This window comes from Robertmurraya mangrovi (assembly GCF_034427655.1).
Classification (GTDB): Bacteria; Bacillota; Bacilli; order Bacillales; family Cytobacillaceae; genus Robertmurraya_A; species Robertmurraya_A mangrovi.
In genome coordinates this window covers 1-57,671 of the sequence record NZ_JAXOFX010000010.1, presented here as the reverse complement: position 1 = coordinate 57,671, position 57,671 = coordinate 1, and the positions used below count along the sequence as shown (strand labels likewise).

The following is a 57,671-nucleotide window of genomic DNA, read 5'->3' as shown; positions in this document are numbered from 1 at the left end:
CGTCTAGCTCTTTTTCTAATGGTTATTATTTACTATATATGGGTGAGAACGATTTACATTATATTATATATAGGAAAATTTTAGATATTTACTAATAAGAATCGGAGGCAATGATGAATACACCTGAACAAAACAAAAAAAATTTACTAATCATGAAAACGATGCTTTCTGAACTGATATTTTCCCTCTCCATTTCTTGGATTGTGTATTGGATCCTTTATGAGGTTGTAAGAGGGTATGAATGGACTTCCATCTTTGCTACGTTCATTTCCATTCAACTTTTACATTATTTCAAATTATCCTTAAAGAATCTTTATATGCTTTGTATTAGTGCTTTACTGATTGCCGTTCTAGTTACGTTATTAATCTAAGTGATTATTTTTCTGTTTACAAACATATGTTCCTATTGTAATATTAGGGTAATAAACCAATATTTGGAGGTTCACTATGAATCAACTATTATCTGAATTTCAAAATCTAAATACATTTATCGAACGATTAAAAGGCTTAGATGAAACGAAGTTAGAACAGCCTTTATCCGAGGGGAAATGGTCCATTAAAGAAGTAGTTGCCCATCTATATAGATGGGATGTGTTCTTACTTGAAACCGCTTTAGCAACTGCAAAAGTAGATAAGAGAGTGGACTTTCCTTCTCACAGTGAATATAACTTCGATTCTGAAAAATTCTCTAAAACAATCAGTCTTGAAGAACTACTACAAATGACGATTGATAAAAGAAATCAATTGATTGATGAGCTAATGAAAGTAGAGAACCTAGAAGAACCAATTTTAGTTCAAGGTACCACTCATTGTCCTCATACGGGAACAAGATATTCGCTTCATTATTTAATTCGTGAATTCGTTGATCATGATGTGCAGCATATTAAACAAATGGAAGAGTTTTTAGGTAAGTCTATTCTTCAAAACTAAACCAACAACTAACGAGACTACCTTTAAATAAACTGTCCATAACTGATTTAAAAAGTGACCAAAAAATAGACACTTCTATTGTTAAGGTATACCTATTTACCATATTGGTAGATTGGCATGGAACTTGCAAATAAGTTAATTAGCTAACTAACAATTAAACTTATTTGGAGGTTTATTTATGAACACTAAAGAATGTATAGCTGTCGTAACAGGTGGAGCATCGGGTCTTGGAGAAGCAACGGTAAGAAATATTGTTGCAAATGGGGGAAAGGCAGTCATTTTAGATTTGTCTGTAGAGAGAGGAATACACCTAGAAGAAGAATTAGGTTCTAGTGTTGTTTTTGTAAAGACGGATGTAACGAGTGAAAAAGAAGTGAGAGAAGCGATCAGAAGAGGGATTGAACAGTTTGGACAGATTAATGCGGTAGTCAACTGTGCAGGCATTGGTGTGGCCGGAAAACTTCTAAGTAGAAAAGGTGTACACAATCTAGAGACCTTTTCTAAAGTAATCTCGATTAATCTAATTGGAACATTTAATGTCATTCGTTTAGCCGCGGAGGCCATGGTACAAAATACTCCAAATGAAGAAGGCGAGAGAGGGGTAATCATCAGTACCGCTTCTGTTGCTGCCTATGAAGGTCAAATTGGTCAAGTAGCCTATAGTGCCTCTAAAGGTGGAGTAGTCAGTATGACCCTTCCACTGGCTAGAGAACTCGCCACGTCAGGAATCCGTGTAATGACCATCGCTCCAGGACTCTTTCATACACCAATGTTTGATTCACTGCCTGAAGAAGCTCGTGACTCTCTCGGGGCCATGGTACCTTTTCCTTCAAGACTTGGCTACCCACAAGAATACGCTCGACTCGTTCAAAGTATTATTGAAAATCCAATGTTAAACGGTGAAACGATCCGTTTAGACGGAGCGATCAGAATGCAACCGAAATAGAAGTGTTTTGAGGGGCTTTCCGAGAAGATGCTAAAATAAAGGAAGTGTAGAAAATGATTTATTTTTCTCACTTCCTTTTCTATTTCGTATAGAGTCACTTAGTGGATTGTAGCGGAAGGCACTTGACTCCAGCGGGATATAGAGGAAAGGTCGAGACCCCACAGACGGGACGGCGAGGAGGCTCGACTTCCTCCCCGCGGAAAGCAAGTGCCTGGAGCGGAAAGGAACGGGCAAATTATATGCACAATTTTTTTAAAAATAGCCTATTATTAATACAATCTTAAAGTAAATTTAAAATATTCTAATAATAATCATAACTTTCCGTTACAATAGTGAAAAGAACTAAAAAAGGGGAAGTACATATGATTGAATTTAAGGATATGATTTCACCTGTAGATTGTGTGGTGACAGAAGATACAACTTTACAAGAGATTGTTCAGCTCATGCAAAAAAAGAAGTGGAATACAATACCGGTGACCAATTTAGAGGGAGAATGTACGGGTGTTTTTACGAGAAGCGGCTTATTCCAAATGATTCTGGATGAAAAACCGTTAACCACTTCCATTCATTCATACATAAAACGTGAGGCAAAAACCATTTATAGCAACACTACATTTAATGAAGTTGAAAGAGTAGTTCAACAGAGTGAAGTGGGTACAGGGATTGTTGTAGATGAAAAACGAAAAGTGATCGGGCTATTTACTAAAACAGATATGGTCTTGTCTCTGTTAAACTCATCTAACTCTTTACGAACACAGCTTGAAACCATTCTCCAACATACCAATATGGGTGTCATGATGACAGACGAACGTTCTCATATCCTTTATGTTAACGAGCGTGTTTGTTCATTGATTGATCAAGCACCCCAAGTACTTCATAATCAATGTCTCTTAAATGTATTCCCAGGGTTAAAGGGAAAGGTAAATTCCAATCAAATTATTCAGTTAGAAATTAATCATACGAAGTTCATTTTACATTTCTCTCCCTATCAAACGGCCAAAAAGAAAAAAGGCTATATTATCCTTTTTCAACATTTAACAGAAATTGAAACATTAGCACAAGAGTTAGAAAGTGTTAAAAACTTAAAGTCGACATTAGAAACAGCCATTGATTCCGCTTATGATGGAATATTAATGACGGATGATAAAACCAAGGTTCAAATGGTAAGTCCATCACTTTTAGAATTGTTTAATCTCCAAAAGGAGGATGTCATCTATAAACCGGTAGAGAATGTTTTCCCACAATTTAATTTGACACCCATTTTTAAATCGGAGACGGCGGAAATTAGTGAGTTTCTTGAGATTAACGGAATCAAGTATATCGTACATAAATTACCCATTTTACAAGACGGTAAATGTATTGGTGTTATTGCGAAGGTTGTTTATCGACAACTAAATGAGGTTAGTGAACTGTTCAAAAAACTACAAAGAGCAGAAAATAAAGCAAACTATTATCATAGCCAGTATGAAAAGGCAGAATTGGCTCGTTTTACTTGGGATCATATTTTAAGCACAGACCCCTATATGGAAAAGTTGAAAAAGAGTGCGGCAAAAGCTGCAAAGGGTCGCTCTACCGTTTTAATCAGAGGAGAAAGTGGGACAGGAAAAGAATTATTTGCCCACGCCATCCATAATAGCAGTGCCAGAAGAGAAGGGAAATTTGTCATTGTAAATTGTGCTGCCATTCCAGAGGATTTGCTAGAATCGGAGTTTTTTGGTTATGAAGAAGGGGCATTTACTGGAGCAAAACAAAGAGGGAAAATTGGAAAATTTGATTTAGCGAACGGGGGAACACTTTTCCTTGATGAAATAGGAGACATGTCCCTATCGTTACAAGCAAAGCTATTGAGAGTACTACAGGAAAGAGAGTTTTACCGTGTAGGTGGGACAAAGAAAATACAAGTGGATGTCCGAATCATCGCTGCGACGAATCGTCCCTTAGAGGAAATGGTAGAGGAAGGGCAATTCAGAGAAGATCTCTACTACCGACTCAATGTTATTTCACTAAACATTCCTCCTCTTAGGAATCGAATGTCTGATGTGGAACACTTATTAGAACATCTGTTAGTAGATTTAAATAATGTGTTAGGAACAAGTATCACAGGGATTGACCTATCCGCAAAAGATTGTTTATTAAACTATGATTGGCCAGGGAATGTTCGTGAGTTGCGAAATGTCATGGAAAGGGCCATGACATTTGCCGAGCATGGAAGAATACAGCTTGATGACTTACCAGATTACATGATTAAAAAAGTGTCCAGCGCTCAACATACACCTTCAAGAAATGTCAACTTAGTAGAGGAGTTAGAAATTCAAACAATTTTAAAGGTCATTGATCAAACGAACGGTAATAAAGCAAAAGCGGCTAGAATTTTAGGGATTAGTCGTTCAGGCTTATATGAAAAAATTAAAAAATATCAATTGAAAGTTTGATGGGTAATAAAAACTCACAGGCTGTAAAACTGTAGAAGAAAAGTGTTCAATTACTGGACACTTTTTTTGTGTTGAAGTCAATAAATCAATTTGTAATAGTATTTGAAAATTGGCACAATTCTTGCAATATAAGCTTATGAAGAAATATATAAAAGATTTAAGGGGGAAGGAAACATGAACATTGGTGGATATTTAGCTCAAAATGCTAGGAAATTTGCAAACAAGCTCGCGATTGAATGTGAAGGCAGGACCTACACGTATCAACAATTTAATGAAGAGGTCAATCGATTAGCACATGGTCTACTAGAGCTAGGTGTCAAAAAAGGAGAAAAAGTAGCCTTAATGATGAAAAACTCGGACCACTTTGTGTTTACCTTTTTTGCAGCCGCTAAAATTGGGGCTGTTGTCGTTCCAGTCAATTTCCGCTTAACTTCCTTAGAGGTACACTACATTCTACAGCAATCACATACAAAGGTCGTATTTTGTGATACGGAATTTGAACAAACAATGGATGCAGCGAAAAAAGATACAGAAGTGAAACAAGTCATTATAATTGGTCAACCACAATCGGCTGAGAACCGTCCTTATAACGAGATTCGAACGGAAAAGACTTCAGATCCTGAAATAAATGTGTTGGATACAGATGATTTAGAAATCTTGTACACGTCAGGAACAACCGGCCGTCCTAAAGGTGCCCTATTTGACCATGAAAGAATTTTTAAAGTTGGCTTAACGATGATGATTAGTATGGGAATTGGAACGAAGGAGCGCTTTCTTCACATTGCACCATTATTCCATTCAGCCCAATTAAATTTATTTTTAATTTCAGGTGTTGTACTAGGTGCGACTCATATCATTCATCGTGACTTTCACCCAGTAAAAACTCTACAAGCTATTCAAGAACACAAGATTACTCATTTCTTCGGTGTACCGGCCATGTTTAATTTCATGCTCCAAGTTCCAAATGCAGGTGATTATGACTTATCTTCCATTGTTCGTTGTGGATATGGTGCAGCTCCAATGCCGCCTGAACTAGTAAAAAAGAGTATGGCTTTATTTAAAACGGACCAATTTTATAACCTGTGTGGACTAACCGAAGCGGGACCAGGTGGGATATTACTTGATCCAGAAGGGCACAAAAACCATCTTGGAAAAGGTGGAAAGGCCGCTTTCTTAACGGAAGCAAGAGTAGTGAATGAAGAGGGGCAAGATATTCAGCCTGGCTCCGTTGGTGAGTTTATTTTACAGGGTGAATCGATTATGAAGGAGTACTACGAAAAACCGGAAGAAACGAAGAAAACATTAAAGAACGGGTGGTTGTACACAGGTGATTTAGCAACGATAGATGAAGAAGGCTACATCACTCTTGTGGATCGTAAAAAGGATATGATTATTTCCGGTGGGGAGAATGTCTATTCCATTGAGGTTGAAGAGATTCTTTATGAACATCCACAAGTACTCGAGGCAGCCATCATTGGTTTACCAGATGAAGTATGGGGTGAAGCAGTATGTGCAGTGGTCGTTCCAAAAGAAGGTCAAACGATTGACGAGGATGAATTAAAAGCATTCTGTCGTCAAAAACTAGCCGGTTATAAAGTACCAAGAAAAATCTTTATCGAAGCACAGTTACCACGAAATGCTTCTGGAAAAATATTAAAATATCAACTTCGACAAAAGTTAAATGAAGTAAAAGCATAGAGTTCACATAGATAGGGGAGTTCATATGAGTCATCCATACTTAAAAGAAGAACACGAGATTTTTAGAAAATCATTAAGAAAATTTTTAGATAAAGTGGCGTATCCTTTTTATGAACAATGGGAGGAGGAGAGGATGATTCCTCGCTCCTTCTGGGAGAAGATGGGGGAACAAGGGTTTCTATGTCCTGATATTGACGAAAAGTACGGCGGAAGCGGAGTCGATTGGGGATTTTCTGTCATTATCAATGAGGAACTTGAGCGAGTTGGAACGGGACTTGTTGGAATTGGACTTCATAACGACATTGTCGTTCCATATATTACGGCCTATGGAACGGATGAGCAGAAAGAAAAATGGCTCCCACGGTGTACAACAGGAGAAACGATCACAGCTATTGCCATGACAGAACCTGGAGCAGGGTCTGATTTAGCCAATATCCAAACGACTGCAAGACTAGAAGGCGATCACTACATTGTTAACGGTCAGAAAACATTCATCACCAATGGTATTCAATCGGATTTGATCATTGTCGCTTGTAAAACAAATCCGAATGCCGTACCTAAGCATAAAGGTGTGAGTCTTCTTGTCATTGAGAGAGATGCACCGGGCTTTTCAAGGGGAAGAAAGCTGAATAAGGTCGGCGTTCATTGCCAGGACACCGCAGAGTTAATTTTTGAAGACTGTAAGGTGCCGAAAGAAAATCTACTCGGAGAAGAAGGAAAAGGCTTTCAATACTTAATGGAAAAATTACAGCAGGAGCGTTTAGTTGTTGCGATTGCTGCCCAAATTGCTTCTGAAGAAATGTTGAGAATGACGATCGATTATGTTAAAAGTCGCGAGGCATTCGGAAAGTCCATTAGTCAATTTCAAAATACTCAATTCAAAATTGCTGAAATGGCGACAGATATTGAGATGGGAAGAGCGTTTCTAGATTCTCTAATTGCTGATCATTTAAACGGGAAGAACATTGTCACAAAAGTGTCGATGGCTAAATGGAAGTTAACGGATATAGCGAAAAAAGTTGCTGGGGAATGTATGCAGCTGCATGGAGGGTATGGATATATGGAAGAATACGAGATTGCAAGAAGGTACCGAGATATCCCAGTAGCCGCCATTTACGCTGGTACGAATGAAATTATGAAATCGATTATTGCAAAAAATCTAGGTTTATAGGGAGTGTAAAGATACATGCGTGAAGTAGTGATTGTAGAAGGAGTAAGGTCACCTGTTGGTAGAAAAAATGGACTATTAAAAGACATTCGACCTGATGATATAGCAGGAGAAGTATTAAAAGCTTTAGTCAATCGTGCGGGCGTGAGTCCTGAACTGATTGATGATGTTATTTTAGGTTGTGTCTCTCAAATTGGAGAGCAAACGGGAGATATTGCTAGAGTGGCTTCGCTTATTGCTGGTTTCCCAATTGAAGTTCCAGGTGTCACGATTGACCGCCAATGTGGTTCCAGTCAACAAGCAGTTCACTTTGCCGCTCAAGCTATTCTATCAGGAGATATGGATATTGTTATTGCTGGTGGAGTGGAAAGTATGTCACGCATTCCCATCGGCTCTAGTTATAATGGAGCCGGTTTTAGCGACCGGTTAAGAAGCCAACACGAAATCATTCACCAAGGACTTTCCGCTGAACGAATTGCAGAAAAATATGGTTTTACTCGAGAAGAACTAGATCAGTTTTCTTTTGAAAGTCATCAAAAAGCATTAAAGGCTCAATCGGAGGGTTATTTTACTAGAGAAATTACACCGATTGAAGTGACATTGTCAGATGGTGAGAAGGTCGTAGTATCAGAGGATTCTGGTCCTCGTAAAGAAACTTCAGTAGAAGCATTAGGCACTTTAAAGACCGTTTTTAAAGAAGATGGTGTCATTCATGCAGGAAATGCTAGTCAAATTAGTGATGGAGCAGCGGCGTTATTACTTATGTCCCGTGAGAAAGCCGAGGAATTAGGGCTAAAACCAAGGTTCCGCGTTTTAACTCGTGTAGTTGTAGGCTCAGATCCAACACTAATGCTAACAGGTCCCATCCCAGCAACGGAAAAAGCCTTGAGAAAATCAGGGTTAAGTATTCACGATATCGATGTTTTCGAAGTGAATGAAGCCTTCGCACCGGTACCACTAGCTTGGTTAAAAGAAATGGGTGCTGATCCATCAAAGTTAAATCCAAATGGCGGAGCGATTGCCCTTGGACACCCATTAGGGGGAAGCGGCGCACGTTTGATGGTGTCCATGATGCATGAGTTAGAACGTACAGGTGGACGTTACGGTTTACAAACGATGTGTGAGGGGCACGGAATGGCGAATGCGACCATTATTGAGAGAATAGAATCATAAGATTTTTATAGAAATAGATAAGCACTTCTTAAATAGCTTTAGGACTTATTAAATGGAGGGATTTTTATGTCAATAACGATTGGAAAAATCTTTGACTTAACGGTAAATAAGTTTCCTAATAAAGAAGCACTTTATGATGTTCGTAAAAATCTCCGCTACACGTATAAAGAGTGGAGCCTTGAAGTCAACAAGTTGGCGAATGCTCTTCTAGCTGAAGGAGTTAGAAAAGGGGATCGTGTTTCTACTTATCTATTTAATACGGAAGAACTGGCTACAGCCTTTTTTGCTTGTACGAAGATTGGGGCCATTTTCAATCCGATTAACTTCCGTTTGATGTCAGAGGAAGTCGCTTATATCTTAAAGGATGCTGAGCCGAAAGTGGTGCTTGTGGAACAGATGCTCCTTTCTGGTGTGGAACCGATCGCTAGCCGCTTTCCTCTCATTTCTTTTTGGATGATTGACGGTGACACTCCACCTTTTGCTCAAAGTTATCATGATAAAGTGAATGCTGCATCAATGAAAGAGATTGTGGAGGAGCTAGAAGAAAATGATGTTTACGCGATTATGTACACGAGTGGAACGACGGGTAGACCAAAGGGTGTCATTCATCGTCATAGAGAAATGGTGGAACAAAGCTTAATTACCCTTGCTGCCACCAAGCTTGAGCCATCGGACAACGGACTTGTAACGGCACCTATGTTTCATTGCGCTGAGCTTCACTGTGCATTCCTTCCTAGAGTCCATGTTGGTGCAAGGAATACGATTTTGCATCATTTTGATCCAAAGTCTGTACTCACATTAATCGATCAAGAGGGTATTACAAAATTCTTTGCTGCTCCAACGATGTGGAACATGCTTTTACAAGAAAACTTGGAAGCTTATAACTTAGATAGCTTAAAGCTTGGTTTATATGGTGCTGCTCCAATGGCTCCAGCTCTCGTATTTGCTTGTCATGAAAAACTTGGAGTAAAGCTCGTCCAGGCATATGGTATGACAGAAATGGGTCCAGCCATTACTTTCTTAGGAGAAGACGATCAGATTAGAAAAGCAGGGTCTGCTGGGCAAGCGTGTTTAAATCACGAAATCCGTATCGTAATGCCTAAAGAAGATGGACCATCAGATCCAGATGATGTTGTCCCAGCAGGTGAGACAGGAGAAATCATTGTAAAAGGTCCTTGTATGATGAGTGGCTACTATAACCGCGAGGAAGCAACAAGTCATGCCATGTATAAAGGTTGGTACCACTCTGGAGATATTGGTTATTTAGACGACGAAGGCTACTTATGGGTGAAGGACCGGGTAGACGATATGATTATTAGCGGAGGCGAAAATATTTATCCTCGTGAAGTAGAAGATGTTTTATATGAACAAGGTGGCGTGCTTGATGTTGCTATCGTAGGTCAACCAGATGATCGCTGGGGAGAAACCGTAACAGCCTTTGTTGTTAAAAAAGATCCAGCATTAACTGAAAAAGACCTCGACCAATGGTGTTTAAATAGCGAAAACCTCGCTAACTATAAGCGTCCAAGAAAATATGTATTCTGCGATGTTCTCCCAAGAAATGCGAGTGGTAAAATACAGAAATTTATGCTGAGAAAGCAGTTGGAAGAGCTCTTTAGTAATGAGGGATAAATAACTATCATCCAAAAATCATACTGCTTAAGGAAAGGATTCTCCCATGTTAAACGGTATAAGAATTATAGATTTCTCAAACTATTTACCAGGTCCGTTCGCTTCAATGAGATTAGCAGACTTAGGTGCGGAGGTCATAAAAGTGGAACCATTAGAAGGAGACCCAGCACGAGTAACTGGAGCGAAAAAAAATGGAACGGGTTTAGTTTATTTAGCTAATAACCGCAATAAAAAAAGTATTACGCTGAATTTGAAGGAACCAGAGGGGAAGGATATAGCACTTCAACTCATTTCTAAAGCGGATGTGGTTCTAGAAAGTTTCCGACCTGGCGTCATGTCAAAACTAGGACTTGGGTTTCACGAAGCAAAGGAAGTCAATCCGAACATCGTTTATTGTTCCATAACGGGATACGGGAATGAAAACAAGCTTGGCAGTCATGACCTAAACTATATGGCGGTAAGTGGTGTTTTAGCTCAGTTGAAGGACATGAACGGAAGACCCGTCCATCCCTCTATTACTCTAGCAGATTTTTATGGAGGGATTGCTGCAAGTGAAAAAATTTTAGCAGGGCTCGTTTCAAGAGGTAAAACTGGAGAAGGAAGTTACCACTGTATTTCTATTGCAGATGTAATGGTTTCGTTAATGGGGAACCACCTCCTCTATGAGCAAGCAACCGGTTACCCTTCAGGCGTATCTGTTCTTAATGGTGAAGTTGTCTGCTATGGGCTGTATGAAACATCGGATAACCGCTATGTGAGTCTTGGAGCTTTAGAGAAAAAGTTTTGGACTTATTTCTGCCTAGCGGTCGAGCGCGAAGACTTGATCGAACACCATTTTTCAAAAACGGAGGAAAGCACCTCCATTTATGAGGAAGTTAAGTCACTTTTTAAGAGTAAAACACTGTCTGAATGGATTGATTTTAGTATGAAAGTAGATTGTTGTTTAGCCCCTGTGTTAGAAACGAACGAATTAAAAGAATTTCCGATGTTTATGAGTCATTTATTTGAAAATGGCAATGGAGACCGTCAAGTAAAAATGTATAGTGGTTTTGAACTTCCATTATCTAATCTTCCACCAGAAAAGGGAGAACATTCAGAAGAAATTTTAACTTCTATATTAGGAGCGTCAGAAGATCAATTAACTCAGTGGAAAAATAAAGGAATATTTTAGTAGTTTTTTACTAACCTCCAATGATAAAATATTTTTATATTCATTGGAGGTATAGAAATGATTACACTTAAAGATATTACAAAAGAAAACTGGTTTGATGTTGTTTTACTAAGAAGTAGAGAAGACCAAAAAAATAAAATTTTTGAAAAAGATATTGCTTCAAACTGTTTTTCGCTTACTCAAGCAAGTATAGAAGGTGGATGGGTAACGAAAGCAATTTATGACAACGAAACTTTAGTAGGTTTTACAATGTATGGATACTCAGAGGAATTGAAAGGTTATGAGGTTGGTAGAATCATGATTGATTTCAAATTCCAAGGAAAGGGCTATGGAAAGCAATCTCTAGAGTTGGTCCTAAAAGATATGGTAGACCGATTCCAGTGTGAGAAAATCCTATTAACCTTCCATCCTGAAAATATTAAGGCGAAAAGCTTATATGAGGCAGTTGGATTCAAGGATACAGGGGAAACGGTAAAGCACTTTGTTGAAGAGCTAATTTATGCTTATGACACAGGTGTAACGGTTTCGTAAATGTATAAAAATAGTACGCTAATGATGGCGTACTATTTTTTTATATATCTAAACAGCAAGAGAACTATTTTGTTTTGAAAACGCTTACTCCATGAACAATATGTGAAAGTAATCACAAACTAATGAAAATGTGTGAAGTTCGTCACACATTCACAACCATTATGGGGTTAAAATAAAGCTATCAACAGATATGTGAAATAGTGAGCAAACAAAAAGGACACCTAGAAACAAGCATCACTCACATCACACACAGGGGGAAACAACCATGGAAAAAAGAAAGCTAGTCTTAATAGGAAATGGAATGGCTGGAGTAAGAACAATTGAAGAAATTTTAAAACTAGCCCCTCAAACTTTTCATATCACGATTTTCGGAAATGAACCACATCCTAACTATAATAGAATTCAGCTGTCAACGGTCCTACAGGGAGATACAACGGTTGATCAAATTGTCCTAAATAATTGGGATTGGTATAAAAATAACGGAATTGAACTTTATACAGATGAAGAAATTGTCCAAATTGATACAGAGAACAAACAGGTTCACTCAAATAAAAATCGAGTAGTAGAATATGATGATTTAATTATCGCAACAGGATCAAGCTCTTTCATCCTTCCTCTACCAGGAGCGGATAAACAAGGGGTTGTTGGTTTCCGCGATATTAAAGATTGTGACATGATGATTAAAACATCTAAACACTATAAAAAGGCTGTTGTTATTGGTGGAGGATTACTTGGATTAGAAGCAGCTCGCGGCTTACTCAATTTAGGTATGAAAGTGGATGTTGTGCATTTAACTCCATATTTAATGGAAAGACAACTGGATCAAACTGCTGCTGAAATGTTGAAAAATGAACTTGAAGCTCAAGGAATGAATTTTTTATTAGAAAAAGAAACAGTTGAAATCGTTGGTGAAGAACGAGTGACAGGACTTCGTTTCAAAGATGGACAAGAAATTGAAGCGGACTTAGTGGTTATGGCGGTTGGAATTAAACCAAATGTTCAACTAGCGAAGGACTCAAATATTTACGTAAATAGAGGAATTGTCGTAAATGACTTTATGGAAACAAATATACCGAATGTTTATGCGGTTGGGGAATGCGCCGAGCACCGTGAAATCACTTATGGTATGGTAGCTCCACTTTATGAACAAGGTAAAGTGCTAGCGGAAAAAATGACAGGTCGCGAACCGAAACCATATGAAGGATCAACAGTAGGTACACAGCTGAAAGTTTCAAATGTTGACTTATATTCAGCTGGAGAAATCAACGACGACCCTTCAACAAAGTCGATTAAAGTACACAACGAGTTTGAAGGAATCTACAAAAAAATATTAATTCGAAATAACCAAATTGTCGGTATCGTTCTTTACGGTGACACAAAAGATAGCACAAGACTATTTAGAATGTTAACAGAAAAAGAAGATATAAGCGGAAAGACAAGCAGTTCCATTTTAGAATCAAATACATGTGGAAGCGAATCCGTAGGTGTGGAATCTATGCCAGATTCAGAACTTGTCTGTGGTTGTAACGGGGTAACAAAAGGAACGATTGTTGAATCCATTAAGACACAAGGATTAACAACAGTAGAGGAAGTAGGCAGCTGTACTAACGCCGGACGTTCATGTGGCCGTTGTAAATCGCTTGTTTCCGATATTTTAGCTTACACACTGGGTGACGGTTATGATGCTTCAGCTAAGAAAACATCCATTTGTGGTTGTACTACTTTAAGCAAAGATGAGGTAGTAGATGAAATTAAAGCGAAGGGCTTAATGAGTGTAAAAGAAGTGATGAATGTTCTTGAGTGGAAAAATGAAGAAGGATGCTCGAAATGTCGTCCAGCACTCAACTACTATCTTGGAATGATTTATCCAGAAGAGTATAGAGAAGAAAGAGATTCTCGTTTAGTAAACGAAAAAATGCATGCCAATATTCAAAAAGACGGCACTTACTCTGTTGTACCAAGAATGTATGGTGGAGTAACAACAGCCAAAGATTTAAAAACCATTGCTGAAGTGGCTGATAAGTACAATGTTCCTCTTGTGAAACTAACAGGCGGACAAAGGATTGCTCTTATGGGAGTGAAAAAGGAAGATTTAATCCATGTATGGTCAGACTTAGATATGCCATCTGGCTACGCATATGGAAAAACACTTCGTACGGTTAAAACATGTGTAGGTTCACAATTCTGTCGCTTTGGTACACAAGATTCTATGAGTCTTGGTATTAAACTAGAGAAGAAATTCGAACGTTTAGATACTCCACACAAATTCAAAATGGGTGTATCTGGCTGTCCGAGAAACTGTGCTGAATCGGGAATTAAAGACATTGGGATTGTCGGTATAGATGGAGCATGGGAAATTTACGTGGCTGGTAATGGAGGAACAGACCTTCGAGCAGGAGATCTTCTTTGCACAGTAAAAACAGAGGAAGAAATTATGGACATGGTAGGCGCATACGTTCAATACTACCGTGAAAGTGGGAACTACTTAGAGAGAACATCAACATGGGTAGAGCGAGTAGGTCTTGAGCATGTGAAAGAAGTATTAAAAGATAAGAAGACAAGACATGAGTTAAATGAAAGACTTGAAAAAACATTAACTAGATATGTTGAGCCTTGGAAAGAAGCGTTAGATAACAAGGAAATACAAGATAAATATTATGTGACGCATTCTGTTCAGTAACTTTTAACCAGCTAAACATCAATCTTCGAGGTGAACATGATGGAAACGACAATGACTAGACTTGAAATTACGAAGGTAGACAGCTTACCAGAACGAGCAGGGCAAGTGTTTAACGTCAATGGAAAAGAAATGGTACTTTTTCGACTGACAAATGGTGAAGTAAGAGCAGTCGAAAATAAAAGCCCACATCCTAAAGGCGGTACCCTTTCAGGAGGGTTAGTGAGCGGAGAATATGTTTACTGTCCACTATATGATTGGAAAATTTCATTAGTCGATGGAAAAGTACAAGCACCAGATACGGGACAAGTAAAAAGGTATGAAGTAGAAGTAATCGACGGAAAAGTATTTTTATAGAGCAAATGGGGGGACATGGCTTCCTCCCTAGTACTTCTTAGGAGGAGAGCATCATGAAAAAAGGAAAGGCATATTTAGTTGGAGCTGGCCCTGGCGATATTGGTTTAATTACAGTAAAAGGGTTAGAAGCAATTAAAAAAGCGGAAGTAATTTTATACGATCGACTAGCAAACCCTAAACTGTTGGATTTTGCCTCACCACATTGCGAATTCATCTATTGCGGAAAATTACCACAACGCCATCACCTGAGACAAGAAAACATCAACGAGTTACTTGTGGAAAAGGTAATGCAGGGGAAAATCGTTGTTCGCTTAAAAGGTGGAGACCCTGGTGTGTTTGGTCGCGTAGGTGAAGAAGCCGAAGCTCTAGCTAAGGAAAGCCTTCCTTTTGAAATGGTTCCTGGCATCTCTTCAGGTATTGCCGCTCCTCTATATGCTGGGATTCCTGTTACACATCGTGAATACGGCGAATCATTTGCCGTTGTGACGGCACACGATAAATCAAAGGATGGAAAGCCATCTCTTGACTGGGAAGGTCTCGCAAAAGGGGTTGACACTATTGCCTTTTATATGGGTGTAGCAAACTTACCTTTCATTTGTGAAAATCTAATTAAACACGGTAAATCAGTCGAAACACCAGTAATATTAATTCAATGGGGTACTTTCGGAAGACAACAGACGTTAGAAGGAACTTTATCTACTATTGCTGATTTAGTAAAGAAAGAGAAATTTAGCAACCCTGCTATTACCCTTGTTGGTGAAATTGTAAAACTACGTGAAAAAATTAGTTGGTTTGAAAAAAAACCGCTTTACGGCAGACAAATTTTATTAGCACGAACTGGAACAAACGAAAGTGCATTAGCTAAGAAATTAGCTGATGAAGGGGCCGATGTGATTGAGTTTCCTAAATGGAAGTCAGAAAGAATCAAATTAGATGTTGAGATCATGGGGCAAATAGAATCATATGAGAAAATTTTATTCACATCTCCAGAGAGTGTAACAGACTTTTTCCAATCACTCCTTGAGTATCGAATGGACGTTCGGAAAATTAAAGCTTATTTTTATGGACTATCTTCAAAATCGGTCAAAGCTATAAATGAAAAAGGATTTTTAGCCGAGTTGGCTTCAAATATGCCTCATGAAGGTAAACTATTAATAATTGGAGATAGCTCAATTGAGAAAAATAAACCTAACTTTACGATTGAATTTGGGACAGGTGATTTCTTAATTACTTCAGAAAAAACAGTTGATGAGCAGTTTGTACCGATTTTTAAAAGAATGTTAGAAGAAGCGACATTAAACACGATGATTTTCCCAAGCAGTGGGTCTGTTTCTATGTTTGTGGAAGAAGTGGTTGAAAAGGGAATCCTTTCTAAGGAAGAAATCAACCAATTAGAGATTCATTGCTATGGCGAAGAAACATATAAAATGGCTACTATGTTTGGGTTTATGACACAAGCAGTGGAAGGCAATCGCACAAATGAAGAAATGGTACAATCACTGAAGTTAGTCTAAGATTGGAGCGGAAAAAATGGGAGCAGTTATCTATATTGGACATGGAAGTAGGACGGAACAAGGAAATAAGCAATTTGAGTCTTTTATTCAAGAGACGCTTGAACTTATTGATGTTCCTATAAAGGCTTTTGGTTACTTGGAGAATGCAACACCTTCAATAATAGAAGCAATAGAAAACTGTGTGGAGCAAGGAGCAACGGAAATTTCCGTTATTCCCGTTCTTCTACTTCCAGGCATTCATTCCAATATAGATATACCAGTGGAAATGGAAAAAGGGAAGAAGAAGTTTCCTTACATCCAATTTCGATATGGGGAGCCATTAGGTTCAGATCCAATAGTCGCAAATATTATCCTATCAAGGTTAGAGGAGAAAGATTTTTTAAATAATACGGAAGAAACCTTGCTATTAGTTGGACATGGAAGCCGCAATCCTCAAGCTCAAAGTGAATTTGAGAAACTTGCTTCTAATTTAAGAGAACAGCTGATAGCAAGTGTGCATACTAGTTACTTAAAAACTGAGCCGTTTTACGGGGATGTATTGGATGAACTAGTACACCCATTTAAAAAAATCTATATCCTTCCACATCTTCTTTTTACAGGTGGGTTCCAAAAAGAGATTGAAGAAACATGTAGAAAATTTAAAAATAGTGATCTTGTTTTGTGTGACCCCATCGGATTTGATGATAAATTGAAAGAACTCCTCGTAAGAAGACTTGAAACCACTACAACTTTGGGGTGAATATATGGAAGAGTATTACCCAGTTTCCCTTCAACTTAAAGGTAAGGTTGTCGTAGTGATAGGTGGTGGGAAAATAGCGGAGCGAAAAATAAAGGGCTTATTAAACACAGGGGCTAAAATTGAGCTTATTAGTCCAACCATCACAGAAGGATTGAAAGGATTAGTTGAAGCAACAAAGATAAAGTGGCTAGAAAAATCTTTTTCTCCTGAAGATGTGAACGATGCTTTTTTAATCCTAGCTGCAACAAACGACCGAGCGACTAATCAAGCAGTCCAACAGGCAGTAAACCCCTACCAATTATTAAATTTAGCTGATCAGCATGAAGAATCGAATTTTATCATTCCCTCAGTTATGCGAAGGGGAAAGTTAAATATCGCTGTTACAACTTCAGGAGCAAGTCCAACCTTGTCCAAACAAATTAAGAAGCAACTAGAGGAAACTTATGATGAACGTTATGAATCTTATATTGATTTTCTCTTCCGTTGTCGGCAATATGTGTTAAAACATGTGTCTGATACTCAACAAAAGAAAAAAATTCTCTCTAGCCTTGTAGACGATCCCATCTATTTTAAAAGTGTAAACAGGGACGCTCTATTTTTAGAGTTGCTACACCAAGACTTGGATTGAAATTGGAAAAAGGGATACCAATCTTTTACGAATTGTGGTAAAATTACTTAGGAATTCGAAATATGTATATAGATAATAGATGATTTGAATCTTCTTGGAATGAAGATTCTTTTTGTTTTCTCATTAAAATGCACGGTTATGAGTGTTACCAGTGCCTTGTTTTCAAAAGGGAGAGGAAAAAAATGAACAAATTAACAAAAGAGCCTTTATGGACGAAATCTTTTATCATGCTGATGGTTGGTAATTTGTTTGTATTTATGTCCTTTCAAATGTTAATTCCAACATTACCACCGTATATAAAATCGCTTGGCGCATCAGGAATGGAAATAGGGTTAGTAACCGCTTTGTTTTCCATTGGTGCCGTACTTAGTCGTCCCTTTATTGGCTTTATGCTCGAATATAAGGATAGAAAGCCGCTTGTTCTTATAGGGGCAGTCGCATTATTAGCAGTAACCATTATCTATCCACTTTCACAAATTGTGGTGATTTTCTTGTTATTCCGTTTGATTCACGGTCTAGCATGGGGCTGGTCCACAACTGTTAATGGAACAGCTGCTGTAGATGTTGTACCAAATTCCCGTTTAGGGGAAGGGATGGGGTATTTTGGACTCTCTATTACACTCGGGATGATTATTGCTCCAAGCTTAGGGATTTATTTGTTCCAGGTCACAACATTTACAAATTTAATCTATATTTCTAGTATTCTTGGTTTAATTGCTATTGTTCTATTAATGATTGTTCGTTATCAAACACCAGAAGAAGTGAAGAATAAGAAAAAAGAGGATTTGAAGTTTTCGTATTTTGGGTCACTTATTGAAAAATCAAGCTGGTATCCAGCTTTTATTACCGTATGTGCCACTTTCGGGTATGGATCCATTGTTACGTTTATCGTTATTTTTGGAGAGGAAAGAGGAATCGACCAAATATTCTTATTCTATCTAGCGAATGCCATCATGGCTTCCATTTCTAGACCGATTGCTGGTAAGTGGTTTGATAAAAATGGACCAAGAGGACTTGTGTTTGTTTGTATGTTCTTAACGTTCATCGGCATGTGGGTATTATCCTTTGCTTACTCAAACCTTTTCATCGTTATCGCTGGTATCCTGTTTGGTATTGGATTCGGCTCATTAATTCCAACACTACAATCATGGACCCTTCAAAAAACCCCAATCGAACGTCGTGGAGTGGCAAACGGAATGTTTTTCTCATCCATTGACCTTGGAATTGGCTTAGGTGGATTAGTGTTCGGAGTGTTAGCGCAATTTTTAGAAATCGCTACACTATTCCAGATTTCTAGTGGTTTCTTACTATTAGCAATGATATTCACCTTATTTGAAGGACGAAAGAGACCTATCCCACAACAACAACCTGTTTCGTCATAAAAAGTAGACTGGGCTTACTGGCTCAGTCTATTTTTTTCTATGAAAACGGAAGTTATTTCATGTAATATAGAAGGTATATAGATAATTTTGGGGGTACATATGAACTTTGATCAGTATTTAGACAAATATGCAGAGCTTACTGTTAGAGTAGGCTTAAATATTCAAAAGGGGCAACCTCTATGGATTTCAGCTCCTACAGGTACAGAAGAACTGGTACGTAGAATTGCTAAGCAAGCTTATCTAACTGGAGCATCAAATGTAACGGTTCATTATCAGGATGAAGAAATTAAAAGGACACATTTTGAGTTAGCGCCTGAAGAACAGTTTCACGAGTTTCCTAAATGGCTGGTCGTAGGCTATGAAGAAATCATTGAAAAAAATGGAGCATTCTTATTAGTAGAAGCAGATGACCCAGATCTGTTAAATGGGATAGCTACCGAAAGAATTTTATCTTCCCAAAAAGCAAGAGGGAAAGCCCTAGTCAATTTTTATGAAGCAGTTGATACAGACCGAGTTTCTTGGTCAATTGTGGCAATGCCTTCTAAAAAATGGGCTAATAAAGTGTTTCCAGAGCTACCAGAAGAAGATCGCGTGTCAGCTCTTTGGGAGCGAATCTTTAAAGCTGTTCGTCTAGACTTAGAAGATCCAATTGAAGCATGGCATCAACATATTAAACAATTAGAGGAAAAAGCGAAGCAATTGAATGAAAAGAGATTTAATAAATTACACTATAAAGCACCGGGTACAGACTTAATAATCGAACTACCTGAAAAACATCTTTGGTTGTCAGGGGGAAGCACCAATTCTCAAGGAACGAAATTTATAGCAAACCTACCAACGGAAGAAGTTTACACCGTTCCTCATAGATTAGGTGTAAACGGCTATGTATCTAGTACAAAACCACTTGCATTCCAAGGAAATGTAATTGAAGATTTCAAGATTACTTTTAAAGATGGAAAAATCGTTGGTGTTGAAGCAAAGGTTGGTCAAGAAATATTAGAAAAATTATTAGAAACAGACGAAGGAGCAAGCTTTATCGGAGAATTAGCACTTGTTCCACATCATTCACCTATTTCTAGTTCTGGAGTATTGTTCTTCAACACCTTATTCGATGAAAACGCATCAAACCACTTGGCCATTGGCTCAGCTTATCCAACCTGCTACGAAGGTGGTACCGAACTATCGGAAAAAGAAAGAATCGAAGCCGGCTTAAATGACAGCATCGTTCACGAAGACTTTATGATTGGCTCCGAAAACATGGACATAGATGGAATAAAAGCAGACGGGACAGTAGAAGCAATATTCCGTAGCGGAAATTGGGCGTTTTAAGAGTAAAAGAACAAGTTGCCATGTGCACTTGTTCTTTTTTGTGTAAACTAGTCTAAAACGAAGAAAAGCTCCCACTAAGAGGAGCTTTTCCATTCATTATTTATTTTTAAAAAAGTTAAAATAAGCGTTTGCTTCATCTTCACTAGAGAATAGGTTTACCTTTTCAGCTACTTTAAAAGCAAATTCCACATAGGCATTACCTATTGCTGTTACAAAATGATCATCTGTTACCACATCTTCTTTTACATAAGTACCTTTGAATAGTGAAAATTGTTCATCTGTTTCGCCTACGTTAGAAGTGAATTGTTTTCCTTCTAAAACGCCAGCCTCAGCCAGTAACACAGGACCGTGGCAAATAGCAGCGATTGGCTTTTTCATTTCATGTAATTGTTGGATAACTGAAATTAAAGCTGCATTTCCCATTGCTGGATAAGAGTTACCACCCGGTACTACAAAAAGATCGACGTCATTTACATTTACTTCTGAAATAACTTGGTCATTAGCAATTCTAAAGCCTTCAGCTGATTTAACTGGTACATTTGAGCTTCCAACAGTAATCACTTCATGACCTTTTCCATTCATGATATATCCTAATACCATAGCCTCGAAATGTGCAAATCCATCATATACAAATACATAAGTTTTCATTATTATTGTTCCCCCTCAATATTGATTACTACTTTTCCAAATTGTTTTGCTTCTGATAGTTCCAGGTAAGCTTCTTTAATAGTAGATAAAGTGAATCGACGTTCCGAAATCATAGGCTTCATTTTATGTTGAAAATAAAATTGCAGGGCATCTTCTAATTCTTCATGTGTGACCATGCCTGTTTCAACATAGTAGGATAGGGCTGGAATTTCCTTTCCAATCGATCCTGTTGTTGAACCGAAAACGAGTAATCTACCGCCTTCAGCTATGATCTTTGCACTTTTATGTATGGACTCTTTGCCATTGCTATCAATTGCAACGTCAACGCCTCTCTGGTTTGTTAACTCTAACACTCTCTCAATCACATCTTCTGTTTTGTAATTAACACCAGCTAGAGCACCTAGTTTAATAGCTTCCTTAATTTTCTCGTCTGAACCAGAAGTTACATAAACTTTAGCCCCTTTTGCTACTGCAAGCTGGAGGCAAAATAATGCAACTCCGCCACCAATTCCTTGGATCAGGACGGTTTCTCCTTCCTTAATCTTTCCTTGAGTGACAACCGTTCCCCAAGCTGTACTTAAAGCAAGTGGGATCGCAGCTGCTTCTTCGAAAGTTAGGTAAGAAGGCTTTTTAAACAGTTTATTCGCTGGAACATTTAAAAACTGAGCGAAAGTACCATCTGAGGGTCCACCTAGAAACTTTAGGGAGGCCTCATCTTCTTCGATGAAAGGGTTGAGCATCACTTCATCACCAATTTGCCATTCGGTCACATCCGGTGCCATGTCGATAATTACACCAGCTCCATCACCACCCGCAATAAGCTCCTTCCAATCACTTGCCCAACTAGGACTGCGATTGATAAAAATGTCACGATGGTTAAGAGCAGCTGATTTCAACTGGATTAGAACTTCGCCTGCATTCATAGTAGGTACAGGAACTTCTTTTATGGAAATAGAGTTTTCCACTTTAGGATTTACGGTTACCGCAAACATGTTACACATCCTATCTAGTAAACTATGTATTTAATTTATTAATTAGTTAAACGATTGTTTAACTCTCGCTACAATTTAATAATAATTAACTAATTATAAATAATCAACACTTTTTTAAAAAAAATTGATATTTAATCATAATCCATGTAATGTAGAGATTATTAGGTTGTTCTTGAAGTATAGAAATTTTAAATTGGGAGTGTTAAGAAATGTCCTACAGACTAGTTCTTGATTCAACACCTCTATATGATTTTTGCCTTAGCTTTGGCATGTTTAAAAAACCATTAGGGTTGAAATTCTTAAAGATCCTTGATATTGGAGCAGACTGGAAAAAGAATGTGACAGAATTAGTTGGTGAGTCTTTTTTCGAAAAATTAACGACAGGTGGGGAGCTTCATTTTCTGGATGTGATTGAATTATTAATTGATGAAAGTCCAGAAAAGGGAAGTGTGAGAGGATTCTTAAAATGGTTAGAGGGTCTGGGGGCAGGTGAACTTTACGAATTACTAGCTCCTCATATGACACAAACGTCATTATCTTTTAACCTAGATGTAGAAAGAAACAGATGCGTTGAACTAATGTACGAATGGGAGGAAAAGTATTTTTCTACATTAAAGAAAATTGACTCCTTTAAACAAGACATAAACGAAAAGGAGAAGCTAATAAAGGAACTATCATCAGATGAGTTTATATTAAAAATAACCGGTGGTTTGGTGATTGAGCCATACGAAACGTTAGAAAAAGTAATTGTTACACCAACTTTGCATCATAGTCCATTATTTACTACGTGTACCTATGAAAAAGTAGTAATTGTTCGTTATCCTTTTTTTGAAGGAGACCCAACGGAGCTAGAGAGAAATAAAATTATAAATGTTGGTCGTGCACTTTCTGATGTGAACCGTTTAGAAATGCTCAAACTGCTTTCAACAGGGAAGTACAATATGACCGAAATAGCGAAGGCTATCAATACGACAAAAGCAAATGCTCATCATCATTTATTAATATTAAGAACAGCGGGACTAGTAAAATCACATGAAACAGGGGACAAGTATTTCTTAGACTATAGTCTAAATCAAGATTTCCCTAGCCTGCTGAAGGATGAATTAAATCAATTTTTTAACATATAGAGTAAAGGCTCTGGAATGATTTCATTCTAGGGTCTTTTTGTTTAAAGTATTTGTAATTAATTAGAGAAATACCACTAAAATAGTCGATTATAATAATATTATGTAAACTGATGTTGGTAAGACAAAACCACCCAACCAAAGAGGAGGGCGGTTCATAAATTACAGCTTAAACGAACTTTTCAATGAAACAATGCGATTAAATACTTTCTTCTCAGCTGTTGAATGTTTCGGATCCACATTAAAGTAACCGTGTCTGAAGAATTGGAACTTATCATGAGCAACGATGTCTTTCATGTTTGGCTCAATGAAGCCTTCTAACACTTCTAAAGAGTTCTTATTCACGTAGTCTAAGAACGTTTTACCTTCTGCTTCTTCTTCACTCTCTGTATTTTTATCCGCATCTAAAATGAGTGGTTCATATAGACGGAATTCAGCAGGGATAGAGTTCGTTGCATCTACCCAGTGAAGAGTTCCTTTAACCTTACGACCAGTAAAGCCGCTGCCACTCTTCGTTTCTGGATCATACGTACAATGAATTTCAACTACATGGCCGTTTTCATCTTTAATCACGTCTTCACATTTAATGAAATAAGCATGTTTTAGGCGTACTTCATTACCAGGGAATAGACGGAAATATTTATTTGGTGGGTTTTCCATGAAATCATCTTGCTCGATGTAAATCTCTCTAGAGAACGGAATTTGTCTCATTCCCATTTCTGGTACTTCTGGGTTGATTTCTGCATCTAACATTTCCACTTGGCCTTCAGGGTAGTTTGTAATCACTACTTTAAGTGGACGTAAAACACCCATTGTACGTGGAGCTTTTAGCTTTAAATCTTCACGTACAAAGTGCTCAAGCATGGCTTCATCAACAGCACCTGAACCTTTTGATACACCTGTTTCTTTTACGAACTCACGAATCGCTTCAGGAGTATACCCTTTACGACGTAATCCTGAAATCGTTGGCATACGTGGATCATCCCAACCATCAACAAATCCTTCGTCCACTAACTGCTTTAATTTACGCTTACTCATTACCGTATTGGTAACATTCAGACGGCCAAACTCAATTTGTTGTGGTGTACTTTCCATCTCACACTCTTCAACAACCCAGTTGTAAAGAGGACGTTGATCTTCAAACTCAACCGTACATAGTGAGTGAGTGACATTTTCGATGGCGTCTTCTAGTGGGTGTGCAAAAGCATACATTGGATAGATACACCATTTGTCACCTGTATTATGGTGCGTAGCATGTGAAATACGATAAATAACAGGGTCACGTAAGTTAATATTAGGTGAGCTCATATCGATTTTCGCACGAAGCACTTTTTGACCATTTTCAAATTCACCATTACGCATGCGCTCAAATAAATCAAGGTTCTCTTCGATTGAGCGATTACGATAAGGGCTTTCCTTACCAGGCTGAGTTAACGTTCCACGGTATTCACGAATTTCCTCTGCCGTTAAATCATCAACGTAAGCCTTTCCTTTCTTAATTAAAAGGACTGCTCTTTCATACATTTCTTCAAAGTAGTCGGATGCAAAACGAAGCTCTTCCCATTCAAAGCCTAACCATTTTACATCTTCCTTGATTGCGTCCACATACTCTTGATCTTCTTTTAAAGGATTCGTATCATCGAATCGTAAGTTTGTTCTTCCGTTAAATTCGTCAGCAAGACCGAAGTTAATGCAAATCGACTTAGCATGACCGATATGTAAGTAGCCATTTGGCTCTGGCGGGAATCGAGTGATGATTTCTTTATGTTTGCCAGTTTCTAGATCTTCTTTAATGATGCTTTTAATAAAATTTGAAGAATTATGTTCCAACCTGTATCAGCCTTTCCAAATACTTTTGTATATATTATATATCAATAACACATTTTAAAAAAATTATCTATAAATCTTAGCATTATTGTTGTAAAAGATTCAAAAAACAATAGTATTATTGGTGAGTTGACTAAAATTGTACCTATATAAAACGTAAAAATAGTACAACACATGAACCCGTGATATTCTAAAGTTATCCATATAAAATTAGGAGTGTAAAAAATGAAAACGATCAAAGTTTATCATGTAGATGCTTTTACCAATCAAACATTTGGTGGAAATGCCGCTGGGGTCGTACCAGATGCAAAGGATTTAACCAATGAAGAAATGCAAAAAATTGCGAGAGAGCTAAATCTATCAGAAACGGCATTTATTTTACCAGCTAGAAATAATGACGCACACTACAGAATAAAATATTACACACCTACTAGTGAAATTGATTTTTGCGGACATGCAACCGTTGCTCTAAGTTGGGTACTTGGAACTGAGTTTGACTGGAAGCAGAAAACAGATGAATTACGACTGGAAACGAATATTGGCATGGTGCCAGTCAAGTGGTCCATAAATAACGGAGAACTTGAATCTGTGATTATGACTCAAGTAGTTCCGCAAGTGAAAGAATTTGATATTCGTATTGATGAAATAACAAGATTACTTGGAATAAACGAAAAAGACTTAGACAGCCAATATCCTATTAAATTAGCTTACACGGGGAACTGGCACCTGCTTGTTCCGATGAAGACAAGAAAAGCAATGGATGAGGCACTTCCTTTAATAGAAGAATTGGGTTCAATGAACAGAGAACATTTCATTAGCACAACCCATTTATTTACCTTTGAAAATGTGGATGACTGCGAGCTGTACACGAGGGATTTCGCACCAGCGGTAGGTATTGCTGAGGACCCGGTGACAGGTTCAGCGAATGGGGCACTTGCTGGTTATTTAGTTAAAGAAAATATTATAAAGCTAGAAGAAAATCTTCAATTTAAAATTGCACAAGGCCACAGTGTAGGCAGACCAGGAACACTACATATTTTTATTGACCAAACGGAGCAAGGACCGATTGTACGTGTGGGAGGTCAAGCGGTTATCACCATTTCAGGGACCGTTTTCATAAGAAATTAATGAAAAAGGGGTGGGTTGGATGGAGAAGGTAGACGTTTATTATCAATCAAGAGATGGAGTGAACATTCATTCACAATTGTGGAAAAGTGAAGCGAAACCAAGAGCAATTGTACAAATCGCCCACGGAATGGCTGAGCATATTGAACGGTATGATCATTTTGCTCGCTTTCTCGTGGAAAATGATTGTTTTGTTTATGGAAATGATCACAGAGGACACGGTAAAACCGCTGCTGCAAAAGAACAATTAGGCTACTTTTCGGATGAAAGAGGCTTTGACATCGTTGTAGAAGACATGTTGCAGCTTACAAATATGATTGAAAAAAAGCATCCACAAACCCCTATTATTCTTTTTGGTCATAGTATGGGTTCCTTTTTAGCAAGAAGATTAATTCAAATGGAGGGAACTAAATATTCAGGAGTCATTTTGTCTGGGACAGGTGGGGACCCTGGTTGGTTAGGGAAAGTAGGGATTTGGTTGGCAGCCCGGGAAGTAAAGAAAAAGGGGAAAAAGGCAGAGAGTCCTTTACTAGAAAAAGCGATCTTTGGAAGTCATAACAAATCGTTTAAACCTAACCGTACTGAATTTGATTGGTTATCAAGAGATGAGTCCGAAGTAGATAAATATATAGAAGACCCTTTATGTGGGAATAAGTCTAAGGCTGGTTTCTTTCTCGACCTATTAACTGGCATTAGTGCCATTAACAAAATGGAATGGATCAACCAAATTCCTAAAGATCTTCCTATCTATTTATTTTCCGGAGATCAAGACCCAGTCGGGAATTTTTCAAAAGGTGTGTTACAAGTCTTTAAATCTTATGTTGATGCTGGTATAAAAGATGTTACTTACAAGCTATATCCAAATGGAAGACATGAGATGTTAAATGAATTGAACAAGGAAGAAGTGTATAAAGACATATTAAACTGGATGAATGAGAAGCTCTCACAACATTAATGTGAGAGTTTCTTTATTTTTAGAAAAATCTGAAATAATTATTTAGCGTTTCTTCAATAGTAAATGCTGGTAAGTGACATAAAATATTCCCATTAAAATTTGTTTACAACGTAATATAATTGTAATAATACGAAAATATTCAGAAAATACAACGTTTCCAAAAACCTATAAATAAATTGTCAAAAGTTAATTTTAGGTTTAATATGATAAATTACCCAGTATAGTTCTATATTACCTAACACTCCAAGTTTTAGAGATACCAAGATGATAGATTTCTAGATAACATGAAGGTACATCAAACTTCGGGAGTGGACATCATGAGGAGAAAGCTATTAACGGTGGCAACAGCAGCAGGGATTTTTTTTACAGCATTTAGTGGACAAGCAAGCGCAAGTACATACAGTGTTCAATCAGGGGACACACTTTGGAAAATTTCTCAACAATACAAAGTAACCGTAAATCAACTAATGAGTTGGAACAAACTTTCTAGTTCAACCATATATGTAGGTCAAAAGCTAAGTGTATCGTCTCCGGTGACTCAGGCTTCAACGACAACATATACAGTAAAATCAGGCGATAGCCTATGGGGGATTGCCACTAAAAACAATATGACGGTAAGTCAGCTAAAATCTATTAATAACTTAAGCTCAGATATTATCTATGTGGGTCAAGTTTTAAAACTGAGCCAAACAACAACTACAACAACAACAACAGCTGCTTCCGTTTCAAAAGTAGATCAACTGATAGCTGAATCAAAGAAATACATTGGAGTTCCTTATGTATGGGGTGGAAGCTCTCCTTCAGGGTTTGACTGCAGCGGATATTTAAACTATGTATATAGCAAAGTAGGGATCTCTATCCCTAGAACAGTTGAAACAATCTGGAGCGCAACAAAGCCCGTTTCCTCTCCACGTGTAGGTGACCTTGTATTTTTTGAAACTTATAAACCAGGCCCGTCACACGCTGGGATTTATATCGGTGATAACAAGTTCATTCATGCTGGGTCTTCAACAGGAGTAACGATTACAGATATGAATAACTCTTACTGGAAAGCGCGTTACTTAGGAGCGAAAACTACATTCTAATACATGTTGAAAGCGGTTATGTACTTCCTAGTATGCAACCGCTTTTTTTCTTTCTAATCTAAAAGCCTAGTAAAATTAAATGGATTTGGGTGTTCGTTTGAGTCCATTTTTCTAGACTCTGTGCACCATCCCACCCATCGCTTTATATCATATTATAAAAAGAACAGATGGGAGGGACCAAAATGGACACGACTAGAAACGACTCAAGCAAGGATTGTCTAATAGAGGCATTATTAGAATTAAAGGCACTTCAAGACTTCATTTCCAATTCCTCGACAAAATACTTTGGTAAACTACTCCCGAAATTGATTGGGGCGGATACGATTCCCTTCTTTTTATCAACAAAAGAAGGTCTTCTTACATTGACAGGTGACGATTTTAATAAAAAAACAGGCAAAAGCACTTGTTTTTCTACAAAATATTTCAGAATTGAATCCATCCTGAAGGAATCTGGATGTGTGATTGTCTCTTTATTAATGCCGCTCGATATACATGGAGAGCATACGAAAAATATATGTGACTGCATCCAACTCAAAAAGACATCTACGTGTGTCACAATTGATTTTTCATGTATATGCGCAATTCAGCCTTTAGAGCTTGAACTACTCAAAAGAAAAATCATTGTAGAGCCGAAATGGTAATTACTTAGTTGATAAAATACAAAAACCCTACATGTGCTAGGGTTTTTTCATATTCATATATTCAAGAGTAGGATGAAAGGGGGGATCCTATTTTTAACTTTTCTTTATTAATTTTGCTGCAATTTCCTTCGGTTCTTTTGCGTACATATCTCCTTTAATGAGAACAAGAGTTTGGTCATTAATGATTTTCTTAAGATATCGCACGACTTGATTACTATTGCCAAAGGATTTTACGCTACCTTTAAATCCTCGACTTAAAGCACGCTTGGCCATTCCTTTTGCAAAAAAACCCATTGTGATTAATATATCTATATCTTTCTTTGCGATCATATCCCCGGCTCGATCATGAATATAGTAACCCCAAGAACCTAAATCTGTGAGACTGCTTATGACAACAATCTTCTGTTTTCCTTTCCCCATTGTGCATAACACATTTACTGCTGCTTCTATAGAAGTGGTGGTAGAACTCCAAGTATCATCAATAATCGTTGCACCATTTACCCCTTCGAAAAATTGAAGATGCTTCCGTAAAATCGGAAAAGCTTCAAGTCTTGAATTTGCTTCTTCAATACTAATTCCTAATTCATGAACGGCTGCAATGGCACAAACAGCGTTATATACTTGATGTTCACCAAAACCTGGTACAAACATAGAATAAGTTTGGTTTTTATAGGTTAGGGAGTAGTTCATGCCATTTTCTGTGAAATGAATATCTGAAATAAAATAATCGGCCTCAGCTTTTTTTCCTATTTTTACGATTTTCCCTTTAAAATGAGTAAGATTAATTAAGTTACTATATTTATCATCAGCATTTAAGATTAATGTACCATCTTCCGCTATGGCATCAGCCATTTCTGCTTTTGCTAAAATATATTGATTGATGGTTTTACAATAATTCAAATGATGGGTGCCAATGTTTGTGATAATTCCTATTGTCGGTTCGTAATATTTACTGGCAGTTAATATGTCTCCTGGAGCTCCAACAGCTGTCTCGAAAACAGCCGCTTCTGTTCTTTCATCTATGCTAAAGAGATACTGTACATGCGCCGTCCGGGAATTATTACTGCTTTTTGTAGCTACGACATTCATACTTTGTTCTAGAATATATTTGGTCATTTCTTTTGTCGTAGTCTTTCCACTAGTACCTGTGATAGCAATAACAGGTAGCTCGAACATGCTTCTATAATGATGGATAAAGCTCCAATAGGCTTGATCTAAATTCTCAACTTGGATGATGGTAAGACCAGAAAGATTTTCTAATTCCCTCTTTGTATTTAAAGGTTGAGTTGTAACGATTATTAACGGGAAGAATTTACTTAATTTGTCCCAATTTAAAATAAGTGTAGTGGCGAAAAAAACAGTATGTGTGTTCTTTATTTGTTTTAACCGATAAGCACAATGTTTGACTATCTCTTCATCTGAACCATGTACAAGAGTTCCGTTAATAATATTTCTTATATATTGAACCGAAAGTGATTTCAAAAATATTTTCACCCCTTTCCGTTATATATCATATTCCAATCGTGAGAGAGGTGGTTGTACCTTAGACTAGATAGGGAATAAAATAGGTTGATAGACGAGCTTAGAATAAAATGAATCAGTGTTTTGCTGTTTTTTCAGAGGATCTATATTTAACGGCTGTGGAATTAATTAGCTTATACATGGTTTTGTCTTCTAATAAATGAAACATTGCCACGTCAGGGACATAATTCACTTCAATGATGTAAATTTCTCCTTTTTCGTCAATCGCCATATCATATCCAAGTCTATGAAGTTCTGGATTAGATTTAAGTAAGTGGTTGGAAGATATTAAGCAGACCAGATTCAACTTTTTCATTATTTTTAAAATAGGTTTCTCTTTTATGGAGGAAAGTTTTAAACCTTCTTCTAGAGGGAAGACTGATTTGGCAAAGTTTGTGACTACGAAATTATTACTTGCTACTTTTATTAATCGGCCTGTTATGAACCATGGTAGCTCTTTTGATTCTTTTTGTACCATTACTCTTATATCGAATGGATTAGATTCAACTGAGGCGAGTGAAATTTTTTTTTGAACTAGATACCTTTTAGTAAAGTATTTTTTATTTAAGTATTCATACAGCTCATCAAACGTTTGAAAAGTTACTTTGTTCTTCCGGAAATGATATTCTAACGTTCCGTCTGATAGAGTGGTAATTTGAATGACTCCTTTACCCCATTGACCCACACATGGTTTGAGGATGACCTTGTTAAATTTTTTTAGAAAGTTTGAGATGGAAGAGGGAGTGGCTAGCTCTGTATCGGGCAAATTAGCTCTAACTTTTCTATTTACATGAAGCATATTATATTGAGTCCACTTGCTTGAAGGAGGGTGTAATTCTGTCTGATTTATCCAAACTTTATCTGATAAATCAAACCCAATAGTAACAACAATCAACTGGGTATCCTCATAATAAGCCCCTAATTGCTCGGCGATTTCCAAACAAATATTTTTTACTGTGAACCTTTGGAAAATGCCTAATTCAATATGGTTCATATAAGGTAAGTTTGATTTAATTTTCCATTTTGAAGAGGGATTTGGTCTATAAAGTGTTAAGATTTGTTCATTTATATAATCCCCGACCTCATTTGAAGGTGTAATCTGTTGTATGATGGATGTTTGGTCTTTGGGTAGAACCTTTATTAAGTAATCAAAACAGGCTTGTTTTCCCTCCAAAATCTTTTTTTCTTGAGGAGTTAAAATCTCAAAAGTATCTAAATCTATTGAATAAACGAAGAAGGTACGGTATCCAAACGAAGGAGTAATTTTGATGTTTTGATATTTTTCAAGAAAGTCAAATAAAGTATCAATTGAGAAAATCTTTGTATCTAACAAATAGGTTGATAGCTTTTCATTTTTCTTTAATATTTGATATTGCTTCCATTTTCCTCTAGAAATTGTTGACAAGGTTTTTCCTCCTTTCTATTAACATATAAAAGGCTGACTCCAAATAGGAGCCAGTACAAATAACTGACACTCTACTGAATCAGCCTATTAAAATGATTATTCGCAGCCTAAAGCGATAATAGAACCTTGGTCAATTGTGTTTGCACCAGTTTGATCAAAGAAACCAATGATTTCAAAACTTTGAACGATGTCTACAGCTGCTTGTTCAACTTGATCTCTAAATACCGCTTCAAATGGGAAGGTTTCACCATTTACTGTTCCGAAACCTTCAACGGTAACTTCACAGTTTTGCCCTTCTCTTCTACATACTACAGTAGTAATTTCTGTTGCTGTAAAAGTGAAGCTATTATCTGTTCCACCTTCAGTTTGGTCAAATTGTAAGGACAAAGTAGAAGTATCTAGACGGTCTACACAAACATCAGCTAAATAAGTTAGGCTTCCAGTTACAGTACCCATAACACCTTCGATCATTACTTGGTCTCTTTCAACAAAAGCATCAACTAATACACCACAAGAACATACTAATCCCATATATTCATCTCCTTTTTCATATTTTTGTGATATCACACTGTTAATATATGAATGATAAATAGAATGGAAAGTGCTCTTGTCCAGTTAGTTGAGATCTTTTAAAAATATACTCTTGCCTATTTTAAATTGTTCTTGTCCTAGTTTAAGTTAAAAAAACTCATTACATATACACATCTGTCAGTATCAAAAACCCTCCACTATGAATGTATTATTATAGAGTTCTTATTAAAGGAGGGTTTACATGACACTGATCGGGATGTTACATCACCGAAAAGATCCTACTACCGTCATCAAATCATATGCATATGCAGCCGTTGCTAAGGCTGAAGGAGCGAAATTTGTATACTTTACTCCTAAATCTGTAAATTTTGTTAATAAAACAATAAAGGGTAAAATACTTGAAAATGGGAAATGGATCGATAAATTGATGCCTTTTCCTGATGTCATTTATAATGCAGGAAGTCCAGAAAAATTAGCCGTTTCAAAAGAAATTATCAATAAATTAAAGGAAATGATTCCTTTTACTACTCATTCAATCGGCAATAAATGGAATGTAAATGAAAGGTTAAAGGAAGCAAAGGATTTTGCTCAATATTTGATACCAACCGAAATCGTAAAAAACACAGATATTTTCTTTAAATTCATTAACGCCTTTGAAAATATTGTATTTAAGCCGATTGATGGACGTAAGGGACAAGGAATCCTTTTCATTACGAAAAAAGAGGATGGATTTGAATTAAAATCGGGCGCTCAAGTAGAATTACTAAGTAAGATCCAATTAAATAATTTTGTTCAAGCAAAAATTTCTAAGGAAGTATTTATTGTTCAACCCTATATCAATTCACGGACTAAAACCGGTCAAGTTTTTGACTTCCGACTTCATGTACAAAAAAATGGAGAAGGGAAGTGGGTAATTACCACCATTTATCCGCGAATTGCTCCAATGGGATCGATTATAGCCAATATTAATAACGGGGGATATACCAATTATTTAGACCCGTTTTTAAAACAAGAATATAATGATGAAGCATTTAATATAAGACGAACGTTAGAGCATTTCTCTTTAGCTCTAGCTAATCATCTAGATGAACTTCAAATGGTCCAATATGGTGAAGTAATCGATGAAATAGGGGTAGATATTGGTTTTGACCAAAACCAAAAAATTTGGATTTATGAAGTAAATTGGCGCCCAGGATGTCCTCCTGCTTTCTATTTAGAATTAGATGTGGTGATTAACACGATCCAATACGCCATTTATTTAGCTCAGAATCAGCAAGAAATAAGAAATAAGATTCAAAGGGCTAAACGAAATAGTATTAAAGCAAAAGGGAATATTCCAATTATCGCCATTACAGGCAGCGCAGGGAAAACAACGACAAAAGCTTTTGTTGCATCCATTTTATCGAAAAGATGGAATGTGTTTGAATCCAAAGACTACTGGAACACAACGGAACATACAAAGAAGCATGCGGCCGAAATTAATCCAAGTCATGACGCAGTTGTTCTAGAATATGGAATGGCCTATAAAGGAGTCATTACAGAGCATTGCAGTATCATTCAGCCAAACATCAGTATTGTCACGAACATTGGCCTTGCTCATGTTGGGAACTTTGCTAATGATGTAAAAGGGATTGCTCATGCGAAATCAGAGTTAATTCATGGAATGGAACAGGATGGAATTTTAATCGTAAACAATGATGATGATAATTCACGATATCTCGAGACAGAAAATTTTCAAGGAACGATTATTACTACTGGAATTTATACTGATGCCGACTACCGAGCTTATAATGTGGAGTATGCCGATGAAGGAATGAACTTTAAAATGAAGCTTCGTGGGAAGGAAATTAAGCTTTTTATTCCTATATTGGGAGAACACCATGTGTATAATGCCGTAAATGCAGTAGCGATTGCCGATTATTTAGGATTTTCACCGATGGAAATTAAACTAGGTCTCATTTTCAGGAAGCCTCCACGTCGAATGACCATTTACAATTGCCGCGATCAAATAACCGTAATAGACGACACCGTTCACTCCCATCCACAGGCTGTTAAGGCAGCACTAGATGTAATCACGAATATAGCTAAAGGCCGAAAAGTAGCAATTCTAGGTCAAATGCGTGAACTCGGAGACTTACGAGAAGAAGAATACCGAAAAGTAGGCGAGTACGTTGCACAACTTGGATTTGATATGTTAATTACTTACGGTTTTCGAACAGATGAAATTGGGAAGCATGCCATAAAATCGGGAATGAAACCAACAGATGTTCATCATTTCTTGGATCGTGAGCAATTGCATGATTTGTTACAAAAAACAGTTCAAGCTGGAGACACGATATTAGTAAAAGGAGCTAGTAAAACTAATATGTTTGATACGGTTAAGTTTCTTGATCAAACATATGGAGAATAGAAGTTGAAAGTGAAAACCCAAATGTGTGATATTTGGGTTTTTTTTAATCAAAATAAAAAAACTCCAATCTAATGGAGTTTTTCATAGAATTAATATTCTTCTACCATATGGAACTTTATTTCATTTGCGGCTGTTTTGGCAAGTTGCTTTGCTTCTTCCATGCTATTTCCTTTTGCAATGACGTAGGCATACCGGTGCCCCATAGACAGAGGAGGGGTTAGTAGAGTACCTTTTTTCGGTTTAACATACACCTCAACTACACCTGGTGAATGGGTTGCTCGATTTCTTCCAGTCACTTTTTCTAATATGCCTTTATTTGAGACAATCAAATGTTGAGTAAAAACAAAGTTATTCGTTTTTCTGTGTAAATAAGGTTCTTCCCCTAGATATAATTTAATGGTTTCTTCGACTAAATTAAACCCGAAGGCTGCCTGCAACATTTTATTCATGGCTCCACCGGAGATTCTTGGATTAATCTCAATCAACTTCCAACCGTTTTTCGACCGTCTCATTTCAAGATGTAACGCACCGTTATGAAGATTTAGTCTAGTTACAATCGATTGGAGAACTTGGTTAATCTCTTTCTCTAACTTGTCAGGAACTTCAGCTAACACACCATATCCGGTAACAATAAATCTCTTACCCTTTGTGATTTCTTGCTCAAGAACCCCAGCAATATGGATTTTTCCATTATGAATAAGTGCTTCCACTAAATACTGATCTCCGTCAATATACTCCTCAATAATAAGTAAGTCTTTTGGATATTTTTCCTGTAACTTAACTAAATTTTTTTCTAATTGTTTTTTATTTTCTGCAAGGAGTGCATCCTTAGAGCCAGTTGATTTTGGTGATTTGACCATAACAGGAAAGTCTAAATTAGGTATCTCATTGATTGATATCGTCTTACCAGGAGATAGGATATGAAATTTTGGTGTATAGGATTCATTTTCCAATGCTAAACGTGTTTCTTGTTTATTTTCCATTTTAAAAATAGCTTCGGTTGAAGCATAGTTATGACAGAATTCATCAGAAAGAGTAGACGCTGTATGAACAGATGAATCTACAAAACTTAAAATGGCCAAAATTTCTTTTCCCTGAAATTGGAGTTTTTTAATTTCTTTCCTCATTTCAGTTATATTTTCTATATCAATATAAACCAATTCGTGTATATCTGGATATTGTTGCCTCTGCTCTAATTGTTTCTCCCTATTCGTGAAAACAACCGTGAAATACCCTAATTGCTCCGCCGCCTTAATTGCTTCTCTACTGGAACCAGATTTGTTTGTACCGATAAAGACAATTGTTTTCAAACTTACTCCTCCCAATTGAACTTAAAACATCAACTCGGTATATGTTATGTACTACATTCAAATGTGTATAGTTTTCTGTCACTAAAAAACCAATATTTTCGCTAAAAGAAAGAAGAAGGGACAATATAATGATGTAGAGAAAAAGCTGTGTTAAAGTAAGTGGAATTTTCCACCGCAAAAAAAAGAAGCCAGTGGCTTCTCTCAATTTGTTTAATTACTATTTTACGATATTATAAAGCTCGGCGTGCTGTTACGTAGTTCTTTTGAGCCCATGTTGAACTTAAATCTTCAGTAACGACACCCTTCGTAGTTGGAGATAAATGTACAACTTTGTTATCTCCAACATAAACACCAGCATGTGTAATGGTTGTACCTAGGTTATTTGTAGAGAAGTACACTAAGTCACCCTTTTTAAGATTAGCTTTTGAAACGGCCGTACCAATTGAAGATTGTGCTGAAGCCATTTTAGTTTTTAAATCAATTCCGTATTGTTTAAATACATAATACGTAAATCCAGCACCTGTAAATGTTAAAGTGCTCTCGTTGTAAGTGTAACCAAATTTAGCTTTACCAGTTAGATTAGTTGCAAAGCTTGCAATTTTATCTTGAGTCGTTGCTTGTGTTGTTGTTGTTGGCTGAGTAGTTGTCGTAGTGGTTGTACTTTCAGTAAACACGCGTTTTGCTGTAATAAAACGTTGTTTATAGTAATCTACGAATAAAACTCTTGTTAGAACTTTCCCTGTTGAAGGAACAATAATTCTATGGTCGCCCGCATAAATACCTACCAATGATGGTGTAGTTGAACCAATTGTGCTACTAAAGAAAACTAAGTCACCTTTTTTAAGGTTAGTTTTTGACACAGTTGTTCCTTTTTTCATTAGTTCAGTTGTACTTGTTGTACCTAAAGTAACACCATTTGTTTGGTATACATGATTGATATAACCATTTCTAGTGAATTGGTTCGTGCTTGGATTGTTAGTAGAACCAATGACTGCTTTTTTCATTAACTCATAAGAACTATCAACAATTTTGTCACCTTTTGTTGCTGGGTTAGCCGCTAGTAGGCTAGGTAATACACGACGAGCTGTTACATAGTTCGTTGTGTAATAAGGCTTGCTACTCATATCAGAAATAACAATGTTTTGCTGCGGATCAGCCATGTGAATGACTTTATTATCACCAATATACATTGCTACGTGGTCAGAAGGATCTGTATTAGTTTTATTTGCATCAAAGAAAACTAAGTCACCTTTTTGTAATTGGTCTCTTGGTACATAGACACCTTGTTCTAACATATAGTTTTCATTATATGTTGCAAGGTCAACTCCATTTTTCTCAAAGATGTACATTAAGAATGTTGCACAAGAGAACTTATAAGGATAAGTTGGTTTGTACTCTGTGTTGCTGTAAGTTGCTTGTCCAATTAAACTTTTTGCTGTTTGGATTAATTGATCTGCTTTAGCATTTACCGCTGTTTGGTTATTGTAAGGATTTACTACCGTTGCAGCTGAAGCTTCAGTTACGTTAAATGCAGGGATAGAAGGGATAGCCACACTACTAAATGTAAGTGCTAGTGCTAATGATGTTGTAACTAATCCTTTTTTCATGTGTGTTACCTCCTAAGATTTGAATTCAGTTTGTTTCGTTTCGACACAACTGATTCTAACACACAAATGAAAAGGGGACGTTCGGAAATATGTTCCAAGTCCCCATTGTTACAAATATTACTTATAGAAAGCCTTGTCTCTCATGAACAAGATAGTTGGTTTACAGTTATATTACAGCTTTAAATCACTTGCTAACTGTATCATAGACCGGCTGCTCATCGGTCCTTTAATTAATAAATGAGTATTTTCATCTAACTCTTTCATAAGAAGTTCTTTAATTCCATCTACTTTTTCAAATATTTGAACATTGCCTTTAAATTGATCCCGTTTAGCTTGTCGGGCAATTTCGACTGCCTTATTTCCAATCGTAATGAGTGTATGAATGTCTTTTCCTGCAATGAGAGATCCTATTTCTTGGTGAAACCTTTTTTCATAATTTCCTAGCCGATTAATATTACCTAGTAAGACAATTTTCTTTTTTCCTTCACTAATGTGATCCATTACATTGAGTGCTGCTTCAATAGAGGTAGGATTAATCGTCCAAGTATCATCAATTATGGTGCTTCCATTAATACCGCTAGATATTTCTAGATGTCTTTGCATGTTTTTAAAGGAGTGAAGTCGATTGATCGCTTCTTCAATGGAAAGACCCATTTCGTTTACAGCAGCTATAGCAGCTAATGCATTATACACTTGGTGCTCTCCGTAACCTGGTACAAAAGCGGTGTAAATCTTATTCTTATGTCTAATGTCAAATTTCATTCCATCTTTAACATAATGAATATTTTTTGCCTGAAAGTCACTGGAATTCCCTTTTCCGAAGTAAATAATTTTCCCCTTATAAGAAGCTAATGAGATTTTCTTAATATTTTCATCATCAACATTTAATATTAATGTACCACGGTACTTTAGCCCCTCTACAATTTCTCCTTTTGCTTGTATATAACCGTCAATTGTTTTACACCCATCTAAATGGTGTGCCCCAATGGTTGTAATAATTCCGATGGTTGGTTGGTATATCAAGCATTGATGCTTAATATTACCAGGGTTCCCAAGACCAGTTTCAAAGACAGCTGCTTTTGTTTGGTGATCAATGCCCATTAAATAAGGAAAAGATCTTCGGGGTTCATTTTTACTACTTTCGGTTGCCTGGACTTTTCGATCAACACTCATCATTTGTTTAATCATTTCTTTTGTCGTAGATTTCCCGCATGTACCCGTAATCGCAACGACAGGAATATTAAATAAGCCGCGATAATAATTAACAAACTTCCAGTAAGCCTGTACTACGCTTTTCACTATTATGATTGTGGTATTTTTACCTGCCTTCTCCAGTTGATCTTTTGGTTTATCAGTAATTACCACACATGGAGCTTTTCTATCAAGTTCCGCCCAATGAACTTCATCTCTTCTATAAACAAAAACTAAATAGTGCGTACCGGTAACGTCGTGGCGGTTATTGACGACGGCGTTCTTTACATACCACTGATCTGAACCACTAAACAATTTGCCTTGTAGTAATTTACATATATCACGAACAAGTAATGGTTGCACTAATAATCTCCTTTCTCTACCTATAATGTTTTGTTCAAAAAACGAGGTAATGAATGATTCTGCCATTCTTATTATATGAATCACCTTGGTTAACCGTTTGTACATCAACCTAACAAATGGGATTAACTAAGAACTGTTTACAATGGTACAAATAAACTTTGCCACTTAAACCTACACAAAGATAAGTGATCAGAATAAATTGATTATAGAGTACTGGATAAAGGTGGAGGGTATATGGTTCATAAAATAGGAAAGCTTGAGCAAAGTGTATTGTTTTTACAAGATGATCGAACAAAAAACTATTTCCCCGAGACAGTTGAATATCGTAAAGAAAAACTAGAAGACTTTATAAAAGAATATCCTTTTATCTATGTTAAGCATGATAGTTCTGGACAAGGTAGAGGCGTTTTTCGTATTTCTAAATCAAAACAAAAGGGTTTGTATCATATAGATGGATATACTTTTTTTGGGGTCGAAGTAAAAGCACTTAAGAGTGTTAACGAGATTCACAAAATATTAAATCCTTTTGAGAAATTTGGCCGATTGGATCCATATATCATTCAAGAAGGTATTACAAGTACGACACTAGCTGGTGAACCATTTAATATAAGAGTGCATGTTCAAAAAACGGAAGAAGGATGGATTGCTAGTGGGATGTGTGCTTCCTACGCTTTACCGGAACATATGGAACATGGGGTCATTAATACTACTAGAGGAACAAAATTAATTTCCATTGAGGAACTATTAGGAGACAAACTAGGTCTAAAGGGTGAGAAGTTCAATCAAATGAGGAAAAAATTAGGGGATGTGTGCATTTCAGCGGCTATGGTTACAGATGAACAATATCCATGTCTTGAGATTGGAGTAGATATCGGAATTACTCCATCCGGACACCCTATGATTTTCGAAATCAATACAACCCCAGGAATTAAATCATTCTACAAACTCAATCAAGCTATGTGGAATCATATTATGGACATTCGGAGAGCAAGGTTAAAAAAACAGTGAGCTGCTTATCACTCTATGTTTTAGTCATTTAAGGCTAGGATGTAGAGTTTTTTTATTTGATTAAAAGTAGACTAAGTGAACATTTGCGTGTCGGGGCTGACCAAGGTGCTTCTGCTCCTTGTCCAAATTTCTCCATATTCTCCAATGAGACCGGATATTCTGGCTTGAGAGCTTCTTAGAACAAATTAGATTGGTTTGGTAGCGCTTTCACTCACTAATTGAAGCTTTTCCTTATGACATTCTTAAAACCCCTTGAATCTGAAATTGAGGATGTTAGTATAAAAAATGTTCACGAAAATTAAGAACAAAAATACGAACAACATGGGAGAGATGACATGTTAAAAAATAAAGTAATTGCGTTTTTAGGTGCAGGTTCTATGGCGGAAGCAATGATAGCCGGAATTGTAAACGGTGGTAAAGTTCCTTCAGATCAAATTATTGTTAGTAACAAAAGTAATCAGACACGTTTATCGGAACTGCAAATGGGCTATAACATACAAGGTGTTCAAAAAGATTTAGTCCCTTACAAGGAAATCGATATTTTCGTTTTGGCCATGAAACCAAAGGATGCCGAAATAGCCTTATCATCTTTGAAAACTCACATTAATCCTAATCAATTAATATTATCCGTTTTAGCAGGTATATCCACCTCATTTATGGAAGGACATCTTCATCCCACACAGCAAGTGATTCGCGTGATGCCGAATACATCTAGCATGATAGGAGAGTCCGCTACCGCTTTATCCCCAGGAGCACATACTACAGAAGAGAATATTTCAATAGCAAAAGAACTGCTTGAATGTATTGGAGAAGTCTTTATTATCCCTGAAGAAAAAATGGACATTTTTACAGGAATTGCGGGAAGTGGCCCAGCTTACTTTTATTACTTAATGGAACATATGGAGAAGGCAGGTACTGACGCCGGATTGGACTCTGAAACGACACGCCAAATTATCGCTCAGACGATTGTTGGGGCTGCAAAAATGGTTCAAGAACAAGAGGAAACACCATCAGAATTAAGAGAAAATGTAACATCTCCTAATGGAACAACCGCTGCAGGACTCGAAGCTCTTAAGCAACATGGAGGCGGAAAAGCCATTTCTCAAGCCATCCATCACGCTGCTAATCGTTCCAAAGAGATTTGTTCACAACTAGAAAAGAAAAATTCGACTGCAAATCAGTCAAAGAAAGCTATGTAACTGGAAATAGAATGTCTATAAACGGTAATTTAAACAGGAGTGATAGGATGACCCCAGATACAGCCCCACAGCGGGTAGTAATAAAAATCGGCAGCAGTTCCTTAACAAGCCGACATGGTGAAATAAGCCGTAGAAAATTAGAGAAACTGGTAGATGAAATTGCCCTTTTGAAAGACATGGGACATGAAGTTGTTTTAGTTTCCTCTGGAGCGGTCGCTGCTGGCTATCGTAAATTAGGTTGTCTTGAACGCCCGAATACGCTACCTGAAAAGCAAGCAGCTGCCTCTATTGGGCAAGGATTATTAATGGAAGCCTATTCAGAATTATTTTTATCCCACGGGTATGTTGCTTCCCAAATTTTGATCACAAGAAGTGACTTTTCAGACGAGAACCGTTACAAAAATGTTCGAAACACCCTTAATGTGTTATTAGAAAGAGGGATCATTCCAATCGTCAATGAAAATGATACAGTTACCATCGATCGATTAAAGTTTGGTGACAATGATACGTTATCGGCAAAGGTAGCTGGACTGTTGGATTCTGACCGATTAATTATTTTATCTGACATTGACGGACTTTATAATGCTGATCCAAGAAAACAACTACATGCGAAATTGTTGGAGAAAGTAACAGAGATTACTCCGGAAATTGAAGCGGCTGCAGGAGATTCAGGAAGTTCCGTTGGGACAGGTGGGATGAGATCAAAAATTGAAGCCGTTAAAATTGCGATGGCTTCCGGTATCACCACTTTTTTAGGAAAAGCAGGTATACCCCATGTATTGATGGGAGCTGTGAACGAAACAGCAAGAGGAACTTATTTTAAAGTAGAAGCCCATATGGTTAATCTGAATCAAAAGAAGAAATGGATTGCCTTTAATTCAGGTCCTGAAGGGGAAGTCTTTATTAACGAAGAAATGACCCATCAACTTATCAACATGAAACAGGGTCTTACTTTAACAGGACTTATAAAAGTTAACGGTCCATTCGCTAAAGGGGCTGTTATTCGGATTTTAGATCAAGAAGGCTCTGAGTTAGGCTTAGGGGTTGTCAATTTTTCGCATGTCGAGTTAGAAAGATGGATGAAACAAGATGTGATTCCACATCCAACAGAATTCGTTGTAAAGGCAGAGGATTTTGTTTGTCACTTAGAAGTTTCATTGTCTGTAGGCAGTTAACGCTATTAGAGAGGGGAATTAGATGACGATATTAAGAGAAATGAATGTTAAAGAACAAGCAATAGAGGCAAAGAAGGCAGCTAAAATAGTAGGATTATTATCAAGAGAAGATAAGGACGAAGCACTACATGTGTTAGCCGATACGTTAGAAAAAGAGTACAAATACATCCTTAAAGCAAATGAACTGGACTTGGAACGAGGGCGTAAAAAAGGCTACGAAGACGCTTTTATGGATCGATTAGCCCTAACAAAGGAAAGAGTTATTGAATTTGCAGACGGGTTAAGACAAGTTGCCACTTTAGATGACCCAACAGGAACAATTTTATCGGAATGGACTTTAGATAATGGGCTAAATGTACAAAAAGTGACTGTTCCGCTTGGTGTTATAGGAATGATTTATGAAGCACGTCCAAATGTAACGGTTGATGCAACCGGCCTCGCATTAAAATCCGGAAACTCCATTATCCTTAAAGGTGGATCTTCTGCTATCTCTTCAAACAAAGCCATTGTCGAGATCATGCATCAAGCACTCGAAAAAACAAATATTCCTAAGGAAGCGGTCCAATTTATTGAAAGCACGGACCGAGAAGCTACGAAACAATTATTCACGATGAATGAACATATTGATGTGTTAATACCTAGAGGGGGAGCTTCGTTAATCAATAGTGTGGTGAACAATGCAACGGTCCCGGTTCTTGAGACAGGGGTTGGAAATTGTCATATATATATTGACCATGAGGCTGATGTTCAAAAAGCATTAAATATTTTAATCAATGCGAAGACCGATCGCCCTGCCGTATGTAACGCTGTTGAGACCGTGATTATTCAAAAAGATTGGTTAGAGAAAAATGAAGAATTACTTACCTCTACATTTAAAAAGCACGGAATAACCGTTCATGGTGACGAAAGGGCATTACAATGCATTCCGGGCAGTATTCCAGCAAGTGAAGAGGATTGGGCCGATGAGTACTTAAGCTTAGAACTAGCGGTTAGAGTTGTAAACAACCTTGAAGAAGCTGTTGAACACATCGATCGCTATGGAACAAAACATTCTGAAGCGATTATTACTGAGAATTCCGAAACAGCTTCCCTATTCCTACAATTAGTCGATGCTTCGTGCCTCTATCATAATGCCTCTACTCGTTTTACAGATGGCGGAGCGTTAGGCTTTGGTGCAGAAATAGGAATTTCCACACAAAAGCTACATGCCCGGGGTCCGATGGGATTGCCAGCATTAACGACTGTTAAGTTTATGATGAGAGGAAATGGGCAGGTAAGGTAACAAAAGACCCCATCACATCCAATTGTGGTGGGGCATATTCTAACCCTTACTTATTCTTTTCCATTCCATTCCACTTCTTGTTTAATTCCAGCACCAAAGTTATTATTCACTTTTAAATCGTACCCCTCATCTCGCGACCCAACATGAATAATATCTTCTACAGCTCCTCTTTTACTAGCTCTTCTAATTTCACTCTCACTACTTTGTACATCTTCTTTTGTCATTAGACCTCACCTCAGGAGGTAGTATTTTTAGTTTCTGGTAAAATTATTCTTAAATGACCTACAACAATACTTTAGAAAAGTAGGAAATACCGTTTACGAAGACCCATTATATATGCGAAAATAACCATTAATAATAGGTTTTATATCAATGTATAAATAAGTAATGAATACATGACATGGGGGAATGAACATGGAAATCGGATATGTAAATGGAAAGTATGTTTCTTTAGATGAAGCGGTTATTCCTATTGATGAAAGAGGCCATCAATTCGGAGATGGGGTATATGAGGTTATTCGATTTTATAATGGTAAGCCATTCATGTTAGTTGAGCATGTAGAGAGATTGATCAATAGTTCTAAAGCGATTAGATTACCAATTGAACAAAGTGTAGAAGACTTTAACCAATTAATTTTACAGGCAGTCGAAAAGTCGGAGCTAAAGGATTGCAATGTATACATACAGATTACTAGAGGAATTGCAACAAGGCTTCATTTATTTCCGAATGTTCCCGTATCCATTACGATGACGGTAAGAGAAGCGAAACCTCCAAAGCCAGAAATGAGGGACAATGGAGTCAAAGCCATCATTCTTGATGATGAACGATGGGCAAACTGCTATATTAAATCGTTAAACTTATTGCCCAATATTTTGGCTAAGCAAACAGCAGACGAAGCAGGTTGTTATGAAGCGATTTTAAACCGAGATGGAGTTGTAACAGAAGGAACGAGTTCAAATGCCTATATAATAAAGGAAGGAAAAATTTTTACCGCTCCATTAACGAAACAAATCCTTCCGGGAATTACAAGAATGGCTGTAAAACGGATAGCGGAAAAGCTAAATATTGATTTTGTTGAAGAACCATTTACTACAGACCTACTTCTTTCTGCAGATGAGGTATTTGTGACTAGCACCACATCTGAAATCATGCCAATTGTAAAAATTGATGATAATTCTATTGGAAACGGTGTACCAGGACCTGTCACCAAAAGGCTTTATGAACAATTTCAATTAGAAATAGCTGCACTATAAAAATGATAGTAGTAAGGGGGTTTCGAGTATGAAAATTATAGACTTTCATTGTGATGCCTTATTAAAACTTTATTTATCAAAAGGAACTATTTCATATAAGGATGCACCTGAGCTTGAAACGAATAAACAAAGGCTGTTGAAAGGGCAAGTACAAGTGCAATGTTTTGCCATTTGGATCGACCCAGATATCAAATCCGATGAAAAATTTCAAGCCGCACTAGACCAAGTAGATTTATTTTACCGAGAAGTGCTAGGGAAAAATTCAGAAATGCTTCATATTAAAGAATGGTCAGATTTTGACCGTATCGGAGAAGGCCAAATCGGCGCAATGCTCACTCTTGAAGGTGTAGACGCAATCGGAAATGATTTATCTAAATTAAGTATTCTCTATCAATTGGGAGTCCGTTCGGTCGGTTTAACTTGGAATAATGCCAATTTAGCTGCTGATGGTGCAGGGGAACCCCGTGGTGGAGGACTCACTTTATTAGGTAGTGAGATTGTTCAGTTCAACAATGACCACCTCATGTTAACGGATGTTTCTCATTTAAGTGAACGCGGATTTTGGGATGTCATGGAACTAGCAAAATACCCTATTGCAAGTCACTCGAACTCTAGGTTTCTTTGTGATCATCCAAGAAATTTAACGGACGAACAGGCAGTTGGAATGTTTCAAAAAGGTGGTTTGATTCATGTAGTATATTGTCCTGATTTCGTCGTGGAGGGTGGTAATGCTACCATTGATGATTTAATCAAACATATTGACCACTTTTGTTCGTTAGGTGGAGTGAATCAAATTGGGTTAGGATCCGACTTTGACGGAATATCGACTTTTGTTAAAGGACTAGAAGATGCATCCAAGAGTCAAACTCTCATCAATGAACTATTGAAGCATTTTAAAGAGGATGAGGTAAAAGGGTTTGCTTATCAAAATTTTTTAAATCACCGCCCGGGTTTGAGAGGATAAGATAATGAAAGTACGAGAAAAAGGTATTATTGGTAAAATTTCACTTAGAGCTTTAAACCACTTATCTCAAAGCGAAACAACTAAAGGACGGCATGAACGAGAAGTGCACCGTATCCTTTTTAGCATATGAATAACAGAGAGATAGCATTTATCTATCAAGTGCTAGCACTTTAATAGCAATACTATTTGCTTTTAAAATAGCAAAACTCCCTTAATAAAAATTAGGGGAGTTTATGGTATTTATAAAACCATTTTTGATTGTACGTAGTGATAAAGAAGATTCGCTGTATTTTCAATGGAAGATTGATGTGTACGCTCGTACGCATGAGACGAATCAATTCCCGGTCCAATTAAGCCGTGAACAATATCATGTCCTGAGCGAATAGCAGCAGATGCATCAGAACCGTAATACGGATAAATATCTAATTTATAACCAATTTCATTTTCTTCAGCTATTTTTACTAAATTTTTTCTGAACTCATAGTGATATGGTCCACTCGCATCCTTCACACAAATAGAAACAGTATACTCATCTGTAGACTGACCATCACCCATTGCTCCCATATCAACAGCCAAATATTCAACCGTTTCAGGAGTAATATTAGAGTTACCACCATACCCAATTTCTTCATTATTTGAAATAAGGAAATGAGTGGTATATGGAAGAGTAATATTTTCCGCTTTCACTTGTTTAATTAATTGAAGAAGGATTGCCACACTTGCTTTGTCATCTAAGTGGCGAGATTTAATAAAACCACTTTCTGTTACCTGCACTCTTGGATCAAATGAAACAAAATCTCCTACTTCAATACCGAGTTTACGAACATCTTCTGCATTATGTACCACTTCATCAATACGAACTTCCATATTTGCTTGGTTGCGTTCAGCTTTACTAGCATCCTTGTAAACATGTACAGATGTTTGATGCATAAGAATCGTTCCAGTGAATTTTTTCCCTGAGCTTGTTTCAATTTGGCAATATTCACCCTCAATAGAGTTATAAGTAAAGCCACCAATTAAATCTAGCTTTAATCTACCACTAGGCTTAATTTCTTTTACAATCGCCCCAAGCGTATCCACATGGGCTGTAAGCATCCTATGATTCTCGTTATCTGCCCCGTGAAGAGTAGCAATTAATCCGCCTTTACGGTTTCTTTTTGTCTCAACACCAAGCTCTTTTAAGTATTTTTCAACATATGTAATGACCTCGTTTGTATTCCCAGATGGGCTAGGAATAGAAACTAACTGTGTTAAAAGATGAATAGTTTCCTCTACATTAGTTTTTGTCATGATGAAGCCCCTTTCAATTATTCATATAGACATTATACATTTAAATGTTTAGAAAGTAATAGGATGATTGTTTATAAGCCTCATTTGTATAGTAGTTTTTTACATAGTTTGAAATATTGAGCGGAAAGGAACGGACAAACTATAATAGCAAACCTTTTATTGAAAAATAGTAAAAAACTTACACAAATCCCATTTATTAAGTAACTATGTTTTGTTATCATGTTTAGGAAGAATGATTCACTATATTAAAATAAATATTTTATGATGTTCACATATTGAGAAATATATATAGTTGTTTTTACATCTATTGGAGGAAACATGATTAATTCAGCATTGTTTAAAGAAGTATTTTATCAGTCTAGGTTACCTCAAGTATTCGGGCCCATTGATTTAACTACCATGGTATTTAATCACGCTTTTACTGACTTTTTAGGTTATAGTTTAGAAGAACTTCAGCATTTAAGTGTAAAAGATCTATCTCAGGAAGAAGATTTTATAAAAGACTATTATTTATTAACCCAATTAATAGAAGGTAAAATTAAAGAATACCAGTTTCAAAAACGTTTTTATCATAAAAACGGAGATATCATGATCGGTCAATTACAAGTTTCTTTAATAAAAGATGAAGAAACGGGACAGCAGTACATCCTCGGTCAGGTTTTTGATTTAACGGAGAAGATTGCTATTGAGCAAAGGAAGAATGAAAGTGAGAAAAAATACCGACTTTTAGCGGAAAATTCCTCAGACTTTATTAATTTACATGCAGTCGATGGGACATATGTATACGTTTCTCCGTCAATCAGTTCCCTTGGCTATTGCCCTGATGATTTGCTTGGGGAAGACCCTTTTCAATATATCCATGTTAACGATCTTGAAGAAGTTAAAAGATTATATGGCAAGGTTGTGAATAATGGGGAGTCTGTACTGTCAACTTATAGGTATAAAAAGAAGGATGGTTCTTATATTTGGTTAGAATCGACCATTAAGGCAGTTTCCGATGAGCAGTCTGGTGAAGTCACTCAGATCATTTCGGTTACTAGGGATATTGAACAAAGAATGAATACCTATGAGTTATTGAAAAAATCTGAGAAATTAGCTGTTGTTGGTCAGATGGCCGCTGCTGTTGCACATGAGATTCGCAATCCATTAACTCCTATTAAAGGATTTATGCAACTCTTATCAACAGGAGGAACTTTGAACCCAGCCTATTCAACCATTGTGTTAAACGAGATTGATCGGATTGATAGTATCATAACTGAATTTCTAACATTGGCCAAGCCGAATATGGAAAAACAAGAAATAATCTCCATTGATCATTTAATCAAAAGTGTCATTCAACTCTTGTTACCACAAGCGATGTTAAAAAATAAAGAGATTTATTTTTCCATACCGGATATAAATTTAACTACATTTGGAGATACAAACTCATTAAAACAAGTTTTCATTAATGTTATTCAAAATGCACTTGATGCAATTGAAGAAAAAGGAAACGTTCACATAAAAGTATATCAAGATGAACAATATGCTTGTATAGAAATTAAGGATAATGGTTGTGGAATCCCAAGTGATCGAATCCCTAATCTAGGTGAACCCTTTTATTCCACAAAGGAAAAAGGTACAGGACTAGGGTTGATGACAAGCTTTAAAATCATCGAACAACATGAAGGAAAAATTAACATCGAAAGCGAAGAGGCCAAAGGAACGACGGTATATATTTACTTGCCTATAAAGTAGCAACAATAGACTTAAGGAGCCCTAAACAGAGACAAAGAACCCAAAAATAGGTTCTTTGTCTTCTTATATATAAATTAATTAACGCCAGCCCTTATTTAATAATACTTTAATAGCAATAAAAAGAATGGCTAAAGCGAAAACAATAATGGCGATGGCCCCTAGTACAGTTAAGAAGGCAGCAATACTAGAAACAAATGCAGGTGTACCAGAAATGGTGGTAACAACAATTAACGCAAAACCTGCTAGGATGGCAGCTAAAAATAAATAAGCAGCATGATACATGACTATCCCTCCTTTACTAACCAACATATGAAGGGAAACCGGGTTTGTATAGACGAGTATCCTAGGTCAACTTGGGTGTTTTCATTATCCAACTAAAGTATGAAACTAAATAAAATTCTTTATAGAGGTGTAACCATATGGAAATGACACTTAATTTGGAAGAAATAAAATCAATACATGCTTATCGTAATCAATTAACAGAGTTATTAATGGAAGTAGTGGAAGGTGGGGCATCAGTTGGATTTTTACCACCTTTGAAGGAAAAGGATGCGGAGGAGTATTGGGATCATGTACTAAATCCAGACGTTATATTATTAGTTGCAAAAATGGACAACGAAATTGCTGGAACTATTCAACTCCATTTATGTATGAAGTTAAACGGTGATCATCGAGTGGAGATTGCAAAGTTAATGACACATCCCAAATTCAGGCGTAAAGGAATAGCTCGATTTCTGATGAATGCAGCTGAAGATCAAGCCAAACAACTGGGGCGAACATTGGTGGTTCTTGACACTAGAGAAGGAGACCCTTCCAATGATCTATATTTATCATTAGGTTACGTTAAAGCTGGTCGTATTCCAAACTTTGCAAAGTCTGCTGATGGAAGCTTCGATGCAACGATCATTTATTATAAGTCCCTTTCATGTTAATAAAATGTTAAAAAGATAGGTGAAGAAATGAATAATCTACCTGCAACGGTTCAGAAGGTTTTAGACGAACATCTTAAGCTGTTGGAAACTAAGCTCCCGAACTTTCTTGAATCTTATTACTTATTTGGCTCCATTGCGCTTGGTTCTTTTAATGAAGGACATAGTGATATTGATTTTATGATTGTTACCTACAGGGAACCTACCGAAAAGGACTTACAAACACTGAAGGAAATACATTCCGAGTTAAATAAAGGATTTCCTAGCATTCATTTAGACGGGATATATTTAACGAACAAACAGTTAGAAAATCTGGGTGATAACCAATTTCAAACCCCTTATTTTAACGAAGGTCAGTACATAGGAAATAAGCAACTTAATAAGAACCACATCGATTTTTTTCAATTGAAAAAATACGGACTTGTTATCAAGGGAAAAGAGATTAAAGCGTATTCCTTTGAAGTGGATTGGGACGTTTTATCAGCAAACATCGTTCAAAATCTAAATGAATATTGGCTTCATTGGAGGTTAAAAGCTGGGAAAAAGTTTTCTTTGAATTATCTTAGTATGCTTTTTCAATTGGAGTCTATTGAATGGGGAGTTTTAGGAGTCACACGACTTTATTATTCCTTAAGAGAAAAAGACATCACTTCAAAAATAGGTGCAGGGGAATACGCCTTGAAAGCCGTACCATCGAAGTGGCATAATATTATCCAAGAGTCCATGCGTATAAGAAAAAATGAGAAGAAATCCTATTATCTCTCTCCCTTTAAAAGAAGAAGAGAGGCACTGGACTATATGGATTTTGTCATTAGAGAAATGAATAGAGTTAATTGATAAAAAGGTGTTTCCGTATATGGAGACACCTTTGCTTTTATCGGGGATTTAATTCGAGGCTTTTCCCTTCCGTAAACCTTCTATTAAAATAAGTATAAAAATATTGAACAATAGGACCTAAGGTTAAAGTTACTATAATTGTTCCCACTCCTATTGCACCCTTAAATAAAAAAGCTAATATTAAGGCCAATCCCTCACTAATGATTCTTGAAATTCGTAAACTTAAATGAAAACGTTTCGATATAGCAATCATTAAAGTGTCCATTGGACTAGCCGGGAACTTTGCTTGAAGATAGATCGCTACTCCAATCGCCAATACGAAGATACCAATAACAAGAGTAATGGCTTGGATAAAAATCGCTTTAGGATTAAATGCATTTAATATGATTACTAACCAAAAGTCGATTAGCAGTCCAATAACAAAAATCGTACCAGCGGCTAAAATTTCAGGACGTTTCTTTAATAAGAAAGCATTTATGAACATGAGAATGATTCCGTTTATAAACACAAAGGTTCCAACTGATAAATGAAAGGTATTAGATTCCCCAACCGCTAATGCATCCCATGATGATGCTCCTAAACCTGCCTTAATGATAAGAGCCACACCAAGAGTTAAAATGAGTAATCCAATAGTGAAATACGCTATCCTTATTTTCATACTTTCTCCTCTATTCTTATTGTATGGATATCTTTATCTTCCCCCTTAAGATCTATTCCATCCCTTTATTCAAGGAGTGATTCTATTGAACAAAAGAAATACATAGAATATTGTGAAAAGGGAAATAAAATAATTGACTTTAAACCAACTTATATAGTAGGATTACTATGAAATAACTAAATATGATTCTTATCAAGAGTGGCAGAGGGACTGGCCCTGTGAAGCCCAGCAACCATTGGATTTTTATTCAAAGGTGCTAATTCCAGCAGAATATTAATTCTGACAGATGAGAAAGAGTACGCAAACTTCTTCTTGTCGGAGAGGTTATTTTTTTTGCTCTGGAATCATGATTGAATCATCAAAGATATTTACATAGTTAGGGGAGAAGAGAGATGAAATACGGTTTTTGGTTACCGATTTTCGGAGGATGGTTGAGAAATGTTGAGAATGAGAGTATGCCTCCAACTTTTGAATATGCAAAAAAAGTTATTCAATCGGCAGAAAAATGGGGATATGATACCACTTTAATTGCTGAACTATATTTGAATGATATAAAAGGTCCAGAGCATGATTCTTTAGAAGCTTGGTCTACAGCAGCTGCACTAGCAGCGGTTACAGAAAAGATTGAAATCATGACAGCGGTTCGACCTGGATTTCATAACCCGGCTGTAACAGCAAAAATGGCAGCCAATATTGATCAAATCAGTAATGGACGCTTCACTCTTAACGTTGTTTCAGCATGGTGGGAAGAAGAAGCTCGTCAATATGGTGGGATTTTTACAGAGCATGATGAAAGATATGACCGTACTGAGGAATTTATTGATGTTTTAAAAGGCTTATGGACAGAAGATGTCTTTAATTATGAAGGTAAATATTATTCGATTAAAAATGCTCATTTAGCACCTAAGCCTGTACAGCGTCCAAATCCCATTCTTTATGCTGGTGGAGAGAGTCCGCGCGGAAAGCAAACAATCGTCAATACTTGTGATGCATACGTGATGCATGGCGGTACCGTTGAAGAAATTCAAGAAAAAGTAAATGGTATGAAAGATCTGCGTGAACAAGCGGAAAGAACTCCTCTTAGCTCTTTCGGAATGGCGGCATACATTATTTGTCGCGATACAGAAGAAGAAGCCCAAGCTGAGTTAACTCGGATTACAGATGTAAAAGAGTCTAGTGCTTACGCAGGATACAAGGATTTTGTCGGTAAATCACAGTTAGAACAACAAGTAAAACTATATGATTATTCCGTTTCAAATCGTGGGTTAAGACCGAATTTAGTTGGAACACCAGAACAAATTGCAGACCGTATTCTTTCCTATGAAGAAGCTGGCCTTGATTTGCTACTGCTTCAATTCTCTCCTCAGCTAGAAGAAATGGAGCGCTTTGCAAAGGATGTCATGCCTTTAGTTGAAGCAAAAAGAAAGCAAAAACAGACGAACTAAACCATTATATAAATAGATGAAAAAGGGGTATTCAAATGAGTGAAAAAATCTATATTATTCATGAAAATAACGAATGGACAGACCATTTAACAAACCGATTAAAAGAACTTGAGCTTCCATATGAAGAATGGTTCTTACATGAAGGAATTGTCGATTTAACAACCGCACCACCAGAAGGTGTCTTTTATAGCCGTATGAGTGCTTCTTCTCATACTCGTGACCATCGTTTTGCCCCTGAACTAACAGAATCTGTTCTGGCTTGGCTTGAAAGACATGGACGTAAAGTATTTAACGGTAGCCGTGCTTTAAGACTAGAAGTGAGTAAGGTTAATCAGTACATGGCATTAAATCTAGCAGGTGTATTGACTCCGAAGACGATTGCAGCTGTTGGAAAAGACCAAATTATCGTGGCAGCAGAAACGCTTAACACAAAATCGTTTATCACGAAGCATAATCGTGCCGGAAAAGGACTCGGAGTACAATTATTCCATTCTATTGATAGTTTAAAAGAATATGTTTATGGATCTACATTTGAGCTTCCTGTTGATGGTATCACCCTTGTTCAAGAGTATATTCAATCTCCAGAATCGTATATTACAAGATGTGAATTTGTTGGAGGAAAGTTTGTCTATGCGGTTCAAGTGGATACTTCTGAAGGCTTTGAGCTATGTCCTGCAGATGCTTGCCAAATTGGGGACCTTTTCTGTCCAGTTGGTGAAGAAACGGAAGAAAAACCTAAATTCCGTATTATTGAGGATTTTAACGACCCAATAATCGAAAAATATGAGCAATTTTTAAAAGAAAATCAAATCGCTGTTGCAGGAATCGAGTTCATTCGTAATGCAAACGGTGAAATCTATACGTATGATGTGAATACAAATACGAACTATAACTCAGATGCGGAGAGAGTGTTCGGGAAGTATGGAATGTTAGAGGTAGCTAAGTTTTTAGGTGAACAACTAAAAACTAATTATATTAAAGCTTAGTACTGCAAAGTCCCATCTCCATTTCCTTTCATTGCATGATTTATAACCTTAAGGGTAAAATGAACTCATAACTTCTATCTTGGTCATAAGGGTAGATTATTATAGAAAAGAGGGATGAAGATGGGAGAATGTAAACTAGATCATTCAATGGAAGACGTTAGGCAAAAATATGAGTCACAAGCGGAATTTTTACCATCTGATATGAAATCATTATTTGAGCATTTTTTCTCAAAAGAGCACACCCAGGACATATTAAATGATGTGTTTCATTTGTTAAAGAAATACGATTTGTCCTCTCAAGAGGAAAGAGAGCATCGAGACCGTAGACTATATATGGTATTAAAAAATGTGTAAATTTAGCGGGGGCTGTCCAAATAGTCAGTAATATGACTTTTTGAACAGCCCCTTGTTTTTTTATTTAAAATAATAATTTCTTTCATTTGTCATAAAAACTTTGTAAATTTTTATAATATTCAGAAAGGATTATGAAACTTTTTGTCGTATTAATGATATAAGACAGTAAATTAAGGAATGATTACATGCTTGTTGAAAAACTACTATTACACGTATTAATTACCGTTGCTCCTATCCTATTATATAATTTCTTTATTGAAAATAAAAATATAAAAATTAAGTCAGCTATCTGTGGTTTACTACAAGGTATTGCTGCTTCTCTTTGTATGATTTTTCCAGTAGATGTCTTTGGGCTATCTTGGGATTTGAGGTATATACCTTTAGTTATGGCCTTTTTATATAGTGGTCCTGTTGCAGGTGGAATAGTGTTTGCTTCCATTGTTATTACTAGAACATTTATAGGAGGGGAGACCCTTCCTTTGGGCTATATCAGCGCCGTTGTAGCAGTGATTGTACCTCTTTACTATTCAAAGAGATTTTTGGGGTTTAACGTCGAAAATAGAGTGAGATTAGCCGTTTTGATCGGTCTTTGGCCAGGTTTAGTTCAATTAGGAATTTTATGTACGTGGGTTTATTTTGTAGGAACAGCAATGAACCGTGGTTTAGAAATGTTATTCTACATTGTCATTTTTGGATTTATCAATCTAGCTTGTATTGGTTTAGTGGCAAAGCTTAGTGAAATGACTATTGAGAGACAAATGTTGAAAGAGGAAGTTCGTCGAGCTGAAAAATTTAATACTTTGGGTGAGCTAGCAGCATCGATTGCGCATGAAGTAAGGAATCCGCTGACAGTCGTTAAAGGATTCCTGCAACTCATGCATCAAAAGGAGCAAGGACAAAATCGGGATTATTTAACTTTAGTATTGAGCGAGTTAGGTAGAGCAGAGTCCATCATTACAGATTATTTAAACTTTGCAAAACCTCAATTTGAAAAAGTAGAGAATTTTTCCTTAAAGGACTTAATTCTCGATGTGCATCAGTTAATAGAGCCACTCGCAAATCAACAAGGGGTTGAGCTTAAGTGTACCATTCAGTCGGAAGTGCATTTGTTCGCTGATCGTAACCAAATAAAGCAAGCGCTTGTAAATATCATTAAAAATGCTATTGAAGCTTCGGAACAAAGTGGGTTAATAACCATTACACTTAGTAAAGAAGACGAGTTTGTACATATTTCCATCCAGGATAACGGAAAAGGGATGACGGAGGATCAGCTTCAAAGAATAGGAACATTATTTTATACGACGAAGGACAAAGGGACTGGTCTTGGTACCATGGTTTCGTTAAAAATTATTGAGTCCCTTCAAGGAAAAATGACCTACGATAGCAAAGAAGGAGTAGGTACGACCGTTTCGATTGTCCTACCTGTTTTAAAAAATATACAAGTCTATTAAAGTGAAAAAGGGGTTGAGTAACCCCTTTTGCTATTGGAGTGTTTTCTTAAACACAAAGCTAGGTTTTTCATAATTCATTTTATGTTCATAAAAACGATGAGCATCGGTTCGGAATAAAGCGGAAGATAGGGCAATCGTTTCGCAGTCGTTTTCTTTCCCCCAATTTTCGAGATAGGATAATAGTTTTTCACCATAGCCCTTTGAACGTTTTGAGTTGGTTGTGACTAGGTCATATACGTAGACATGTCTACCATAGTATAAGTTTGTAATAATGGAAACACCTGTTACAGCTACTAGTACATCCTCTTCATATAAGGCAAACATTTTATAGCCTTGTAATTCCATTTCATTTAATAATTCCAAGTAAGTTGTCTCAGTCAGATGCGGCCTTAATTCATGCATCACATTAAAAACCTCTAACCAATCATCTTTTTCTAATTGTTTAATAATTACCATTTTAATCAGCACTCCTCTTTACAATCCCTTATTTCAAGATAATCTTAAAACAATTTTGTGCTTTCTAAAAGAGTCAGTTTTATTAAAAATGATGGGGTCAGTCAATGGGAGTTTTGCTTTATTACTTAGTAATCCGAAATTTTTGATTAATTTTATTAATTAGGTCTTCTCATGTTTATCGTCATTTGTTACATTAAATAGTATTATGAGATTTTCAGAATTATTAACGTACTAGAATAACAAAACTTGAGGTGTTTTTCATGAAGAGAAAGATTAAAGTTGGAATGGTGGGAATTGGCGCCATTGGAGAAAGAGTATTAAGAAAATTTCAATATCATTCAGGTGTAGAGTTAGTCGCCGTTTGTGATCGAAATGAAGAACGCCTTAATGCGGTTAAAGAAGAATTTGAAGATGTTCTTTTATATACAGATCATTTAGAAATGCTTTCAAAAAGTGAACTAGATCTTGTATATGTTGCTGTACCTCCAAAGTTTCATCATAAGATTGCTTTAGATGTCTTAAATAAAGGGATTAACATATTCTGTGAAAAACCGTTAGCGAATTCGCTTGAAGAAGCGAAGGAAATGCTAGAGGCAGCTTTAAAAGCGAATGTCATTCACGCTATGAATTTCCCGATGATATACAGCAATGTGTTCCAAGTATTAAAAGAGAAAATTCAAAAAGGCGAAATTGGTGAAGTCAAGAAAGTGGAAGTGAACCTACACTTTACTAGTTGGCCACGTCAATGGCAAAAGAACGAATGGATTGCCAGCAGAGAGCAAGGTGGCTTTATTCGTGAAGTAGCGCCACATTATATTCAAATGATTTATGACATTTTCGGAAAAATTAGTAACGTACATTCCTTCGTTGATTACCCTGAAAACGTGGAACTATGTGAAACAGGGTTTATTGCTAAAATGGAATTAGCTAACGGAATTCCTGTTCTATTCAATGGTTTAAGCGGAATTGGGCAAAAAGAACACCTTTCCTTTAAGGTATATGGAGATCAAGGGACCATCGATCTTACAAACTGGAGCCAACTAACGCAAAGCTCAGCAGACAAACCACCTGTGACGCTACCAATCGAAAGAACCGAACAAATGGATATCGTCATGGAGCTAGTTAAGGCAATTGAAGGAAAGCCAGCGGTAGTTGTATCATTTAATGATGGTTATGAAGTACAGAAAACTTTAGAAGAGATTTTAAAAGGATAAAAGTTGACTCAAGGGGTTGTTGAATGACGGCTCTTTTGAGTCTTTTTTGTTTTCGTTGATTTTGATCTATTTTTAATATTTTTTAAAAAGGTTATCCTAATATTTTCCGCTGAGTTGATTGGAGTGGAAGGCGCGAAGACTCCTGCGGGAGCAGCGGGACAGGCGAGACCCCACAGTCGCATTCGACGAGGAGGCTCGCCGCCCGCCCCGCGGAAAGCGAAGCGCCTGGAACGGAAATCAACGGACAAGTAAGTAGAACCACACAATGAAGTGACCCCTGTCAAGTAGACAGTGATAAAAACGCAAATTTAAGCAGCCTGAGTTCTGTATATATAAGGACTCAGGTTATTTAATTTCTTTTGAAATCTCTGGTAATTATAGAATCGTATGTAT

Annotated in this window: 51 protein-coding genes and 1 riboswitch; of the genes, 37 read left to right on the top strand and 14 right to left on the bottom strand. The window is 36.8% G+C overall.

Going from position 1 to position 57,671, the window contains the following annotated elements; translation table 11 throughout:
* Positions 1-110 precede the first annotated feature (110 nt).
* From SM124_RS14965 to SM124_RS14885, 17 genes are all read left to right on the top strand, one after another.
* Positions 111-371: a hypothetical protein gene (locus SM124_RS14965; protein WP_322447323.1), complete on the top strand. Its 261-nt coding sequence runs from the start codon at positions 111-113 to the stop codon at positions 369-371.
* Positions 372-447: 76 nt separating this feature from the next.
* Positions 448-930, top strand: coding sequence for a DinB family protein (locus tag SM124_RS14960; protein WP_322447322.1), 483 nt, complete (start codon positions 448-450; stop codon positions 928-930).
* A 178-nt stretch (positions 931-1,108) separates the two neighbouring features.
* Entirely contained in the window at positions 1,109-1,876 is a 768-nt protein-coding gene (locus SM124_RS14955; protein WP_322447321.1) for a 3-hydroxyacyl-CoA dehydrogenase, read from the top strand.
* A gap of 362 nt (positions 1,877-2,238) precedes the next feature.
* Positions 2,239-4,308, top strand: a complete 2,070-nt coding sequence (locus tag SM124_RS14950; RefSeq protein ID WP_322447320.1) for a sigma 54-interacting transcriptional regulator — start codon at positions 2,239-2,241, stop codon at positions 4,306-4,308.
* Between the two features lie 174 nt (positions 4,309-4,482).
* Positions 4,483-6,006 (top strand): long-chain-fatty-acid--CoA ligase, encoded by a 1,524-nt coding sequence (locus SM124_RS14945; RefSeq protein ID WP_322447319.1) that lies wholly within the window; start codon positions 4,483-4,485, stop codon positions 6,004-6,006.
* A gap of 25 nt (positions 6,007-6,031) precedes the next feature.
* The gene (locus tag SM124_RS14940) at positions 6,032-7,177 is read left to right on the top strand and encodes an acyl-CoA dehydrogenase family protein (protein WP_322447318.1); all 1,146 of its coding nucleotides are present in this window, start codon (positions 6,032-6,034) and stop codon (positions 7,175-7,177) included.
* 15 nt (positions 7,178-7,192) lie between these two features.
* Complete coding sequence (locus SM124_RS14935) at positions 7,193-8,347, top strand: thiolase family protein (protein ID WP_322447317.1); 1,155 nt, start codon at positions 7,193-7,195, stop codon at positions 8,345-8,347.
* Positions 8,348-8,413: 66 nt separating this feature from the next.
* A complete protein-coding gene (locus tag SM124_RS14930; RefSeq protein ID WP_322447316.1) occupies positions 8,414-9,979 on the top strand; it encodes a fatty acid--CoA ligase in 1,566 nt (521 codons plus the stop codon).
* Positions 9,980-10,025: 46 nt separating this feature from the next.
* Positions 10,026-11,150, top strand: coding sequence for a CaiB/BaiF CoA transferase family protein (locus SM124_RS14925; RefSeq protein ID WP_322447315.1), 1,125 nt, complete (start codon positions 10,026-10,028; stop codon positions 11,148-11,150).
* A 57-nt stretch (positions 11,151-11,207) separates the two neighbouring features.
* Positions 11,208-11,681, top strand: a complete 474-nt coding sequence (locus tag SM124_RS14920) for a GNAT family N-acetyltransferase (RefSeq protein ID WP_322447314.1) — start codon at positions 11,208-11,210, stop codon at positions 11,679-11,681.
* Between the two features lie 265 nt (positions 11,682-11,946).
* Positions 11,947-14,361 (top strand): nitrite reductase large subunit NirB, encoded by a 2,415-nt coding sequence (nirB, locus tag SM124_RS14915; RefSeq protein ID WP_322447313.1) that lies wholly within the window; start codon positions 11,947-11,949, stop codon positions 14,359-14,361.
* A gap of 39 nt (positions 14,362-14,400) precedes the next feature.
* On the top strand, positions 14,401-14,715 hold the full coding sequence (nirD, locus tag SM124_RS14910) for a nitrite reductase small subunit NirD (protein WP_322447410.1): 315 nt from the start codon (positions 14,401-14,403) through the stop codon (positions 14,713-14,715).
* A 53-nt stretch (positions 14,716-14,768) separates the two neighbouring features.
* Positions 14,769-16,229, top strand: a complete 1,461-nt coding sequence (gene cobA, locus SM124_RS14905) for a uroporphyrinogen-III C-methyltransferase (RefSeq protein ID WP_322447312.1) — start codon at positions 14,769-14,771, stop codon at positions 16,227-16,229.
* Positions 16,230-16,245: 16 nt separating this feature from the next.
* Entirely contained in the window at positions 16,246-16,968 is a 723-nt protein-coding gene (locus tag SM124_RS14900; protein ID WP_322447311.1) for a sirohydrochlorin chelatase, read from the top strand.
* A 4-nt stretch (positions 16,969-16,972) separates the two neighbouring features.
* The gene (locus tag SM124_RS14895; RefSeq protein WP_322447310.1) at positions 16,973-17,596 is read left to right on the top strand and encodes an NAD(P)-binding protein; all 624 of its coding nucleotides are present in this window, start codon (positions 16,973-16,975) and stop codon (positions 17,594-17,596) included.
* A gap of 182 nt (positions 17,597-17,778) precedes the next feature.
* Positions 17,779-18,978 carry an MFS transporter gene (locus SM124_RS14890; RefSeq protein ID WP_322447309.1) on the top strand — a complete coding sequence of 400 codons (1,200 nt, stop codon included), beginning with the start codon at positions 17,779-17,781 and terminating at the stop codon, positions 18,976-18,978.
* A gap of 99 nt (positions 18,979-19,077) precedes the next feature.
* Complete coding sequence (locus tag SM124_RS14885) at positions 19,078-20,307, top strand: aminopeptidase (protein ID WP_322447308.1); 1,230 nt, start codon at positions 19,078-19,080, stop codon at positions 20,305-20,307.
* Between the two features lie 96 nt (positions 20,308-20,403).
* Here SM124_RS14885 and SM124_RS14880 read toward each other — a convergent pair whose 3' ends face one another.
* Both SM124_RS14880 and SM124_RS14875 read right to left on the bottom strand, forming a co-directional pair.
* The gene (locus tag SM124_RS14880) at positions 20,404-20,955 is read right to left on the bottom strand and encodes a DJ-1/PfpI family protein (protein ID WP_322447307.1); all 552 of its coding nucleotides are present in this window, start codon (positions 20,953-20,955) and stop codon (positions 20,404-20,406) included.
* Positions 20,956-20,957: 2 nt separating this feature from the next.
* Entirely contained in the window at positions 20,958-21,947 is a 990-nt protein-coding gene (locus tag SM124_RS14875) for a zinc-binding dehydrogenase (RefSeq protein WP_322447306.1), read from the bottom strand.
* 209 nt (positions 21,948-22,156) lie between these two features.
* Between SM124_RS14875 and SM124_RS14870 the strand changes: the two genes are divergently transcribed.
* On the top strand, positions 22,157-23,074 hold the full coding sequence (locus SM124_RS14870) for an ArsR/SmtB family transcription factor (protein WP_322447305.1): 918 nt from the start codon (positions 22,157-22,159) through the stop codon (positions 23,072-23,074).
* Between the two features lie 159 nt (positions 23,075-23,233).
* Here SM124_RS14870 and SM124_RS14865 read toward each other — a convergent pair whose 3' ends face one another.
* Complete coding sequence (locus SM124_RS14865) at positions 23,234-24,901, bottom strand: glutamine--tRNA ligase/YqeY domain fusion protein (protein ID WP_322447304.1); 1,668 nt, start codon at positions 24,899-24,901, stop codon at positions 23,234-23,236.
* A gap of 222 nt (positions 24,902-25,123) precedes the next feature.
* On the opposite strand from SM124_RS14865, the gene SM124_RS14860 reads away from it, so the two are divergent.
* From SM124_RS14860 to SM124_RS14845, 4 genes are all read left to right on the top strand, one after another.
* Positions 25,124-26,026, top strand: a complete 903-nt coding sequence (locus SM124_RS14860; RefSeq protein WP_322447303.1) for a PhzF family phenazine biosynthesis protein — start codon at positions 25,124-25,126, stop codon at positions 26,024-26,026.
* Positions 26,027-26,045: 19 nt separating this feature from the next.
* Complete coding sequence (locus SM124_RS14855; protein ID WP_322447302.1) at positions 26,046-26,978, top strand: alpha/beta hydrolase; 933 nt, start codon at positions 26,046-26,048, stop codon at positions 26,976-26,978.
* Positions 26,979-27,295: 317 nt separating this feature from the next.
* The gene (locus SM124_RS14850; protein WP_322447301.1) at positions 27,296-28,063 is read left to right on the top strand and encodes a C40 family peptidase; all 768 of its coding nucleotides are present in this window, start codon (positions 27,296-27,298) and stop codon (positions 28,061-28,063) included.
* A gap of 182 nt (positions 28,064-28,245) precedes the next feature.
* Positions 28,246-28,704 carry a CotY/CotZ family spore coat protein gene (locus tag SM124_RS14845; RefSeq protein ID WP_322447300.1) on the top strand — a complete coding sequence of 153 codons (459 nt, stop codon included), beginning with the start codon at positions 28,246-28,248 and terminating at the stop codon, positions 28,702-28,704.
* Positions 28,705-28,797: 93 nt separating this feature from the next.
* Here the strand turns inward: SM124_RS14845 and SM124_RS14840 are convergent, their stop codons facing one another.
* The 3 genes from SM124_RS14840 to SM124_RS14830 all read right to left on the bottom strand — a co-directional run bounded on the left by SM124_RS14840 (position 28,798) and on the right by SM124_RS14830 (position 32,161).
* Entirely contained in the window at positions 28,798-30,186 is a 1,389-nt protein-coding gene (locus tag SM124_RS14840) for a Mur ligase family protein (RefSeq protein ID WP_322447299.1), read from the bottom strand.
* Between the two features lie 115 nt (positions 30,187-30,301).
* Positions 30,302-31,630 carry a YheC/YheD family protein gene (locus tag SM124_RS14835; RefSeq protein WP_322447298.1) on the bottom strand — a complete coding sequence of 443 codons (1,329 nt, stop codon included), beginning with the start codon at positions 31,628-31,630 and terminating at the stop codon, positions 30,302-30,304.
* 96 nt (positions 31,631-31,726) lie between these two features.
* A complete protein-coding gene (locus SM124_RS14830) occupies positions 31,727-32,161 on the bottom strand; it encodes a hypothetical protein (protein WP_322447297.1) in 435 nt (144 codons plus the stop codon).
* Between the two features lie 241 nt (positions 32,162-32,402).
* Here SM124_RS14830 and SM124_RS14825 point away from each other — a divergent pair, with 241 nt between their 5' ends.
* Positions 32,403-34,571: a YheC/YheD family protein gene (locus tag SM124_RS14825; RefSeq protein ID WP_322447296.1), complete on the top strand. Its 2,169-nt coding sequence runs from the start codon at positions 32,403-32,405 to the stop codon at positions 34,569-34,571.
* A gap of 89 nt (positions 34,572-34,660) precedes the next feature.
* Here SM124_RS14825 and SM124_RS14820 read toward each other — a convergent pair whose 3' ends face one another.
* From SM124_RS14820 to SM124_RS14810, 3 genes are all read right to left on the bottom strand, one after another.
* Complete coding sequence (locus SM124_RS14820) at positions 34,661-35,881, bottom strand: ATP-grasp domain-containing protein (protein ID WP_322447295.1); 1,221 nt, start codon at positions 35,879-35,881, stop codon at positions 34,661-34,663.
* Positions 35,882-36,111: 230 nt separating this feature from the next.
* Positions 36,112-37,488 (bottom strand): C40 family peptidase, encoded by a 1,377-nt coding sequence (locus SM124_RS14815; protein WP_322447294.1) that lies wholly within the window; start codon positions 37,486-37,488, stop codon positions 36,112-36,114.
* Positions 37,489-37,659: 171 nt separating this feature from the next.
* A complete protein-coding gene (locus SM124_RS14810) occupies positions 37,660-39,042 on the bottom strand; it encodes a UDP-N-acetylmuramoyl-tripeptide--D-alanyl-D-alanine ligase (RefSeq protein ID WP_322447293.1) in 1,383 nt (460 codons plus the stop codon).
* 234 nt (positions 39,043-39,276) lie between these two features.
* On the opposite strand from SM124_RS14810, the gene SM124_RS14805 reads away from it, so the two are divergent.
* From SM124_RS14805 to SM124_RS14790, 4 genes are all read left to right on the top strand, one after another.
* Entirely contained in the window at positions 39,277-40,050 is a 774-nt protein-coding gene (locus SM124_RS14805; protein WP_322447292.1) for a YheC/YheD family protein, read from the top strand.
* A gap of 335 nt (positions 40,051-40,385) precedes the next feature.
* Positions 40,386-41,249 (top strand): pyrroline-5-carboxylate reductase, encoded by an 864-nt coding sequence (gene proC, locus SM124_RS14800; RefSeq protein WP_322447291.1) that lies wholly within the window; start codon positions 40,386-40,388, stop codon positions 41,247-41,249.
* A gap of 47 nt (positions 41,250-41,296) precedes the next feature.
* A complete protein-coding gene (gene proB, locus SM124_RS14795) occupies positions 41,297-42,424 on the top strand; it encodes a glutamate 5-kinase (protein ID WP_322447290.1) in 1,128 nt (375 codons plus the stop codon).
* Positions 42,425-42,446: 22 nt separating this feature from the next.
* Positions 42,447-43,706 (top strand): glutamate-5-semialdehyde dehydrogenase, encoded by a 1,260-nt coding sequence (locus SM124_RS14790; protein ID WP_322447289.1) that lies wholly within the window; start codon positions 42,447-42,449, stop codon positions 43,704-43,706.
* A gap of 50 nt (positions 43,707-43,756) precedes the next feature.
* Here SM124_RS14790 and SM124_RS14785 read toward each other — a convergent pair whose 3' ends face one another.
* The gene (locus SM124_RS14785) at positions 43,757-43,930 is read right to left on the bottom strand and encodes a hypothetical protein (RefSeq protein WP_322447288.1); all 174 of its coding nucleotides are present in this window, start codon (positions 43,928-43,930) and stop codon (positions 43,757-43,759) included.
* 190 nt (positions 43,931-44,120) lie between these two features.
* On the opposite strand from SM124_RS14785, the gene dat reads away from it, so the two are divergent.
* Positions 44,121-44,960 (top strand): D-amino-acid transaminase, encoded by an 840-nt coding sequence (dat, locus tag SM124_RS14780; RefSeq protein WP_322447287.1) that lies wholly within the window; start codon positions 44,121-44,123, stop codon positions 44,958-44,960.
* 28 nt (positions 44,961-44,988) lie between these two features.
* Positions 44,989-45,924, top strand: a complete 936-nt coding sequence (locus tag SM124_RS14775; RefSeq protein ID WP_322447286.1) for a dipeptidase — start codon at positions 44,989-44,991, stop codon at positions 45,922-45,924.
* A gap of 240 nt (positions 45,925-46,164) precedes the next feature.
* Here SM124_RS14775 and SM124_RS14770 read toward each other — a convergent pair whose 3' ends face one another.
* Positions 46,165-47,214 carry a M42 family metallopeptidase gene (locus tag SM124_RS14770; protein ID WP_322447285.1) on the bottom strand — a complete coding sequence of 350 codons (1,050 nt, stop codon included), beginning with the start codon at positions 47,212-47,214 and terminating at the stop codon, positions 46,165-46,167.
* Positions 47,215-47,532: 318 nt separating this feature from the next.
* Between SM124_RS14770 and SM124_RS14765 the strand changes: the two genes are divergently transcribed.
* Complete coding sequence (locus tag SM124_RS14765; protein ID WP_322447284.1) at positions 47,533-48,948, top strand: PAS domain S-box protein; 1,416 nt, start codon at positions 47,533-47,535, stop codon at positions 48,946-48,948.
* Positions 48,949-49,026: 78 nt separating this feature from the next.
* On the opposite strand, the gene SM124_RS14760 is transcribed toward SM124_RS14765, so the two are convergent.
* The gene (locus SM124_RS14760; protein WP_322447283.1) at positions 49,027-49,230 is read right to left on the bottom strand and encodes a hypothetical protein; all 204 of its coding nucleotides are present in this window, start codon (positions 49,228-49,230) and stop codon (positions 49,027-49,029) included.
* Positions 49,231-49,367: 137 nt separating this feature from the next.
* Between SM124_RS14760 and SM124_RS14755 the strand changes: the two genes are divergently transcribed.
* Both SM124_RS14755 and SM124_RS14750 read left to right on the top strand, forming a co-directional pair.
* Positions 49,368-49,880 carry a GNAT family N-acetyltransferase gene (locus SM124_RS14755; RefSeq protein WP_322447282.1) on the top strand — a complete coding sequence of 171 codons (513 nt, stop codon included), beginning with the start codon at positions 49,368-49,370 and terminating at the stop codon, positions 49,878-49,880.
* A gap of 27 nt (positions 49,881-49,907) precedes the next feature.
* Positions 49,908-50,714, top strand: coding sequence for a nucleotidyltransferase domain-containing protein (locus SM124_RS14750; protein WP_322447281.1), 807 nt, complete (start codon positions 49,908-49,910; stop codon positions 50,712-50,714).
* A gap of 37 nt (positions 50,715-50,751) precedes the next feature.
* Here SM124_RS14750 and SM124_RS14745 read toward each other — a convergent pair whose 3' ends face one another.
* A complete protein-coding gene (locus SM124_RS14745) occupies positions 50,752-51,372 on the bottom strand; it encodes a YczE/YyaS/YitT family protein (RefSeq protein WP_322447280.1) in 621 nt (206 codons plus the stop codon).
* A 186-nt stretch (positions 51,373-51,558) separates the two neighbouring features.
* A riboswitch (SAM riboswitch) is annotated at positions 51,559-51,665 on the top strand.
* 99 nt (positions 51,666-51,764) lie between these two features.
* Between SM124_RS14745 and SM124_RS14740 the strand changes: the two genes are divergently transcribed.
* The 4 genes from SM124_RS14740 (at position 51,765) to SM124_RS14725 (ending at position 55,608) form a co-directional block, all read left to right on the top strand.
* A complete protein-coding gene (locus SM124_RS14740; protein ID WP_322447279.1) occupies positions 51,765-52,817 on the top strand; it encodes an LLM class flavin-dependent oxidoreductase in 1,053 nt (350 codons plus the stop codon).
* 35 nt (positions 52,818-52,852) lie between these two features.
* On the top strand, positions 52,853-53,803 hold the full coding sequence (locus SM124_RS14735; protein WP_322447278.1) for an ATP-grasp domain-containing protein: 951 nt from the start codon (positions 52,853-52,855) through the stop codon (positions 53,801-53,803).
* Positions 53,804-53,923: 120 nt separating this feature from the next.
* Entirely contained in the window at positions 53,924-54,157 is a 234-nt protein-coding gene (locus SM124_RS14730; RefSeq protein ID WP_322447277.1) for a hypothetical protein, read from the top strand.
* Between the two features lie 185 nt (positions 54,158-54,342).
* Complete coding sequence (locus SM124_RS14725) at positions 54,343-55,608, top strand: ATP-binding protein (RefSeq protein WP_322447276.1); 1,266 nt, start codon at positions 54,343-54,345, stop codon at positions 55,606-55,608.
* A gap of 30 nt (positions 55,609-55,638) precedes the next feature.
* Here the strand turns inward: SM124_RS14725 and SM124_RS14720 are convergent, their stop codons facing one another.
* A complete protein-coding gene (locus SM124_RS14720) occupies positions 55,639-56,064 on the bottom strand; it encodes a GNAT family N-acetyltransferase (protein ID WP_322447275.1) in 426 nt (141 codons plus the stop codon).
* 260 nt (positions 56,065-56,324) lie between these two features.
* Here SM124_RS14720 and SM124_RS14715 point away from each other — a divergent pair, with 260 nt between their 5' ends.
* Entirely contained in the window at positions 56,325-57,278 is a 954-nt protein-coding gene (locus SM124_RS14715; RefSeq protein WP_322447274.1) for a Gfo/Idh/MocA family protein, read from the top strand.
* The last annotated feature ends 393 nt before the right edge of the window (positions 57,279-57,671 follow it).

Coding starts and splice junctions, on each gene's coding strand:
- SM124_RS14855 (WP_322447302.1), top strand. CDS start 26,046: ATGGAGAAGGTAGACGTTTATTATCAATCAAGAGATGGAGTGAACATT.
- SM124_RS14940 (WP_322447318.1), top strand. CDS start 6,032: ATGAGTCATCCATACTTAAAAGAAGAACACGAGATTTTTAGAAAATCA.
- nirB (WP_322447313.1), top strand. CDS start 11,947: ATGGAAAAAAGAAAGCTAGTCTTAATAGGAAATGGAATGGCTGGAGTA.
- SM124_RS14720 (WP_322447275.1), bottom strand. CDS start 56,064: ATGGTAATTATTAAACAATTAGAAAAAGATGATTGGTTAGAGGTTTTT.
- SM124_RS14930 (WP_322447316.1), top strand. CDS start 8,414: ATGTCAATAACGATTGGAAAAATCTTTGACTTAACGGTAAATAAGTTT.
- SM124_RS14775 (WP_322447286.1), top strand. CDS start 44,989: ATGAAAATTATAGACTTTCATTGTGATGCCTTATTAAAACTTTATTTA.
- SM124_RS14735 (WP_322447278.1), top strand. CDS start 52,853: ATGAGTGAAAAAATCTATATTATTCATGAAAATAACGAATGGACAGAC.
- SM124_RS14860 (WP_322447303.1), top strand. CDS start 25,124: ATGAAAACGATCAAAGTTTATCATGTAGATGCTTTTACCAATCAAACA.
- SM124_RS14920 (WP_322447314.1), top strand. CDS start 11,208: ATGATTACACTTAAAGATATTACAAAAGAAAACTGGTTTGATGTTGTT.
- SM124_RS14950 (WP_322447320.1), top strand. CDS start 2,239: ATGATTGAATTTAAGGATATGATTTCACCTGTAGATTGTGTGGTGACA.
- SM124_RS14825 (WP_322447296.1), top strand. CDS start 32,403: ATGACACTGATCGGGATGTTACATCACCGAAAAGATCCTACTACCGTC.
- SM124_RS14900 (WP_322447311.1), top strand. CDS start 16,246: ATGGGAGCAGTTATCTATATTGGACATGGAAGTAGGACGGAACAAGGA.
- SM124_RS14740 (WP_322447279.1), top strand. CDS start 51,765: ATGAAATACGGTTTTTGGTTACCGATTTTCGGAGGATGGTTGAGAAAT.
- SM124_RS14870 (WP_322447305.1), top strand. CDS start 22,157: ATGTCCTACAGACTAGTTCTTGATTCAACACCTCTATATGATTTTTGC.
- SM124_RS14805 (WP_322447292.1), top strand. CDS start 39,277: ATGGTTCATAAAATAGGAAAGCTTGAGCAAAGTGTATTGTTTTTACAA.
- SM124_RS14765 (WP_322447284.1), top strand. CDS start 47,533: ATGATTAATTCAGCATTGTTTAAAGAAGTATTTTATCAGTCTAGGTTA.
- SM124_RS14790 (WP_322447289.1), top strand. CDS start 42,447: ATGACGATATTAAGAGAAATGAATGTTAAAGAACAAGCAATAGAGGCA.
- proC (WP_322447291.1), top strand. CDS start 40,386: ATGTTAAAAAATAAAGTAATTGCGTTTTTAGGTGCAGGTTCTATGGCG.
- SM124_RS14945 (WP_322447319.1), top strand. CDS start 4,483: ATGAACATTGGTGGATATTTAGCTCAAAATGCTAGGAAATTTGCAAAC.
- SM124_RS14885 (WP_322447308.1), top strand. CDS start 19,078: ATGAACTTTGATCAGTATTTAGACAAATATGCAGAGCTTACTGTTAGA.
- SM124_RS14925 (WP_322447315.1), top strand. CDS start 10,026: ATGTTAAACGGTATAAGAATTATAGATTTCTCAAACTATTTACCAGGT.
- proB (WP_322447290.1), top strand. CDS start 41,297: ATGACCCCAGATACAGCCCCACAGCGGGTAGTAATAAAAATCGGCAGC.
- SM124_RS14845 (WP_322447300.1), top strand. CDS start 28,246: ATGGACACGACTAGAAACGACTCAAGCAAGGATTGTCTAATAGAGGCA.
- SM124_RS14850 (WP_322447301.1), top strand. CDS start 27,296: ATGAGGAGAAAGCTATTAACGGTGGCAACAGCAGCAGGGATTTTTTTT.
- SM124_RS14815 (WP_322447294.1), bottom strand. CDS start 37,488: ATGAAAAAAGGATTAGTTACAACATCATTAGCACTAGCACTTACATTT.
- SM124_RS14755 (WP_322447282.1), top strand. CDS start 49,368: ATGGAAATGACACTTAATTTGGAAGAAATAAAATCAATACATGCTTAT.
- SM124_RS14960 (WP_322447322.1), top strand. CDS start 448: ATGAATCAACTATTATCTGAATTTCAAAATCTAAATACATTTATCGAA.
- cobA (WP_322447312.1), top strand. CDS start 14,769: ATGAAAAAAGGAAAGGCATATTTAGTTGGAGCTGGCCCTGGCGATATT.
- SM124_RS14880 (WP_322447307.1), bottom strand. CDS start 20,955: ATGAAAACTTATGTATTTGTATATGATGGATTTGCACATTTCGAGGCT.
- SM124_RS14785 (WP_322447288.1), bottom strand. CDS start 43,930: ATGACAAAAGAAGATGTACAAAGTAGTGAGAGTGAAATTAGAAGAGCT.
- SM124_RS14745 (WP_322447280.1), bottom strand. CDS start 51,372: ATGAAAATAAGGATAGCGTATTTCACTATTGGATTACTCATTTTAACT.
- SM124_RS14875 (WP_322447306.1), bottom strand. CDS start 21,947: ATGTTTGCGGTAACCGTAAATCCTAAAGTGGAAAACTCTATTTCCATA.
- SM124_RS14890 (WP_322447309.1), top strand. CDS start 17,779: ATGAACAAATTAACAAAAGAGCCTTTATGGACGAAATCTTTTATCATG.
- SM124_RS14965 (WP_322447323.1), top strand. CDS start 111: ATGATGAATACACCTGAACAAAACAAAAAAAATTTACTAATCATGAAA.
- SM124_RS14895 (WP_322447310.1), top strand. CDS start 16,973: ATGGAAGAGTATTACCCAGTTTCCCTTCAACTTAAAGGTAAGGTTGTC.
- SM124_RS14725 (WP_322447276.1), top strand. CDS start 54,343: ATGCTTGTTGAAAAACTACTATTACACGTATTAATTACCGTTGCTCCT.
- dat (WP_322447287.1), top strand. CDS start 44,121: ATGGAAATCGGATATGTAAATGGAAAGTATGTTTCTTTAGATGAAGCG.
- SM124_RS14935 (WP_322447317.1), top strand. CDS start 7,193: ATGCGTGAAGTAGTGATTGTAGAAGGAGTAAGGTCACCTGTTGGTAGA.
- SM124_RS14770 (WP_322447285.1), bottom strand. CDS start 47,214: ATGACAAAAACTAATGTAGAGGAAACTATTCATCTTTTAACACAGTTA.
- SM124_RS14760 (WP_322447283.1), bottom strand. CDS start 49,230: ATGTATCATGCTGCTTATTTATTTTTAGCTGCCATCCTAGCAGGTTTT.
- SM124_RS14955 (WP_322447321.1), top strand. CDS start 1,109: ATGAACACTAAAGAATGTATAGCTGTCGTAACAGGTGGAGCATCGGGT.
- SM124_RS14730 (WP_322447277.1), top strand. CDS start 53,924: ATGGGAGAATGTAAACTAGATCATTCAATGGAAGACGTTAGGCAAAAA.
- SM124_RS14715 (WP_322447274.1), top strand. CDS start 56,325: ATGAAGAGAAAGATTAAAGTTGGAATGGTGGGAATTGGCGCCATTGGA.
- SM124_RS14750 (WP_322447281.1), top strand. CDS start 49,908: ATGAATAATCTACCTGCAACGGTTCAGAAGGTTTTAGACGAACATCTT.
- SM124_RS14830 (WP_322447297.1), bottom strand. CDS start 32,161: ATGGGATTAGTATGTTCTTGTGGTGTATTAGTTGATGCTTTTGTTGAA.
- nirD (WP_322447410.1), top strand. CDS start 14,401: ATGGAAACGACAATGACTAGACTTGAAATTACGAAGGTAGACAGCTTA.